The sequence below is a fragment of the Mumia sp. zg.B21 genome (genome assembly GCF_019550855.1).
Classification (GTDB): domain Bacteria; phylum Actinomycetota; class Actinomycetes; order Propionibacteriales; family Nocardioidaceae; genus Mumia.
The window spans coordinates 107,906-162,897 of record NZ_JAHWCJ010000001.1; the positions used below are offsets into that span (position 1 = coordinate 107,906).

The 54,992-nt window shown below is 71.1% G+C and carries 59 protein-coding genes (1 of these 59 cut by a window edge); 26 read left to right on the forward strand and 33 right to left on the reverse strand.

Translation table 11 applies throughout. The annotated features are described in order from the left end of the window. Positions 1 to 191: the 3' portion of an SDR family NAD(P)-dependent oxidoreductase gene (locus KV100_RS00610; RefSeq protein WP_220340982.1), read on the forward strand. It extends 577 nt beyond the left edge of the window; 191 of the gene's 768 nt are visible here — the last part of the coding sequence; the start codon falls outside the window, past its left edge; its stop codon occupies positions 189 to 191. On the opposite strand, the gene KV100_RS00615 is transcribed toward KV100_RS00610, so the two are convergent. From KV100_RS00615 to KV100_RS00625, 3 genes are read right to left on the reverse strand one after another with little or no spacing between them, the layout of a single operon-like run. Then, positions 192 to 761 carry a DivIVA domain-containing protein gene (locus tag KV100_RS00615; RefSeq protein WP_220340983.1) on the reverse strand — a complete coding sequence of 190 codons (570 nt, stop codon included), beginning with the start codon at positions 759 to 761 and terminating at the stop codon, positions 192 to 194. It abuts the gene before it with no gap. Between the two features lie 5 nt (positions 762 to 766). Then, positions 767 to 1,918: a globin domain-containing protein gene (locus tag KV100_RS00620; protein ID WP_220340984.1), complete on the reverse strand. Its 1,152-nt coding sequence runs from the start codon at positions 1,916 to 1,918 to the stop codon at positions 767 to 769. Between the two features lie 5 nt (positions 1,919 to 1,923). Next, positions 1,924 to 2,313, reverse strand: coding sequence for a group 1 truncated hemoglobin (locus KV100_RS00625; RefSeq protein WP_220340985.1), 390 nt, complete (start codon positions 2,311 to 2,313; stop codon positions 1,924 to 1,926). Between the two features lie 299 nt (positions 2,314 to 2,612). Here KV100_RS00625 and KV100_RS00630 point away from each other — a divergent pair, with 299 nt between their 5' ends. The 6 genes from KV100_RS00630 to KV100_RS00655 all read left to right on the forward strand — a co-directional run bounded on the left by KV100_RS00630 (position 2,613) and on the right by KV100_RS00655 (position 5,868). Further along, the gene (locus KV100_RS00630; RefSeq protein WP_220340986.1) at positions 2,613 to 3,314 is read left to right on the forward strand and encodes a GAF and ANTAR domain-containing protein; all 702 of its coding nucleotides are present in this window, start codon (positions 2,613 to 2,615) and stop codon (positions 3,312 to 3,314) included. A 119-nt stretch (positions 3,315 to 3,433) separates the two neighbouring features. Further along, positions 3,434 to 3,910, forward strand: a complete 477-nt coding sequence (locus KV100_RS00635; protein WP_220340987.1) for a hypothetical protein — start codon at positions 3,434 to 3,436, stop codon at positions 3,908 to 3,910. Positions 3,911 to 4,035: 125 nt separating this feature from the next. After that, positions 4,036 to 4,722 (forward strand): GAF and ANTAR domain-containing protein, encoded by a 687-nt coding sequence (locus tag KV100_RS00640; protein ID WP_220340988.1) that lies wholly within the window; start codon positions 4,036 to 4,038, stop codon positions 4,720 to 4,722. Positions 4,723 to 4,815: 93 nt separating this feature from the next. Continuing rightward, entirely contained in the window at positions 4,816 to 5,151 is a 336-nt protein-coding gene (locus tag KV100_RS00645) for a DUF427 domain-containing protein (RefSeq protein WP_308291315.1), read from the forward strand. 4 nt (positions 5,152 to 5,155) lie between these two features. After that, positions 5,156 to 5,632: an SRPBCC family protein gene (locus KV100_RS00650; protein ID WP_220340990.1), complete on the forward strand. Its 477-nt coding sequence runs from the start codon at positions 5,156 to 5,158 to the stop codon at positions 5,630 to 5,632. 53 nt (positions 5,633 to 5,685) lie between these two features. Beyond that, positions 5,686 to 5,868, forward strand: a complete 183-nt coding sequence (locus KV100_RS00655) for a CsbD family protein (protein ID WP_308289369.1) — start codon at positions 5,686 to 5,688, stop codon at positions 5,866 to 5,868. A 116-nt stretch (positions 5,869 to 5,984) separates the two neighbouring features. On the opposite strand, the gene KV100_RS00660 is transcribed toward KV100_RS00655, so the two are convergent. Further along, the gene (locus KV100_RS00660) at positions 5,985 to 6,968 is read right to left on the reverse strand and encodes an RNA polymerase subunit sigma-70 (protein WP_220340991.1); all 984 of its coding nucleotides are present in this window, start codon (positions 6,966 to 6,968) and stop codon (positions 5,985 to 5,987) included. A gap of 30 nt (positions 6,969 to 6,998) precedes the next feature. Between KV100_RS00660 and KV100_RS00665 the strand changes: the two genes are divergently transcribed. Further along, positions 6,999 to 7,853 (forward strand): SgcJ/EcaC family oxidoreductase, encoded by an 855-nt coding sequence (locus KV100_RS00665; RefSeq protein WP_220340992.1) that lies wholly within the window; start codon positions 6,999 to 7,001, stop codon positions 7,851 to 7,853. A gap of 74 nt (positions 7,854 to 7,927) precedes the next feature. On the opposite strand, the gene KV100_RS00670 is transcribed toward KV100_RS00665, so the two are convergent. The 3 genes from KV100_RS00670 to KV100_RS00680 all read right to left on the reverse strand — a co-directional run bounded on the left by KV100_RS00670 (position 7,928) and on the right by KV100_RS00680 (position 12,763). Further along, complete coding sequence (locus KV100_RS00670; RefSeq protein WP_220340993.1) at positions 7,928 to 9,286, reverse strand: lipase family protein; 1,359 nt, start codon at positions 9,284 to 9,286, stop codon at positions 7,928 to 7,930. A 297-nt stretch (positions 9,287 to 9,583) separates the two neighbouring features. Continuing rightward, positions 9,584 to 11,710 carry a DEAD/DEAH box helicase gene (locus tag KV100_RS00675; protein ID WP_220340994.1) on the reverse strand — a complete coding sequence of 709 codons (2,127 nt, stop codon included), beginning with the start codon at positions 11,708 to 11,710 and terminating at the stop codon, positions 9,584 to 9,586. A gap of 255 nt (positions 11,711 to 11,965) precedes the next feature. Next, complete coding sequence (locus KV100_RS00680; RefSeq protein WP_220340995.1) at positions 11,966 to 12,763, reverse strand: SDR family oxidoreductase; 798 nt, start codon at positions 12,761 to 12,763, stop codon at positions 11,966 to 11,968. A 136-nt stretch (positions 12,764 to 12,899) separates the two neighbouring features. On the opposite strand from KV100_RS00680, the gene KV100_RS00685 reads away from it, so the two are divergent. The 8 genes from KV100_RS00685 to KV100_RS00720 all read left to right on the forward strand — a co-directional run bounded on the left by KV100_RS00685 (position 12,900) and on the right by KV100_RS00720 (position 18,833). Then, the gene (locus tag KV100_RS00685) at positions 12,900 to 13,067 is read left to right on the forward strand and encodes a hypothetical protein (protein ID WP_220340996.1); all 168 of its coding nucleotides are present in this window, start codon (positions 12,900 to 12,902) and stop codon (positions 13,065 to 13,067) included. A gap of 153 nt (positions 13,068 to 13,220) precedes the next feature. Then, positions 13,221 to 13,772 (forward strand): isopentenyl-diphosphate Delta-isomerase, encoded by a 552-nt coding sequence (gene idi / locus KV100_RS00690; protein ID WP_220340997.1) that lies wholly within the window; start codon positions 13,221 to 13,223, stop codon positions 13,770 to 13,772. After that, positions 13,769 to 14,827: a polyprenyl synthetase family protein gene (locus tag KV100_RS00695; RefSeq protein ID WP_220340998.1), complete on the forward strand. Its 1,059-nt coding sequence runs from the start codon at positions 13,769 to 13,771 to the stop codon at positions 14,825 to 14,827. Before idi ends, KV100_RS00695 begins: the two co-directional genes overlap by 4 nt. After that, complete coding sequence (locus KV100_RS00700) at positions 14,824 to 15,711, forward strand: squalene/phytoene synthase family protein (protein WP_220340999.1); 888 nt, start codon at positions 14,824 to 14,826, stop codon at positions 15,709 to 15,711. Before KV100_RS00695 ends, KV100_RS00700 begins: the two co-directional genes overlap by 4 nt. Next, positions 15,708 to 17,285 (forward strand): phytoene desaturase family protein, encoded by a 1,578-nt coding sequence (crtI, locus tag KV100_RS00705; protein WP_220341000.1) that lies wholly within the window; start codon positions 15,708 to 15,710, stop codon positions 17,283 to 17,285. The genes KV100_RS00700 and crtI overlap by 4 nt, the downstream gene beginning before the upstream one ends. Beyond that, a complete protein-coding gene (locus tag KV100_RS00710) occupies positions 17,276 to 17,632 on the forward strand; it encodes a lycopene cyclase domain-containing protein (protein ID WP_220341001.1) in 357 nt (118 codons plus the stop codon). The genes crtI and KV100_RS00710 overlap by 10 nt, the downstream gene beginning before the upstream one ends. Further along, positions 17,629 to 17,940, forward strand: coding sequence for a lycopene cyclase domain-containing protein (locus tag KV100_RS00715; protein ID WP_220341002.1), 312 nt, complete (start codon positions 17,629 to 17,631; stop codon positions 17,938 to 17,940). Before KV100_RS00710 ends, KV100_RS00715 begins: the two co-directional genes overlap by 4 nt. Continuing rightward, positions 17,937 to 18,833, forward strand: coding sequence for a prenyltransferase (locus tag KV100_RS00720; RefSeq protein ID WP_220341003.1), 897 nt, complete (start codon positions 17,937 to 17,939; stop codon positions 18,831 to 18,833). The genes KV100_RS00715 and KV100_RS00720 overlap by 4 nt, the downstream gene beginning before the upstream one ends. Here KV100_RS00720 and KV100_RS00725 read toward each other — a convergent pair. Together KV100_RS00725 and KV100_RS00730 are read right to left on the reverse strand one after the other, a co-directional pair. Further along, positions 18,776 to 19,570 (reverse strand): glycosyltransferase family A protein, encoded by a 795-nt coding sequence (locus KV100_RS00725; protein WP_220341004.1) that lies wholly within the window; start codon positions 19,568 to 19,570, stop codon positions 18,776 to 18,778. The genes KV100_RS00720 and KV100_RS00725 overlap by 58 nt on opposite strands. Then, entirely contained in the window at positions 19,567 to 20,151 is a 585-nt protein-coding gene (locus KV100_RS00730) for a hypothetical protein (RefSeq protein WP_220341005.1), read from the reverse strand. The genes KV100_RS00725 and KV100_RS00730 overlap by 4 nt, the downstream gene beginning before the upstream one ends. A gap of 84 nt (positions 20,152 to 20,235) precedes the next feature. On the opposite strand from KV100_RS00730, the gene KV100_RS00735 reads away from it, so the two are divergent. From KV100_RS00735 to KV100_RS00750, 4 genes are all read left to right on the forward strand, one after another. Next, positions 20,236 to 20,790, forward strand: coding sequence for an RNA polymerase sigma factor (locus KV100_RS00735; protein ID WP_220341006.1), 555 nt, complete (start codon positions 20,236 to 20,238; stop codon positions 20,788 to 20,790). Next, positions 20,787 to 21,479, forward strand: a complete 693-nt coding sequence (locus KV100_RS00740; RefSeq protein WP_220341007.1) for an anti-sigma factor domain-containing protein — start codon at positions 20,787 to 20,789, stop codon at positions 21,477 to 21,479. Before KV100_RS00735 ends, KV100_RS00740 begins: the two co-directional genes overlap by 4 nt. A 41-nt stretch (positions 21,480 to 21,520) precedes the next feature. After that, positions 21,521 to 22,084, forward strand: a complete 564-nt coding sequence (locus KV100_RS00745; RefSeq protein ID WP_220341008.1) for a hypothetical protein — start codon at positions 21,521 to 21,523, stop codon at positions 22,082 to 22,084. Positions 22,085 to 22,229: 145 nt separating this feature from the next. Next, positions 22,230 to 23,252, forward strand: coding sequence for a zinc-dependent alcohol dehydrogenase family protein (locus KV100_RS00750; RefSeq protein WP_220341009.1), 1,023 nt, complete (start codon positions 22,230 to 22,232; stop codon positions 23,250 to 23,252). Positions 23,253 to 23,317: 65 nt separating this feature from the next. Here KV100_RS00750 and KV100_RS00755 read toward each other — a convergent pair whose 3' ends face one another. From KV100_RS00755 to KV100_RS00835, 17 genes are all read right to left on the reverse strand, one after another. Then, the gene (locus KV100_RS00755) at positions 23,318 to 24,478 is read right to left on the reverse strand and encodes an acyl-CoA dehydrogenase family protein (RefSeq protein ID WP_220341010.1); all 1,161 of its coding nucleotides are present in this window, start codon (positions 24,476 to 24,478) and stop codon (positions 23,318 to 23,320) included. Next, entirely contained in the window at positions 24,475 to 24,915 is a 441-nt protein-coding gene (locus tag KV100_RS00760; protein WP_220341011.1) for a Zn-ribbon domain-containing OB-fold protein, read from the reverse strand. The genes KV100_RS00755 and KV100_RS00760 overlap by 4 nt, the downstream gene beginning before the upstream one ends. After that, the gene (locus KV100_RS00765; protein ID WP_220341012.1) at positions 24,912 to 26,057 is read right to left on the reverse strand and encodes an acetyl-CoA acetyltransferase; all 1,146 of its coding nucleotides are present in this window, start codon (positions 26,055 to 26,057) and stop codon (positions 24,912 to 24,914) included. Before KV100_RS00765 ends, KV100_RS00760 begins: the two co-directional genes overlap by 4 nt. Then, positions 26,054 to 26,500: a MaoC/PaaZ C-terminal domain-containing protein gene (locus tag KV100_RS00770; protein WP_220341013.1), complete on the reverse strand. Its 447-nt coding sequence runs from the start codon at positions 26,498 to 26,500 to the stop codon at positions 26,054 to 26,056. The genes KV100_RS00765 and KV100_RS00770 overlap by 4 nt, the downstream gene beginning before the upstream one ends. Next, a complete protein-coding gene (locus tag KV100_RS00775) occupies positions 26,497 to 26,994 on the reverse strand; it encodes a MaoC family dehydratase N-terminal domain-containing protein (RefSeq protein ID WP_220341014.1) in 498 nt (165 codons plus the stop codon). Before KV100_RS00775 ends, KV100_RS00770 begins: the two co-directional genes overlap by 4 nt. Before the next feature lies 1 nt (position 26,995). After that, entirely contained in the window at positions 26,996 to 28,207 is a 1,212-nt protein-coding gene (locus tag KV100_RS00780) for a Rid family hydrolase (protein WP_220341015.1), read from the reverse strand. Continuing rightward, positions 28,204 to 29,574 (reverse strand): MmgE/PrpD family protein, encoded by a 1,371-nt coding sequence (locus tag KV100_RS00785; protein WP_220341016.1) that lies wholly within the window; start codon positions 29,572 to 29,574, stop codon positions 28,204 to 28,206. Before KV100_RS00785 ends, KV100_RS00780 begins: the two co-directional genes overlap by 4 nt. Beyond that, positions 29,571 to 30,815 (reverse strand): CaiB/BaiF CoA-transferase family protein, encoded by a 1,245-nt coding sequence (locus KV100_RS00790; protein WP_220341017.1) that lies wholly within the window; start codon positions 30,813 to 30,815, stop codon positions 29,571 to 29,573. The genes KV100_RS00785 and KV100_RS00790 overlap by 4 nt, the downstream gene beginning before the upstream one ends. Continuing rightward, on the reverse strand, positions 30,812 to 31,852 hold the full coding sequence (locus KV100_RS00795) for an LLM class flavin-dependent oxidoreductase (RefSeq protein ID WP_255565882.1): 1,041 nt from the start codon (positions 31,850 to 31,852) through the stop codon (positions 30,812 to 30,814). The genes KV100_RS00790 and KV100_RS00795 overlap by 4 nt, the downstream gene beginning before the upstream one ends. Next, positions 31,849 to 32,382, reverse strand: coding sequence for a MaoC family dehydratase (locus KV100_RS00800; protein WP_220341018.1), 534 nt, complete (start codon positions 32,380 to 32,382; stop codon positions 31,849 to 31,851). Before KV100_RS00800 ends, KV100_RS00795 begins: the two co-directional genes overlap by 4 nt. Before the next feature lie 76 nt (positions 32,383 to 32,458). Continuing rightward, entirely contained in the window at positions 32,459 to 33,241 is a 783-nt protein-coding gene (locus KV100_RS00805) for a FadR/GntR family transcriptional regulator (RefSeq protein WP_220341019.1), read from the reverse strand. Between the two features lie 22 nt (positions 33,242 to 33,263). After that, positions 33,264 to 34,802 carry an AMP-binding protein gene (locus KV100_RS00810; RefSeq protein ID WP_308291316.1) on the reverse strand — a complete coding sequence of 513 codons (1,539 nt, stop codon included), beginning with the start codon at positions 34,800 to 34,802 and terminating at the stop codon, positions 33,264 to 33,266. Between the two features lie 123 nt (positions 34,803 to 34,925). Next, entirely contained in the window at positions 34,926 to 36,407 is a 1,482-nt protein-coding gene (locus KV100_RS00815) for a DUF4153 domain-containing protein (RefSeq protein WP_220341021.1), read from the reverse strand. After that, entirely contained in the window at positions 36,404 to 37,402 is a 999-nt protein-coding gene (locus tag KV100_RS00820) for an ATP-binding protein (protein ID WP_220342575.1), read from the reverse strand. Before KV100_RS00820 ends, KV100_RS00815 begins: the two co-directional genes overlap by 4 nt. Further along, complete coding sequence (locus KV100_RS00825) at positions 37,399 to 38,091, reverse strand: response regulator transcription factor (protein ID WP_220341022.1); 693 nt, start codon at positions 38,089 to 38,091, stop codon at positions 37,399 to 37,401. Before KV100_RS00825 ends, KV100_RS00820 begins: the two co-directional genes overlap by 4 nt. A gap of 107 nt (positions 38,092 to 38,198) precedes the next feature. Continuing rightward, entirely contained in the window at positions 38,199 to 39,068 is an 870-nt protein-coding gene (locus tag KV100_RS00830; protein ID WP_220341023.1) for an ABC transporter permease, read from the reverse strand. Then, a complete protein-coding gene (locus KV100_RS00835; RefSeq protein WP_220341024.1) occupies positions 39,065 to 39,994 on the reverse strand; it encodes an ABC transporter ATP-binding protein in 930 nt (309 codons plus the stop codon). The genes KV100_RS00830 and KV100_RS00835 overlap by 4 nt, the downstream gene beginning before the upstream one ends. Positions 39,995 to 40,126: 132 nt before the next feature. Here KV100_RS00835 and KV100_RS19965 point away from each other — a divergent pair, with 132 nt between their 5' ends. From KV100_RS19965 to erm, 4 genes are all read left to right on the forward strand, one after another. Then, positions 40,127 to 41,242 carry a sensor histidine kinase gene (locus tag KV100_RS19965; protein WP_220341025.1) on the forward strand — a complete coding sequence of 372 codons (1,116 nt, stop codon included), beginning with the start codon at positions 40,127 to 40,129 and terminating at the stop codon, positions 41,240 to 41,242. Next, the gene (locus KV100_RS00845) at positions 41,239 to 41,889 is read left to right on the forward strand and encodes a response regulator transcription factor (protein WP_220341026.1); all 651 of its coding nucleotides are present in this window, start codon (positions 41,239 to 41,241) and stop codon (positions 41,887 to 41,889) included. The genes KV100_RS19965 and KV100_RS00845 overlap by 4 nt, the downstream gene beginning before the upstream one ends. A 34-nt stretch (positions 41,890 to 41,923) precedes the next feature. Continuing rightward, complete coding sequence (locus KV100_RS00850) at positions 41,924 to 42,610, forward strand: vancomycin high temperature exclusion protein (RefSeq protein WP_220341027.1); 687 nt, start codon at positions 41,924 to 41,926, stop codon at positions 42,608 to 42,610. Between the two features lie 198 nt (positions 42,611 to 42,808). After that, a complete protein-coding gene (erm, locus tag KV100_RS00855; RefSeq protein WP_220341028.1) occupies positions 42,809 to 43,603 on the forward strand; it encodes a 23S ribosomal RNA methyltransferase Erm in 795 nt (264 codons plus the stop codon). Positions 43,604 to 43,605: 2 nt separating this feature from the next. On the opposite strand, the gene KV100_RS00860 is transcribed toward erm, so the two are convergent. Further along, positions 43,606 to 46,392, reverse strand: a complete 2,787-nt coding sequence (locus tag KV100_RS00860; RefSeq protein WP_220341029.1) for a DUF2804 family protein — start codon at positions 46,390 to 46,392, stop codon at positions 43,606 to 43,608. Beyond that, positions 46,392 to 47,693, reverse strand: coding sequence for an MFS transporter (locus KV100_RS00865; RefSeq protein WP_220341030.1), 1,302 nt, complete (start codon positions 47,691 to 47,693; stop codon positions 46,392 to 46,394). The genes KV100_RS00860 and KV100_RS00865 overlap by 1 nt, the downstream gene beginning before the upstream one ends. A 132-nt stretch (positions 47,694 to 47,825) precedes the next feature. On the opposite strand from KV100_RS00865, the gene KV100_RS00870 reads away from it, so the two are divergent. Together KV100_RS00870 and KV100_RS00875 are read left to right on the forward strand one after the other, a co-directional pair. Continuing rightward, positions 47,826 to 49,625: a tannase/feruloyl esterase family alpha/beta hydrolase gene (locus KV100_RS00870; RefSeq protein WP_220341031.1), complete on the forward strand. Its 1,800-nt coding sequence runs from the start codon at positions 47,826 to 47,828 to the stop codon at positions 49,623 to 49,625. Positions 49,626 to 49,740: 115 nt separating this feature from the next. Next, positions 49,741 to 50,412: a GntR family transcriptional regulator gene (locus KV100_RS00875; RefSeq protein WP_220341032.1), complete on the forward strand. Its 672-nt coding sequence runs from the start codon at positions 49,741 to 49,743 to the stop codon at positions 50,410 to 50,412. Between the two features lie 31 nt (positions 50,413 to 50,443). On the opposite strand, the gene KV100_RS00880 is transcribed toward KV100_RS00875, so the two are convergent. Genes KV100_RS00880 through KV100_RS00900 form a run of 5 tightly spaced genes read right to left on the reverse strand, consistent with a single transcriptional unit; the run spans position 50,444 to position 54,916 of the window. After that, positions 50,444 to 51,394, reverse strand: a complete 951-nt coding sequence (locus KV100_RS00880) for a VOC family protein (RefSeq protein WP_220341033.1) — start codon at positions 51,392 to 51,394, stop codon at positions 50,444 to 50,446. Positions 51,395 to 51,415: 21 nt separating this feature from the next. After that, positions 51,416 to 52,483: a 4-oxalomesaconate tautomerase gene (locus KV100_RS00885; RefSeq protein WP_308290345.1), complete on the reverse strand. Its 1,068-nt coding sequence runs from the start codon at positions 52,481 to 52,483 to the stop codon at positions 51,416 to 51,418. Then, positions 52,480 to 53,190: a 4-carboxy-4-hydroxy-2-oxoadipate aldolase/oxaloacetate decarboxylase gene (locus KV100_RS00890; protein ID WP_220341034.1), complete on the reverse strand. Its 711-nt coding sequence runs from the start codon at positions 53,188 to 53,190 to the stop codon at positions 52,480 to 52,482. Before KV100_RS00890 ends, KV100_RS00885 begins: the two co-directional genes overlap by 4 nt. Then, positions 53,187 to 53,939: a PIG-L deacetylase family protein gene (locus KV100_RS00895; RefSeq protein ID WP_220341035.1), complete on the reverse strand. Its 753-nt coding sequence runs from the start codon at positions 53,937 to 53,939 to the stop codon at positions 53,187 to 53,189. The genes KV100_RS00890 and KV100_RS00895 overlap by 4 nt, the downstream gene beginning before the upstream one ends. After that, complete coding sequence (locus KV100_RS00900) at positions 53,936 to 54,916, reverse strand: ABC transporter substrate-binding protein (protein WP_220341036.1); 981 nt, start codon at positions 54,914 to 54,916, stop codon at positions 53,936 to 53,938. Before KV100_RS00900 ends, KV100_RS00895 begins: the two co-directional genes overlap by 4 nt. Between the last annotated feature and the right edge of the window lie 76 nt (positions 54,917 to 54,992).

Below are 54,992 nucleotides of genomic sequence, written 5' to 3' on the forward strand. Positions count from 1 at the left end.
CGCTCGACGAGGCCACCGGCTGGTACCCGCTGCAGCGGGTGGGCGTGCCGCAGGACGTCGCGGACGCGGTGGCCTTCCTCCTCTCCGACCGTGCGAGCTGGATCACCGGCACCGACCTGCGGGTCGACGGTGGACTGCTTGCCGGCATGCGCGGGCTCGCCGACGCCCTCGGCTCCGGCGAGCCCGGATAGTCACGGTCCGACCGGTGGCTCGAGACGCTTCTGCGTCGTCTCGAGCTTCGGCATCTCGCCCAGCGCGTCGACCTGCTCGGTCAGCGCGTCGAGCACGGACCGGAGCTGGATCTGCGCGACCTTCGCGAACGTGCGGACGTACTCGATCTCGGGGATCGGGTGGTCGTAACGGGTGCCCTCGGTCGTCTGTGCCAGCGGCTCGACCTTGCGGACGGCCTCGGTCGCGGCGTCGTGCGCGTCTCGGACGATGTCGCGCTGCTGCGCCCGTGCCGACATCATGAGGTCGCGCGCGTGCGTGACCGCCTCGTCGATGAGGCTGTCGGCGACCTTCTGGGCCTCGGCGAACATGATGACGGCCTGGGCGCTGATCGGTTCGCTGTGCTTCTCCTCCTCCTTGGTGCGGAGGTCGGCGCGCAGCCTCGCGTTGTCCTCCTCGAGGCGCTGGACGGCCATGGCGAGCTGGCTCAGGTAGTCACCGACCTCTTGCTCGTCGAGCCCGCGCCGACGGACCGTGAAGGTGGCTTGACGGATCTCTGACGAGATTCTGCTGGTATCCGTGGGGGTCGTCATGGCTGTTACCCGTCCTTTGCCGTGTCGCGCGGTCGGTAGCCGCCTTCGCCGAAGTCCTCGTAACGGATGTCGCTGGGCGGGATCCCCGCGGAGACGAGCTGAGGGACGGTGTTCTCGACCATCCCGCGTGACCCGCAGACGAACGCCCGGTAGCCTCGCCAGCCGCCGCGCGCCGCCGCGACGTGGCCCACGGTGCCACGCTGGCCCCGGTAGGTCGTGTCGTCGGAGACGGCTGCGTCGTAGGAGAACCACGGACGCTTCGTCATCTCGCGCATCGCCTCGTCGTCGTAGAGGTTCCACGGCATGCGCGCACCGTGGAACAGGTGGACCTTCGGGCCACGTCCCGTCTGGCGCCAGTAGGCGTCGACCTCTTCGATGACCGCCTTCATCGGGGCGAGGCCTGTGCCTCCGGCGACCAGGAGGAGGTCTCGCGTCGGATCCTCCAGCGTCAGAGCGACACCGACGGCAGCACTCATCCGGACGGTGTCACCACGCTGCAGGTCCTTGACGATGGCGCTGCTGACCTGCCCGCCGTCGACGATCTGCACGTGCAGATCGATGGAGCTGTCGTCGCGCGGCGCGTTCGCCGGGCTGTAGTAACGCCACAGACGAGGACGCTGGGGAACCTCGACGGCGATCGACTGACCAGGCCGGTACGGGAGACGCTGGTCGAGCCGGAGCCGGACGACCGCGACGTCGAGCGTGCGTCGCTCCACGTCGACGACCTCCGCGTCCCACCACGAAGGCGTGGTCTTGGCCGACTCCTCGGCTCCTTGGACCATCGTCTTGGCGATCACGCCGTACGCCGCGGCCCAGTCCGCCGCCAGCTCGTCCGTCCACTGCTCGCCGAGGAAGTGCTTGAGGGTCGCGAGGAGGGAGCCGCCGACGGCGTTGTACTGGTCAGGGGAGACCCGGAAGCGACGGTGGTCGCTCCCGAGCTGTCCGAGCACGGGCACGACGTTCTCGAGGCTGTCGACGTTGCTGACGACGGTGCCGAGCGCCGTCACGAGCTTGTCCCGCTGCGCGGACATCGAGACGGGGAACATCGACCGGACGTCGGGGTGGGACAGGAAGAGGTGCGAGTAGAAGAAGAGCGGGACGTCGTCGCCGTGCTTGGCGACGTACGCCCAGCTCTCCTTGAGTGCTGCTGGATCCACGCCGGTCAGCTCTCCTGACTGACGATGTCCGGCTCGACCGCGACGAGCGTGCCGCCGAGCGTCGCGATGATGTCGTCGGGGACACCTGCCTCGGTGAGGGCCGCGACCAGATGCTTCGTCACGAGCGCGTACGCCTCGTGGGTGATGTTGAGGCCGACGTGTGCGTCCCGCAGCTCACGGCCGGTGTACTCGACCGGTCCACCGAGAAGGTGGGAGATCAGGTGCACTTGGTGCTGCTTCAGCGTGGGGAGGTCGGTGTTGGCGAAGTAGGGAGCCAGCTGCGGGTCGGCGATGACGAGCTCGTAGAAACGATCGACCACCACGCGGACAGCACTTCCACCGCCAACGCGCGCGTAGGGCGTCTCCTCGTTCAGAGCTGTGTCGACGTCGGTCATGCGAAGCTCCCTTCTGCACGGCCGACTCCGATTGCGGCACGCGCGTTCGGCCGCCTGTATAGCAGTCATTTCATCGCGCGGTAAAGCCGCTGTTCATGGCGAAGTAGGACGCGGGCACCGTCGCAACGCGCTGGCCTGCGGTGATGGCGGCTCCCGCGGGATGAGGCGGCCGGCGGGTATGGGTCCGGTCACACGTGCGTGCGTCCTGGCGTCTCTGCTCCACAACGGTCCGGACACAGATTCCGATGTCGCCAGACCACGGTCTACCGGGGCGATGACAGCACGGAGTAATCTGAGTCGTGCTCTCCAACACCCCCTCGGGCGCTCTCGGCGACCTGGCTATGGCGGCGCGCGACATCGACGCGGCCGAGACCGTCGACTCCGTCGCTCAGCAGTCGGTCGAGTTCGTCGCGACCTACATCGGCGGCTGTGCGGCCGCAAGCATCACCTTCGCCGGCCGAGAGTCCTTCGAGAGTCTCGCCGAGAGCGACTCGTTGGCTCTGCGGGCCGACCAGCTCCAGGCCGAGCTCGGCGAGGGTCCGTCGCTCGATGCCGTGGTCGAGACCCCGACGGTCTACGCGGCCGACCTGGCACACGACCCCCGGTGGCCGCTGTGGGCCGGCAGCGTCGTGCACGACCTCGGTGTCCGCAGCATCGTCAGCTATCGCCTCTTCACCAGCGACGAGACGATCGGAGCGCTCAACCTCTACGGCAAAGAGGTCGACGCCTTCGACGACGAGGCGAGGGAGCTGGGCTATCTCGCCGCCACCCAGATCGCGGTCGTGATCTCGTCGACCCGCAAGGAGCAGAGCTTCCGGTCGGCGCTGGCGACCCGAGTCGCCATCGGGCAGGCGCAGGGAATGCTGATGGAACGCTTCGGCCTCTCGGCCGACCAGGCGTTCAACGTCCTGCGCCGTGCGTCGACGAGCCACGACGTCCCGCTGCGCGAGATCGCTGACGAGCTCATCAGGACGCGCGAGCTTCCCGCCGACGTCGAGTAGTCGCCGTACGGACGTACGGCGGTCGGTGCGTGCCATCCCAGAAACAATTCGTACACATGTGTCCGAGTTGGTGTTACCTTGATCTCGTACATACGCGTACGAGTTGAGGGGGGATCCTCATGACGTCCCAGCATCACGGTGGCGCGTCCGTCACCGCCGAAGCCGAGCGCCCGCTCTCGTGGTGGCGGCGTCCGGCCTGGACGTTCACCCGTCACTACCTGGAGATGATCGTGGCCATGCTTGTCGGCATGGCGGCCCTCTACCCCCTGTGGAGCGTCCTGGCCGGGTCGACCGCCGTCTCCGCGTGGGCCTCGCGCCCCGACGTCGACGCGACGGCGATGGCGACGGCGATGAGCATCACGATGGTGGCGTGGATGCGGTTCCATCGCGCCCGCCTCCAGCTCGTCGTGGAGATGACCCTCGCGATGTACGCCGGGTTCTGGGTGCTGTTCCCGCTGCTGTGGGCCGGTGTGCTCGCCGAGATGGGTCTGATGATGCTGGGGCACGTGCTGATGCCCCTCTTCATGCTGGTCGCGATGCTGCTGCGACGAGGCGAGTACGCCTACGGCCACATGCACGCGGCCGACCCTGCCTGACCCAGCGCCAGCCTCCGGAGCCGCGTGCCGATGACGACGCGCCACGGCGAAGGTGATAGAAAATATGTGCTGCTTAGACTGCCAGGCAGATCCCGGGGACAAGTCTGTTCAGGAGCGGCTGCGGTATGGAAGATGCGCGCCTCGACCATCAAGAGCTGGTCGAGATCGTTGAGGAGCTGCATGCCGCTGATTCCCTCGAGGAGACGGCCGAGCAGGTCATCGCGTACCTCTGCGAGACACTCGAGATGGATGCGGCGGGTGTGACGCTGTTGCGCGGCAACAGCCGCCTCGAGACGGTGGCCGCCACCAGCGACCTGGTCGTGGAGGTCGACGAGATCCAGGAGAAGTGCCAGGAAGGCCCGTGGCTCAGCTCCGACTGGGACCAGACCCTCCGTGTCGGCGACCTGGGTCAAGAGACGCGGTGGCGCGACTGGACCTCCGGCCTGTCCGAGCGCGGTTTCAAGAGTCTGCTCGCCGTCGGGCTCCCGATCCAGGGACGCCGGATCGGTGTGGTCTCGCTCTACTCCTGCGTTCCTCGGTTCTTCGACGAGGACGACAGCGCGCTGGCGCACCTCTTCGCCCGGCACGCAGCGGTAGCCCTCGTCCGGGCCGACCGCGAGGCTCACCTGCAGCTCGCGCTCGACTCCCGCAAGCTGATCGGTCAGGCACAGGGGATCCTGATGGAGCGGTTCGGTCTCGACGAGCCGCGGGCGTTCGAGGTCCTCAAGCGCTACTCGCAGCACCACAACCTCCGGTTGCGCAGGGTCGCGGAGATGCTGGTGCAGACGCGCGCCCTCCCTCCGATGGTCTGACCGGGGCTCGACCGGAATACGCCGGTCGTACTGGCGGTTGGCGCTGAGATGAGCCGCAGACGCCGTCTTCCCGATGCTCTTCATCCGATCTCCGTGGAACCGACACCCTCACGGGTCCGGGTCCTGGTCGGTGACACCGTCGTCGCCGACACGACCGCCGCTCTGACGCTGCGGGAGTCGACCTACCCGCCGGCTGTCTACGTCCCTCGGTCCGACCTCGACGCGTCGGTGGTGTCTCCGACCGACACGTCCACCTACTGCCCGTTCAAGGGAACGGCGAGCTATGTCTCGATCACCACTCCCGAAGGCATCGTGGAGGATGCCGGGTGGACGTACCCCGAGCCGTACGACGCCGTCCCGAGCATCCGCGGGCACGTGGCGTTCTATCCCGACCGGGTCACGGTCGAGGTCGAGCACACGGCCGGCTGAGACCATGGGACGCACCGACTCGGCCTCTCGCAGTGTCGCGGCACCGCCGCAGCGGGTCTACGACGCGTTGACCGATCCGGAGGCGCGCGTCGCGTGGCTCCCGCCCGACGGCATGACCGCCCGAATCGACCGGTACGACCTCCGGCCGGGCGGGTCCTACCGGATGGTGCTGACCTACGACGACGTCACCACCGTCACCGGCAAGGCGACCGCCGACTCTGACGTCGTCGAGGCCCGCTTCGTCGAGCTCGTGCCGGGTGCGCGAGTCGTCGAGGCCGTGGAGTTCCCGTCGGACGATCCCGCGTACGCCGGGACGATGACGATGACCTGGACGGTCGCGCGGGCGGGGAACGGGACGCGCGTCGAGGTTCGTGCCGACGACGTGCCGTCGGGCATCTCCGCCGCCGACCACCGCGCCGGGCTGGCCTCGTCCTTGGCGAACCTGGCCGCGTACGCGGAGGGGACCTCGCGCGATGTGTGAGACCGCCTCCCACGGGGCACCATGGGAGGACCGAGCAGGATCAACCGAAGGGGATGACCTCGATGGGTCTCGACGACAAGCTGAAGAACACCGGTGAGGACGCCAAGGGCAAGGCCAAGGAGGCCGCCGGCAAGGCGCGGGGCGATGAGTCCCAGGAGGCCGAGGGCAAGACCGACCAGAGCAAGAGCGACCTGAAGCAGGCCGGCGAGAACGTCAAGGACGCCTTCAAGAAGTAGCCCGCCGGTCCGCTCCAGCTCCCGTCCCGTCCCCGATTCGTGCAGTTGGTCAAGGTAGTTCCATCCGAAACCTTGATGAGGTGCACAAATCGCGGGCGGGACGGTTGCGTGCGGGCTCACGCGGGGAGCGTCGTCGGCAGGCCGAACGCGGCGAAGTCCGCATCGAGAAAGCTGACGACCTCCCGTACGGAGCCGTCCGCCACGCTGAGGACGTCCAGCCCTGCGGGTCGGAAGTCTCCGTGCTGGGCGTCGAACATGTACGTCGCGAAGGCGAGCTGACCGTTGGCCTCGGTCCTCAGGAACCGCCACCTCGCCTGGAGGGGACCGTCTCGCAGGAAGGCGGCGACCGAGGCTGAGCCGAGGTACCAGCGCGGCTCAGGCGGCATGGCGTAGCGCACGTCCTCGGCGAGCAGGGCGACAATCTGGTCGACGTCGCCGGCCTCCCAGGCGCGGGTGTAGCGCTCAGCCAACGCGTCGAGACCGGCGTCGTCGCTCGTGGAGCTCGGCGCCGGCAACCCGTCGGCGACCGCTGCGCGGGCGCGTTGCAGAAGGCTGGTGACCGCCGGCACGCTGAGGTCGAGGATGCCGGCGACCTCGGCCGCCCTGAAGGCGAGGACGTCACGCAGCAGAAGCACGGCGCGCTGTGCCGCAGGGAGGGTCTGCAGCGCAGCGACGAATGCCAGCCGTACGGTCTCCCGATCGATCGCTTGCTCCTCGGGCGTCGATCCGAGCCAGCCCCCCGGCAGCGGCTCGAGCCAGGACACCTCGGCGTCACCGGTGGCGAGCGTCATCGGAAGCTCACGTCGACCGCGCCGGTCGATCATGGTCAGACACCGGTTGCTCGCGATGCGATAGAGCCAGGCCCGCAGGTGCCGGCCGTCGAACCGGTCGAGACCCTGCCAGGCGCGCAGCAGCGTCTCCTGCCGGGCGTCCGCCGCGTCCGCGGTCGATCCGAGCATCCGGTAGCAGTGGAGAAGCAGCTCGCGGTCGTACGGCGCGACCAGCCTGGCGAACGCGTCGGCGTCGCCGGCACGCGCGCTCGTGAGGTCGGTGTCGGGCTCGGCGCGATGAGTTCCGGTCTGCGCCGGGGTTCCTTCCACGAACCCAGACTTGCAGACCGGAGGCAACCGATGGAACACGAATCCGACATCCGCTCCGTGATCACCCGCTGGATCGACGCGGTCGACCGCGGGACCGATCTCGAGGCGGTGCTGGCCGACCACACCGACGACATCGTCATGTTCGACGTCCCGCCGCCGTACGAGGGCGTCCGGGGCATGAAGGCGTACGAGGCGTCGTGGAGCGACTTCCTCGCCTGGCAGCGAGGCGACGGCCAGTTCGTGCTGGAGTCGCTCGAGGTCACCGCGGGAGACGACGTCGCCTTCGCGCACGGTCTCGTGCTCTGCCGCGCGCGAGGATCCCACGACGAGCACCCAGACCAGCGGCTCCGCCTCACGCTCGGGCTGCGAAGGGTCGACGGACGATGGCTCATCGCCCACGAGCACCACTCGTTCACCGAGGACAGCGGACGTCGCGACGCGGAGGGGGAGGGCGAGGTCGCTGCCGTGCTGAGTCGCTGGCACGAGGACACCGCCGCCAAGGATCTCGACGCCATGATGGCTGGCATCGCCCAGGACGTGACGTCGTACGAGCTCGAGGAGCCTCTCCTGCTGCGCGAGCTGGAGGACGTCCGTGAGAGCTGTCGTCGCGGGTTGGAGGCGACAGCCGGTCGGATCGACTTCGACGTGGTCGATCCCCAGATCGTCGTCCGCGGTGACCTCGCAGCGGTGTGGTCCCTGGACCGGGTCGCGGTCACACAGGATGGTGACGACGATGAGGCCACCACCTGGTCGCGTGCGACCCGTGTCTTCCGCCGGAGGGACGGGCGGTGGCTGCTGGTCCACCAGCACCTCTCGTACCCGCTGGCGGCGGGGACCGATCGGGTCCGGTTGGACCTCCGCCCCGTCCCCGATGTGTGCAGCTGATCAAGGAATCCGGCACCGAGAACCAGGATGAAGTGCACACATCGGGGACGGGGACGGGAGGGGACGGGAGGGGATCAGGGCATGATCGGCAGGAACCGGCAGTTGGACCGCGCCGGCTTGCCCGCGAGGCGGTCGGTCACCCACGAGATGGCCTGGCCCTGATCCTCGAGCATCGGCAAGAAGTGGTTGGGGAGCACCAGCTTGTTGCCGAGGTTCGGGAGGTAGACAGGCTCGTAGGTGACATTGGCGCCCTTGGCGCACCAGTCGACGGCGAGCTGTCGAGCCTGACGGTGAGGCACCGTGTCGTCGGCGACGCCGGTGGCGACGCGGACCGGGGCGGTCGGGCGCAGCCGGCCGATGCGCTGCTTGTCGATGGCCGCCTGGACCGCCGGCTCACGCGCGACGACGTCGCCGAGCGAGATGCCCTGCTTGGTCCAGCTCCTGGTCTTGGTGAAGCCGTGGGCGAAGATCGCGTCCCCGACGCACCGGGTCGACACGTCCTCCAGTGCGGCGCGGCCCTTGTCGTTGATATAGGCGTCGATGATCGGCCGCAGCGCCGGCTCGCTCTGGGCGAGACCGTTGACGGTCCATCCGGCGGCTGCCGCGAGGGCACTCCCGTCGATGCCGGGGAGCACCTTCACCAGGTCGGCCGGCGGCGCGCCGGAGTACACGCCGGAGAGGGTGACGTCCGGGGCGTACGAGGGCTGCAGCTCCGCCGCGGCGGCCGTGGCTCCGCCCCCCTGGCTGTAGCCGTACAGACCCACGGGCGAGGCGTCGGTCACCGACGCCGAGTCGAGTCCACGAGCGGCGCGCACAGCGTCGAGCACGGCGTGCCCCTCGTCGACGCGGTTCACGTAGGTGTGCAGCCGGTCGGTGGCGCCGAGCCCGACGTAGTCGGTGACCGCGACCGCGACGCCCTTGGCGAGCAGGCGGTACGTCGCCAGGTTCTCGTAGCCGACCGACACGGTGCCCTCGGTGAGGTTGAGCGCCACCGGGTTCTCCAGCGCGAGAGAGGCCGCGCACTGGTCGCCCTGCCCGAGCGTGCCGGGCGCCAGGACGACGAGCGGACGAGGCCCGGTGCCCGTCCACCGCGCTGACGGCTCGATGTAGGCGCCGGTGACCGCGACGGGCTGCCCGTTGGAGTCGGTCGACTTGTACATCAGGCGGGTCGCCGTCCCCGGGAGCGGGCCGTTGAGGCCGGGCAGGCTCAGCCCGAGCTTCAGCGGCGCGGTACGGATCAGCGCTCCGTCGGCCGACGGCAGGGAGCTCGGCGGGTTGTAGAAGGCGGGGATGGTGATCCCTCGGGACACCACCTCGTCGTCGGCTGCTGCCGGAGCGGCGGTGCCGAGGCCGCCGAGCAGGGTCAGCGCGGCGACGGCGGCGACGAATCGGCCGCCTCGGCCGGCAGGGAAGAAGGGTCTCGAACGCTTCATGGGACTCGCTCCTGTGTCGGTGGCTTGTGAAGCACGTCCGACTGCGTCGCTCGCCGGGGCGCCGGCGTTCGAGAGGGAGGGCGGTCTGGGACGCAGAGCCCGAGCCGCAGGGGCCCTGCGCGGTGGCGAGGGGCCTGGGTCTTCGGTGGTGCCCGGCCGCGGAGGTCGTCCGTGCCAGAGGCGTCGCCCCGCGCGCGGAGCGAGTCGTTCGTTGCGGTAGACGGAGTCTAGATCGTCGTAGCGCCGGGCGACAAGCAACGTGTCACCCAGCGTTACGACGTCACGCTCGTACGGCCGTCAGTCGCCCCGCTCCTCCAGCGCGTCGGTGAGCAGCCCGACGAGAGCCTCGAGCTGGACGTCGGCCGACGCCTTCTCGTCGAGGGCCTCGCCGTCCAGCGCCGTCGCGGCCAGCGCGGCCTTCGAGTCGATCAGCTCGGCGACCTTCGCGTCGATCGTCTGTGCGCCGATGATCCGCCACGCGGTGACCGGCTCGGCCTGACCGATGCGGTGCACGCGGTCGATCGCCTGCGTCTGCTCGGCGTCGGTCCACGAGAGCTCGGCGAGCACCACGTTGGACGCGACCTGAAGGTTGACGCCGACGCCGGCGGCGGTCAGCGAGCACACGATCACCGCGACGTCGGGGTCGTTCACGAACGCGTCGATGTCGCGCTGGCGCTGCGTCGACGTCTGGTCGCCGCGGATGGTGGCGTAGCGGAGTCCGCGCTTGGCGAGCGTCTCCTCCGCGACGTCCATGACGTCGAGGTGCTTGGCGAAGAACACGACCTTGCCGACGCTGCGAGCGAGCTGGGCGGTGTAGTCGGCGGCGAGACCCGCCTTGGCCAGACCGATCCGGCGCATCATCCCGAACACGTTGCCGGTCTCGTTCGTGTCTTCCTCGCGCTCCCACTTGGCGACGAGACGGACGAGCTCGCGGTCGATCCCGTCGACGACCTTGCCGGCCGCGCGGTGCTCCAGCGCGTTGTCGTACCGGGCGACCATCCGGCGGGCGAGCACGCGCTCGGCCTCACGGATAGAACGTCCCGTCTCGCCGTCGAGCTCGACCGGGATGTCGGCGATGCGACGCGCCGGGATGTCGGCGGCCACGTCGATCTTGCGGCGGCGGACGATACCCAGGTCGACGACGCACCTGCGGGCGGCGGCGTAGAAGCCGGGCTCGCCCGGCTCCAGTCCGGTCTCCTCCAGCGCCGCCATGAGCTCGGCCTCGGGCTTGCGGTCGTCGATCCAGCCCAAGAACTGCCAGATCGCCCGGAAGTCCTCGATGTCGTTGATCAACGGCGTGCCCGTGAGCGCCATGAGCAGCGGCCGGGCGGTCCGGGAGCGGATCCGCTCGGAGAGCTCGAGCGCGTGCTGGGAGCGTTGGGACTTGCGGTTCTTGATGAAATGGGCCTCGTCGACCACCATGCCGCGGAAGCCGTGCTCACCGAGCCAGCCGATGTGGCGGTCGAGGACCTCGTAGTTGACGACGACGATGTCGGCGAACCCGTCGATCGTGGTGCCGTCACCGTGGATGACGGTGGCGGTGCGCCGCGGGGTCCACAGCTGCGCCTCCCGCGCCCAGTTGATCTTGACGACGTTGGGAGCGACCACGAGCAGGGGATAGGCGTCGGCCGACTGGGCCGCGAGCAGCGCCTGCGCCGTCTTGCCGAGCCCGGGTTCGTCGGCGAGCAGGAAGGTGCGGTGGCCGTCGGCGGCCGAGGCGACCAGCTGCGCCTGGTGCGGCATCAGGTCGCGGCCGTCGCGGGTACGCAGGGTGGTGGGCGTCGGCAGCTCCATGCTGGAGGCCGGTCCGCCCTGCTCGAAGGACCGCAGCAGCGGCTCGATGAGCTCCCAGTTCGCGAGGCGTCCCGCGCCGGTGCGACGGGGCTTGGCAGCGGAGAGGTCGGGAGTGAGGAAGGGGTTGGCCAGCTGGCGCGCGACCACCGACTGCGGCACGACCTGGCGGTCGGGCGCCGGTCCTGCCTCCTCAGGAGCCGCGACCGGCTCCTCCTCGACCTCGATGCCGGCGGCCGTGAGCATCTCGCGCCGCAGCGACCTGGCAGCGGGGGAGGGTACGGCGTCGTCGGCGAGCAGGGTGAAGAGGGAAGGGTCTCGAGCCGCGGTCGTGGCCAGGATCGTCGCGATGCCGTCGAGGCGCTTCAGCTGCTCGGCCCGGCGCGCCTCGGGGATGTCCTCCTGCTTGATCCTTGCCCGCTCCTCGCGGACGAGCAGGGCGATCACCTGGAACGCGGTGCGCGTCGAGGACGTCGCCGTCCCGCGCTGGACCGCCCGTTCGACCTCGCGTACCGCCTGGGCGAGCAGAGGGAGGATGCCGACGTTGTCGGCGTCGACCTTGCGGTCACGGGTCGACCGCCGAGCCCCGCCCTTGCGGCGCGGGTCCGGTCGACGCTGGGTCGGTCGAGCCAACGATCCTCCTCTGGAACGGGGCCGCCGTGCGCGACCCCTGGCACCGGCGACCGCGGTCACGCACGAAGCCGCCAGAAGGCGGTCGTGCTGCCGCGGTGCCGTATCCGCCCGTGGGCGGCGGAGACCGTCGAGCGAGTGCGTGCGACGGGTGAGGGACGACGAATGTCGATGTCCTCATGAATCTCCGGACAGCTGCTTCGGTGACGATGATACGCCGTCGGGCGCCCGGTGGGGGGATCTGGTGGCGTGGCCACCTCAGCGATCTCCGCGAGGCTTGGCCAGGGGCGCCTGGAAACGGGCCGAGACCGCCCCCGGCAGGCGTCTGGTGACGATGCTCTGCACCTTGAGGATCTTCGACCCGCTCACGACTCGCCGCTTGCCGGCCATCATCGCGGCGAAGCCTTCCCGTGCCACCGTCGCCGGGTCCGCCTTCGGCCCGCGTGCCAGCCAGGTCTCCTCCATCCTGGCGCGGGCGAAGAAGCGCGTGTCGGTGGGGCCCGGCTCGAGCGACGTGACCGTGACGCCGGCTCCTCGCATCTCGTACCTCAGAGCCTGGGCGAAGGACGTGAGGAAGGCTTTCGACGCGGCGTACGTCGACTGGAAGGGCCCGGGCCCGTCCGCGGCGATCGACGACGTCACCATCAAGCGCCCTTCGCCCCGGGCGACCATGCCCGAGAGCAGGTGGTGCGCGAGCCGGACCGGTGAGACGACGTTGACGCCGACCACGCGCAGGTGGTCGGCAAGGTCGGCGCGGTCGAAGCGGCCGTGGACACCGACCCCCGCGTTCAGCACGGCGGCTGACACCGGTCGGCGGTCGGCGACCATGGCAGCCACCACGTCGTCGTTGCCGGAGGGTGTCGCCAGGTCGGCGGTGAGCGGCCGCACGTGCTCGCCCAGGCCCGACCGGGCGATGTCGTCGGTCATGTCCTCGTCGGAGACCGCGATGAGGTCGAAGCCCGCGCCGACGAACTCGTCGACCAGGGCGCGCCCGATGCCGCTCGATGCGCCGGTCACGACGCCGAGCGGGCGGGAAGGGGCGGTGGGAGTGCTCATGACGGCTGGGTACCCACGACCCAGGCCGGCCACGCACGAGGGCGCGGCACGGTCGGCGCCTCATTGTCGGCGCCTCACGGTTGGCGCAGTACGGGATGGGTAACGGCGTCTCATCGACATCCGCAGAGGGGGTGAGGTGACGATGGAGAACAAGGACACTCTGTCCGTGGACGAGGCCGCCGCGCTGTACGAGGAGCGCAACCGCCGCGCACGCCGGGTGGCGGCGTACGTCGTCACGACGGGGGCGGCTGTGCTCGCGTCCGTGGTGGCCTTCGGCGTCGCGGGTCTCGAGCAGGGAGGCTGAGCGGCAGCGCATCGGCGTCGGTGTCCCGCGAGCCGTCTGGCAGGGGCGTGGCGTGGCGTGGCGTGGTGCGGGCTCCCAGGTTTCGGACGACGATGGAAAAAGGAGGCAAAATTAGTTAGATTATCTATCAAGTAATCGACGAACGGGAGTTTGATGGGCAACTGGGCCGACTTGGTCGTCCTCCTTGACGAGGATCATCAACCAGCGGGTGTTGCCCCGCGTGCGGAGGTGCATGATGCTTCCACGCCGTTGCACCTGGCGTTCTCCTGCTACCTGTTCGACCAGGAGGGGCGCCTCCTCATGACTCGCCGAGCCGTCGGCAAGCGCAGCTGGCCGGGCGTGTGGACGAACTCCTTCTGCGGGCATCCGCGACCGGACGAGGCGATCGAGACGGCGGTCCATCGCTACGCCGACCACGAGCTGGGCGTCCCGATCCGCGAGCTGACACCTCTGCTCCACGACTTCGTCTATCGTGCGGTCGATCCGGCCGGGGTCGTCGAGCACGAGCTCTGCCCGGTCTTCGCCGCCGTCTGCGACGGGGACATCGAGCCGAATCCCGCCGAGGTCGAGGAGTGGAGGTGGGTCCACCTCGACGAGGTTCTCGAGGTCGTCGCGGTGGCACCGTGGACCGTCAGCCCGTGGATGGTCGCGCAGGTCGACCAGCTCCACCGTGCCGACCGGTCGCCGTGGGTGCGTACCCGATGAGCGCCGAAGGCGGAGCCAAAGAGTTCTCGTCCGCACTCGACGCCGAGGTGGCCCGACACCTCGCCGAGCTCTGGTCAGGCGGCTCGGGCGGGGTCGACGGGGACGCGCTCCGCGCAGCCCTGGACGACGCGGTGACCGGCGGCAAGCGCTTCCGCCCACACCTCCTCGCAGGCGTGCACCATTCGCTCGGCGGCGGTGCTCATGCCGCGGTCGCGCAGACCGCCGCGGCGGTCGAGCTGCTCCACACGGCCTTCGTGATCCACGACGACGTCATCGACGGCGACGACGTGCGTCGAGGCCGCCCGAGCATTCCGGGACGGTTCCGCCGCGCGGCTCGCGATGCCGGCTCGCCCCCTGAGCGGGCCGACACGTACGCGCTGGCCGGTGCCGTCCTGACCGGCGACCTGGCACTCAGCGCGGCGTTCCGCGCGATCGCCACCACGCCGGCACCCTCCGACGTCCGACAGCAGGTGCTCGACCTCGTCAGCCAGGCGTCCTCCGCGTCAGCCGCCGGCGAGCTCACCGACGTACGCCTGTCGGTCGGTGGTGAGTGGCCGACGGTCGTCGAGACGCTCGAGCTCGCCGAGCACAAGACGGCGGCCTACTCCTTCGTCCTCCCGATGCAGCTCGGGGCCGTCCTGGCCGGTGCAGCGCCGGACGTGGTGGCGCAGGTGTGCGAGGCGGGTCGGTTGCTCGGCATCGCCTTCCAGCTCTACGACGACCTCGCCGGCACGTACGGCGACCCGGGGGAGACGGGCAAGAGTCGTACGGCCGACCTTCGTGAGGGGAAGTGCACGCTGCTGCTCGTCCACGCCCGCGGCACCTCGTCGTGGTCCCAGGTCGAGCCCTACTGGGGCAACCTGGAGATCACCGAGGACGACGCCGCGCTCGTCCGGTCGGCGTTGGAGGCCTGCGGGTCCCGCGCCTACGTGGAGCAGGTCGCCGCCGACCATCTCCGGGCAGGGCTCGAGCAGGCCGCGGACATCGGGGTCGACGCGCCCGTGCTGACGTGGCTCGCCAGCGTCCCTGCGCGCCCGAAGGTCGGTGCGGCGTGACCGCGCTGGTCTCGGGGTCGCCGTCCGGTGTCTCGGCCTCGGACCTCTACGACTCGGTCGCCGACGAGAGCGCAGCGTTGGTGATCCGCCGCTACTCGACGTCGTTCGCCCTGGCGACCCGCCTTCTGGGCGACCGGGTGCGGACCGACGTCAAGAACGTGTACGCCCTGGTGCGCATCGCCGACGAGGTGGTCGACGCCCCTCGCTCGGGCGCCCGCGCGGAGGACCGCCGAGCCCTGCTCGACGCGCTCGAGGCGGAGACGGAGGTAGCACTCGAGCGCGGCCACAGCGCCAACCTCGTGGTGCACGCCTTCGCGCGCACCGCGCACAGGTGCGGCATCGGGCTCGACGTGGTGACGCCGTTCTTCTCGTCGATGCGCGTCGACCTCGAGCCGGTGACCCACGACCCCGACAGCTTCGCCACCTATGTCTACGGCTCCGCCGAGGTCGTGGGACTGATGTGCCTGCGTGCGTTCCTGCGCGGTGTCCCCGACGGGCAGGCTGCCTACGACGGGCTCTCCCCAGGTGCTCGACGGCTCGGGGCCGCGTTCCAGAAGATCAACTTCCTGCGGGATCTCGCGGCCGACCACCACGACCTCGGGCGCTCCTACTTCCCGGGCCTGGACCCGTCGTCCCTGTCGGACGGCGAGCGTGACGCGATCCTCGACGACATCGACGACGACTTTCGCGTCGCTGCGGCCGCCATCGCCGGCCTCCCGGCGGACTGCCGCCGAGCCGTCGATGTCGCGCGGGCGCTGTTCGGCGAGCTGGCAGTGCGCCTACGAAGCACGCCCGCGGTGCAGATCCGCGAGCAGCGCGTCAGGCTGTCGGCGCCGGTGAAGGCTCGTGTCGTCGCCGGAGCCCTCGCCAGGAGCGGGCGGTGAGCGGCGGTCACGCCGTCGTGATCGGGGGTGGCATCGCCGGTCTCGCGTCGGCGGCCCTCCTGGCTCGCGAGGGATGGAGCGTCGAGCTGGTCGAGCGCAACGACCGTGTCGGTGGTCGCGCAGGGCAGTGGAGCAAGGACGGGTTCACCTTCGACACCGGACCGTCCTGGTTCCTCATGCCCGAGGTCTTCGACCACTTCTTCCGGCTCTTCGGCACCTCGTCGGCCGAGCAGCTCGACCTCGTGCGCCTCGACCCGGCCTACCGTGTGTTCTTCGAGGGTGAGGACGAGTCGCTCGAGATCCGGTCCGATCGAGCGGCGAACCTCGCCACGTTCGGATCGCTGGAGGAAGGCGCCGACCGGGCACTCGACGCGTATCTTGATTCCGCGCGTGAGGCCTACGACCTCGCCGTACGCCGGTTCCTCTACGGGACGTTCGCCTCGAAGGCGTCGCTGCTGGCCCCGGACGTCGTGCGCCGTGGCCCGCGCCTCGCGGGCCTGCTCACCCGTTCGCTGGAGTCGCACGTGGCCGCGCGGTTCTCCGACCGCCGGCTGCGGCAGGTGCTCGGATATCCAGCGGTCTTCTTGGGGACCGCGCCCGACCGTGCACCCAGCCTGTACCACCTGATGAGCTCGATGGACCTCGACGAGGGCGTGCTCTACCCGCAGGGCGGTTTCACCACCTTGATCGACGCGATCGAGGGGATCGCGACCCGCGCGGGTGTCCGGATCTCGACGTCGACCACAGCGACGGCCGTCGAGGTCGACCGGACGGGGCGCCGCCCGTCGGTCAGCGGCGTGACGGTCCGCGGCGATGACGGGAGGAGTCGGACTCTCCCGGCCGATCTCGTCGTCGGGGCGGCCGACCTGCACCACGTAGAGACCCGCCTGGTCCCCCCGGACCTGCAGACCTATCCCGAGGACTGGTGGGCGGAGCGTGATCCAGGCCCCGGCGCGGTGCTGGCGTGCCTCGGCGTGCGCGGCGAGCTGCCGGAGCTGGCCCACCACTCGCTGTTCTTCACCCGCGACTGGTCGCGCAACTTCGGTGACATCTTCGACCAGCCCACCCGTGTCCCGGACCCCGCGTCGGCGTACGTGTGCAAGCCGTCGGCGACCGACCCCTCGGTCGCGCCTGCCGGGCACGAGAACCTCTTCGTGCTCGTCCCCGTGCCGGCCGACCCGACGATCGGGCGGGGAGGGGTCGACGGCTCCGGTGACCCGATGGTCGAGAAGACCGCCGACGCGGCGATCGCCCAGATCGCCGCGTGGGCCGGGGTGCCCGATCTCGCCGAGCGCGTGGTGGTTCGCAGGACGATCGGGCCGGGCGACTTCTCGACCGATCTCAACGCCTGGTCGGGGGGCGCCCTCGGGCCCGCGCACGTGCTGCGGCAGAGTGCGTTCTTCCGCGCCGGCAACTCGTCCAAGAAGGTCTCGGGGCTGCTCTACGCGGGTGCCGGGACCATCCCGGGGGTCGGTCTGCCGATGTGCCTCATCAGCGCCGAGCTGGTGATCAAGCGCGTGCGGGGCGACCGGTCGACAGCCCCCCTCGCAGAGACGGAGGCACCATGGGCCTGAGCTACCTGGTGGCGGTCGTCGTGTCGATGCTCTGCATGGGACTGGTCGACCGGCGTTGGCGGCTGTTCCTCTTCGCAGGCCGGCCCGGACGGGCGCTCGCCCTGGTCGGCGCAGGCGCCGCTCTCTTCCTCGGCTGGGACCTGGCCGCCATCGAGGCCGGGATCTACGAGCGCGGCGGGTCACCGGCGATGACGGGCCTCGAGGTGCTGCCGGAGCTCCCGCTGGAGGAGATCTTCTTCGTCGTCTTCTTCTGCTACCTGACGATGGTGCTCCACCGGTTGCTCCTGCGCGTGCTGGCGCCGGCTCCCCGCGTCGCCGCCCGGGTGCGAGAGGAGAGCGCACGATGACGCACGCCGAGCTTGCCGTGCCCTTCATCGCCCTGTCGCTGGCGGTGCTCGCTGCCGGTGTGCTCCGACGTCGGCCGACGGCTCGTTGGTGGTGGGCGACGGGGCTGACGATGCTCGTCCTGATGGTGCTCACCGTCGTCTTCGACAGCATCATGATCGCCGCCGACCTCTTCCGCTACGGCGACGGCCAGATCTCCGGCGTACGGATCTGGCTCGCGCCGGTCGAGGACCTGACGTGGCCCGTGGTCGCGGCGCTGGCGCTGCCCGGCCTCGCGCTCCTCCTCGGCGACCCGGGGGAGGAGTCGTGACCGCCACCGTCGGCTCCGGACGAGAGCGACAGCGCGTGCTCGGCCAGGTCGTCGCGTCGTCGCGTCCGCTGAGCTGGGTCAACACCGCCTACCCGTTCGGTGCCGCCTACCTGCTCGCCGGCGGCGGGGTCGACCTCACGCTGGTCCTCGGCGTCCTCTACTTCCTGGTGCCGTACAACCTGCTGATGTACGGGGTCAACGACGTCTTCGACTACGAGTCGGACGTGCGCAACCCGCGCAAGGGCGGTGTGGAGGGGGTCGTGCTGGACCGCGCGGTCCACCGCACGACGATCGTGGCGGCAGCGGTGACCAACCTGCCGTTCCTCGTCGCGCTCGTCGTCCTCGGCAGTCCGGCGTCCTCGGCGGTGCTCGCGGTCGTCGTCTTCGCGGTGGTCGCGTACTCCGTGCCCGTGCTGCGCTTCAAGGAACGCCCGTTCCTCGACTCGCTGACGTCGAGCACCCACTTCGCCGGGCCGGCGTGCTTCGGGGTCGCCGTGGCGGGAGCCTCGTTCTCCACCACGGTGGTCGCCGCGCTGCTGGCGTTCTTCCTGTGGGGCATCGGGTCGCACGCCTTCGGGGCGGTTCAGGACATCGTGGCCGACCGCGCCGGCGGGATCGCGTCGACGGCGACCTGGCTCGGTGCTGCGGGGACGGTCCGCGTGGCGCTCGGGGCCTACGTGGTCTCGGGCCTGCTGCTCCTCACGCTCCCGTGGCCCTACACGCTCGCGGCGGTGCTGGTCGTGCCCTACCTCGTCAACGCCGCCCCGTACCACGCTCTGAGCGACGTCGACTGCGAGCGCGCGAACGCGGGGTGGCGCCGGTTCCTCTGGCTGAACTACCTGACCGGCTTCCTCGTCACCCAGCTGCTGATCCTCGCGGCGATCGGCTGGTAGCGGTCGCGCCAGCGCAGCCACGGGGGCTGCACGCTCCAGTTGAGCGCGAGCGTGGTGCGTGCCCGGTCCAGGCGGCGTCGTAGCTGCCTGCCCCCGCGCAGGGAGCGTCCCGACACGCCCACCGAGACCGGCACGAGCCGGATCCTCCGGGCCGGGCCCAGCACGAAGGCGAGGTCCATGTCGTCGTGGACGTCGGCGTCACGGTGGACCACGTCGCGGATCTCCTGCCAGGTCGCGCGCCGGAACGCCATGTTGGACCCCCACAGAGCCGTGTGCCCGAGGGCCAGGTGGGTGAAGAGGTAGTAGGCGCCGAGGTACATGACCGCGCTCATGCGCCCCAGGCCGCGCGGGAGGTCGTAGAACCTGCCCAGACCCGTGACGGCGTGGAGCCGCGGGTCGTCGACGAGGTGGCGGACGAGGCGTTCCACCCACCGAGGACCCGGAACGGAGTCGGCGTCGCACCGGAGCACGATCTCGCCCGTCGCCGCGTCGTACCCGGCCGCCGTCGCCGGTGCGATGCCGACCTTCGGCTCGACCACCACGCGGGCACCATGGGCGCGGGCGACGGCAGCACTGTCGTCGCTCGAGCCGTTGTCGACCACGACCACCTCCGTCGGTGGCAGCGTCTGGTCGGCCAAGCGCCGAAGGCACTCCTCCAACGCCACGGCGTCGTCGCGTACGGGGATGACGACCGACACCGAGATCGGAGCGGACAGCCTGGGGGCCTGTGAGGTCACCGGCGCGCTCCGGCGAGCAGCAGGCCGCGTGCGAGCAGGATCCCGGCGACGACGGAGCCGACCGTGCCGGCGGCGAGGTCGCCGAGCGTGTCGTGGTATCCCACCTGGATGCTCTCGTCGATCTGCGTGTGACCGAACCACTCTCCGAGCTCCCACAGGGTCGCGAGCGCCACGCCGAGCGCCGTGGTGACGAGCGCGCTGCCGAGGCGTGCCCGTCGCAGCCGCGGGTCGTTCACCGGGGCGACGGCGTTGAGCCGCACCAGGGCGAGGTGCACGACCGTTGCGACCAGGCCCGTGACAGCGGTGTGCACGACCAGGTCGAGCCAGCTCACGGCGACGTACCAGTCGAGCTGGGCGGCCCACGCCGCGACGAGGATCGCGAGGCAGTAGGAGAGGTCGAGCGCTGCCGGGGCTCCCAGGGCTCGCGGGATCATCGTGCCCCCCAGCACGAAGAAGAACAGCGCGCCGCCGAGGCCCCCGTAGGCGAAGACACCGGCGACCACGCTCACCGCCGCAGCGAAGCGGACGGCGTCCCCGATCACCGGCGCCGCGGTGCGCCGGATCGGCTGAGCACTGGCCATGCCCCGACCGTAGCCGCCAGCAGGTAGTCGAAGAAATTCAGCCTCGGCGCACATCCACCCGCCGACCCGCTCCGAACCAAGAGCATGGACTTCGCCGCCGATGTCGTCGGTCAGTCGATCGGTCTGCGCCTCGCGCACCGCGACGAGACCGCGCTCCAGGACGCCTACGAACGCTACGCACCCGTGGTGCTGGCCTACGTCACCGGCTTCGTCGGCCGGGACGAGGCCGAGGACGTGCTCCAGCGGACGTTCCTCGACGTCTGGCGCAGCGCTGCGCGCTACGACCCGGCGCAGCGGTTCACGGGGTGGCTGTTCACCATCGCTCACCGTCGGGCGGTCGACACGCTGCGGGCTCGACGCCACGTCGTCGTCGACATGGACCTCGCCCGCGATCTCGTCGGCGACGACGGGAGGGAGACGGTGAACCGGTTCGCGGACGCCGCGGACGTGCGATGGGCCGTCGCCCGGCTGCCCGAGCACGAGCGCACGGTGCTCGAGCTCGCCTACTTCCGCGAGCTGACGCAGCGGGAGATCGCCGTACGGCTCGACGTGCCGTTGGGGACCGTCAAGGCGCGTGCCTCGCGGGGGACCCGACGGCTGGGCCAGATCATGCGCGCCTCCGACGAGGCCGCGCGATGAGCGCCGAGCACCCGGACCACGTCGGGCTCCTGCGCGGTGAGCTGACCAATGCCGAGGTGCTGGAGCTCGGCGGTCACCTGGAGGCGTGCGACGAGTGCCGGGACGAGCTCGTCGCCCTGGTGACCGGGCACGGGCTGCTGGCGGCCACGATGCGTGCGCTGCGTCCCGGGGAGCCGATGGAGACCCCGTGGGTCCCTCCGCTGACGGTGACGCCCGCCCGACCACGGTGGCGTCGACCGGCCGTCCTGGTGGCGGCGGCCGCGCTCGTCGTCGCGGGCGCGGCGGTCATCCCCCTCGTCGAGGGAGGCTCCGAAGGCTCCACGCCGACCGCCCGCCGTACGGCTGCGCTGGCGCCGGTCGACGGCTCGGCACGTGGCCGGGTGGTGATGACCGAGGGCGCCGGCGCGGTCCGGATGACGATCACCACCCGCGACCTCCCGCGACCCGCGCGCGGCGACTACTACTACGCGTGGTTGTTCGAGCCTGCGACCGACAAGATGCTCGCGCTCGGCGTCGTCGACCCCGATGGCGTCACCGCCTTCGAGGTCGCGCGCGACCTCGTCGAGCGCTACCACGCCCTGGACGTCAGCCTCGAGAGCGACGACGGCGACCCGGGCCACTCGATCACCTCGGTGCTGCGCGCGAACTACACGCCCGAGGCATCCAAACCTCCCTCTGCAACGAAGTAGTGGGTAGGCACGATTCTCGCCATCGATCTGGAGGAACTCCCATGAAGAAGCAAAAACTCGCCGGCGCGCTCGCAGCGTTCGCCGCGACGTTCGGGCTCGTCGCCGTCGGCACGGCGACGCCGGCCCAGGCAGCCGAGCAGAAGCCCAAGGTGGGCTACACGCAGGTCACCGTCGCACCCGCCGTCTACAAGCTCGTCGCCGGGGCCGGCATCACGCCTGCTCCTGTCGGTGGGGCCAAGGCCTTCGCCTACAAGAACACGCTGGCGGCGCGCTTCCCGATCACCAACGCCTCGCTCCGCACGCTCAAGATCAAGCACAGCGGCGGGATCAGCCTGACCGCCGGGTCGCGAACGATCGCCCTGCGGCGCTTCACCATCGACCTGAAGCGCCTCCGGGTCAGCGGCAAGGTCTCGGGCTCCATCGGCAACGCCGGGCGTGTCAATCTCTTCAAGATCCGTCGTTCGAGCCGTCCCGGCCTCGGCGTCGTGCGTCTCACCCTGACGAAGACGGCTGCGCAGGCGCTGAACGCGACGTTCCGTGTCCACGCCTTCAGTGCGGGCGACACCTTCGGCTACGCGACCCCGCGTCCGTTCGCACGCTTCTGAGGTTGCTGAGCAAGCACCCTGGGTGCTTGATGGTACGAGCGGTCTGAAGGCAGGACCTGCGCGTATCGACCGATCCGCGTGGCCGCGTCTCCACCACGGAGGCGCGGCCGCGTCGGTGTTGTCGTGGACCTTGGGGGGAGCGGGCATGCGTGGTGTGGTGATGTACGGACCGGGCGACGTGCGGCTCGAGGAGCGTGACGATCCCACGATCGTCGAGCCGTCCGACGCGATCATCCGCGTCTCGGCCACCTGCGTCTGCGGCTCCGACCTGTGGCCCTGGCGCGGGGTCGAGGCTGTCGAGGGACCGGCGCCGATGGGCCACGAGTACGTCGGCGTGGTCGAGGAGGTCGGTCCCGACGTCAGCAACGTGCGGCCCGGCCAGTTCGTCGTGGGCTCGTTCTTCGCCTCCGACAACACCTGCGAGATCTGCGCGGCGGGCTACCAGTCGCGCTGCGTCCACGCCGTGGGGATGGGCGGGATCGGGACTCAGGCGGAACGGGCGAGGATCCCCCTCGCCGACGGGACTCTGGTCGCGACTCCCGACCTGCCCCCGGCCGAGCTCCTGCCCAGCCTGCTGGCCGCCTCCGACGTGCTGGGTACGGGGTGGTTCGCTGCCGTCGCGGCAGAGGTGGCGCCAGGGAAGACGGTGGCCGTCGTCGGTGACGGGGCAGTGGGGTTGCTGGGTGTGCTCGCAGCGCGTCGTCTGGGCGCTGAGCGCATCATCGCGATGAGCCGGCACGCCGACCGCCAGGCCCTCGCCCGCGAGCTTGGGGCGACCGACGTCGTCGAGGAGCGCGGCGACGAGGGGGTCGCCCGGATCAAGGAGCTCACTGGTGGTCTCGGTGCGCACAGCGTGCTGGAGGCGGTGGGTACGCAGGAGTCGATGATGCAGGCGATCCGATCGACGAGGCCCGGGGGACACGTCGGATACGTCGGCGTCTCGCACGGGGTGAGCCTGCCCGGGGGCGAGCTCTTCTTCGCCGACGTGCACCTGCACGGCGGGCCGGCACCGGTACGCCGCTTCCTGCCCGAGCTGGTCGACCTGATCTGGCGACGCGAGATCGACCCAGGTCGTGTGTTCGACCTGAGCCTCCCGCTCGAGGACGCTGCGGCGGCGTACGAGGCGATGGATCAGCGCCGGGCGATCAAGGCCTTCCTCACCGTCTGATCGGGTAGCCGCGGTCGACCGCGGCGAGGGTCGCGGTCAGCTTCTCGACCTGGCCGCAGCTGCGGTCATCCGACGACCGTCTCGCCGGCGATGAGCGACTTCGCGACGACGGTACGGAGGATGTCGTTGGTCCCCTCTCCGATGCTCATGAGGATGGAGTCGCGATAGAGGCGCTCGACCTCGAACTCGGTCGAGTAGCCGTACCCGCCGTGGATCTTCATCGCGTCGATCGCCGCCTGCAGCGCCACCTCGGAGCAGAAGATCTTGGCCATGCCGGTGGCACCGTCGGCCCGTCCGCTGCGGACGGCGTCGGCAGCCCAGTAGGCCATCAGACGGGCGGCCTGGACCTGCGTGCCGAGCTCGCCGAGCTTGAGCTGGATCGCCTGGAAGTCGGCGATGGGCCTGCCGAACGCCTTGCGCTCGCCGGCGTAGGCGAGGGCCTCGTCGTGTGCTCGCTGTGCGATCCCGACCGACCGTGCGGCGATGTTGACGCGGCCCCACTCGAGGGCGGAGAGGACCTGCTGCATGCCCCGGCCCTCGACCCCGCCGACCAGCTGACCGACCGGCACGCGTACGTCGTCGAGGAGGATCTCGCAGGACTCGGTGCCCTTGTAGCCGAGCTTGGGGATGTCCTTGGTGACCTCGAAGCCTGGGGTGTCGGCCTCGATGAGGAGCACGCTCATGCCCTTGTGCGCCGGCGACGCCGACGGGTCGGTCTTGACCAGCACGGGGAGCGGGTCGGCGTAGCGGGCGTTGGTGATCCACATCTTGGACCCGTTCACGACGTAGTGGTCGCCGTCGAGCCGGGCGGTGGTCCGGATGCCCTGGAGGTCGGTCCCGGCGTCCGGCTCGGTGAGGCCGATGCCACTGCGCCGCTTCCCGGTGGCGAGGTCGGGGAGATAGGCGCGCTTCTGGTCCTCGGTGCCGTGCATCGCGATCAGGCGGCAGGCGAGCGAATGGCTGCCGAGGATCCCCGCGACGCCCATCCAGCCCCGGGCGATCTCCTCGAAGACGAGCGCGAAGGACACGGGGTCGAGGTCGAGGCCGCCGTACTCCTCGGGCACCGTGATGCCGAACAGGCCCATGTCCTTCATGCCGTCGACGATCTCGGTGGGGTAGCGGCCGGACTGCTCCCAGTCGCGGGCGACCGGGACGATCTCGCGGTCGACGAACTGGCGCAGCAGCGCCTTGAACTCACGCTGGTCCTCGTCGAGCTCGAACTTCATCGGGACTCCTCGTTGCGGTCGATAGGTCGGAAGCAGGGGAGGGCGCGGCCGTCGGGCAGGTCGGTCCACGCGACGGTGACCGTGTCGCCGATCGTCCACGCCTCCGGGTCGTCGCGGCCGTCGAGACGGGTGAGGAGGATCGGCCCCTCGGGCAGCCGCACGCGGGCGACGACGTACGGCACCGGGACGTCGGGGCGGGGGGCACGGTGGACGACGGTGAACGAGTCGACCGCTGCCGTGCCGTCGGTGTCGACCGGTCGCAGGGACCGGGTCGACGAGCACCCGGTGCAGAGAGCACGCGGCGGATGCTGCCGGTGACCGCACTCGCCGCACTCCTGGACGGTGAGGCGGTGCTCACGGGTGGCGTCCCACCACGGGCCGGTGACCTCGTCGGCGGGCGGGACCTCAGCGGGGACCCAGTGGCTCTGCTCGCTCATCGGTCGACCCCCAGGACGACGGTCGCATGGGTGGAGAGGATGCCACCGGTCCCGTGGGCGACCGCGACCTCCGCGCCCGGCACCTGGCGGTCGCCGCACTCCCCGCGCAGCTGGCGGACCGCCTCGACCAGCAGCAGGATGCCGTACTGGCCGGGATGGCAGTACGAGAGGCCGCCCCCGTTGGTGTTCAGCGGCAGGGCGCCGCCGGGCCGGATCCGGCCGTCGGCGATGTAGTCGAGCACCTCACCGGGTCCGCAGAACCCGAGCGCCTCGACGCTGAGGGCGGCGGTGATCGTGAACGAGTCGTAGACCTCGAGCACGTCGACGTCGGCCGGTGTGATGCCGGCGCGCCCGAACGCGTCGTCACCCGACCCGATCGCGCCGGGGCGGGTGAGGTCGTCCACGGCGGTGAACGACGTGTTGGTGGTCCGCTCGCCGTAGCCGAGCACGTGGACCGGCTTCTGGCGCAGGTCGCGAGCCCGCTCGGCCGAGGTGAGGACGACCGCTCCTCCACCGTCGGTGACCAGGCAGCAGTCGGCCGCGGTCAGCGGCGAGGAGATCATCGTCGACCCGACCACGTCGGCGACGCTCAGCGGTCCCTTGCCGTAGCGGAACGCCTTCGGGTTGAGCAGCGCCCATTCCCTCGCCGCGACCGCGATCTCGGCGAGCTGCTCGCGGGTGCCGCCGTAGCGGTGGAGGTAGGCCCGCGCTGCCATCGCGTAGTACGACAACGGATAGAGGACGTCGTACGGCTCCTCGAACTGAGCCTCGGGGACCCACGCATCGTGCACGCCACCGAGCCGGCGCGAGCGCGCCGAGCGCTGGTTGGACGCGAACGAGATCACCACGACCTCGCACTGCCCGGCCTCGATCGCCTGGGCGGCGCGCGCGACGAACATCTCGAACGCGCTGCCGCCGGCGAACGTGGAGTCGGTCCACGTCGGCACGATGCCGAAGTAGTCGGCGAGCTGGGTGGCGGAGAAGCGCGATACCCCGGTCGTCGCGATCCCGTCGACGTCGGCGAGCGTCAGGCCGGCGTCGTCGAGCGCCCGGGTGACCGCCTGGGTCTGGAGGCCGAGGATCGAGAGCCCGGTGACGCCGAGGTCGGACTCGGCGGCACCGACGATCGCGACGCCGCTCACGGGCGGCCGGTCCCGTCGGCGCGGCCGAGCAGGACCCGAGCCGACGCGGGGCGGACGGCGAAGCGGTCGTCGGCGCCGTCCGAGCCGAGGATCGTCGCGCTCATCGCGACCTCGACGGTGTCCTCGGTGACGGCGACGACCTGGCCCTCGCACCGGACCGTCTCGCCGGCGAACATGAGGTTGCGGAACGTGAAGTCGATCGTCTGCACGAACGAGTCCGGGCCGAGCCAGTCCTGGAGCATCTCGACCAGCAGCGCCCCGAACACCTGGCCGTCGACGACCGGACCCGGGAGCCGCTTCTCGGCGACGTAGGAAGGGTCGTAGTGCAGCTGGTGCCAGTCCCAGGTGGCGCCGGCGTAGGCGACCATGTCGGTCAGCGTGATCGTGCGCTCCAGCGGCGGCACCGGCTGGCCGACCGCCGGGGGAGAGGTCGGCGTGCTCATGCGGCCCCCAGGGCGATGAAGATGATCGTCTCGGTGTTCTCGGCGAGGAAGTCGCCGTCCTGGTTGGTGTAGGTCGCCGTCGAGGAGACGATGAGCATGTCCGCGCCGGCGCGGTTGGTCTTCTCGGTCGCGTCCGTGATCTCCCACGTCGCCGTGACGACGTCGTCGGGTCGGACGCGGCGCCCGAAGGTGTAGCGGTTGCCGCCTCGGACCTGACGGGTGTCGGGGACGCTCAGTCCCCAGGTGTGTCCGGCATAGCCCTCGGCGTCCGCGGGCAGCCCGGCGTACTGGTTCGTCTCGCAGATCAGCGTCGGCGGCAGCGTGACGCCGGGCAGGCCGTGGTCGCGGGCGAACGTCGCGTCGGTGTAGAGCGGGTTGTCGTCGCCGACGGCGAGGGAGAAGTAGCGTCCGGCCGCGGCGCCCATCGGCTCCGGCGCGGTGTAGACGCGGCGGGTGCCGATCAGCGACCGGACCTCGTCGGTGAGCAGACCCACGTCAGCCCTCCTCGGGGTAGAGCGCGGTCGGGAACACCTCGAGGAGGAACTCGGGTCGCAGCAGCCCCGCGCAGATCGCACCGGTCGACGCGGGCCACGGTGGGGAGAGGAGGCGTTCGCGCACGGCGGCCACGGCACGGTAGTCCGGGAGGGCCGACTCGACGCAGTACTCGGTGGTCTCGAGCAGGTGGGTGGCGTCGAGGCCCTCGTGCTTGAGCAGGTGGAGGATCGCGCCGTACGTCGCCTCGGCCTGCGCACCGATGTCGTCGGGGTGCAGGGCCTCCTGCGTCTCCATGTCGAGCGCCGCGAACCCGGACATGTAGAGGGTGCGCCCGGCGCGCACGCCCGGGGCGTACGTCAGCGTGTCGTAGCGCGACCAGCCGGGGTTGACCAGCTCGAGCGGATGACGGGAGGCGGTGACGTCGATCGCGACGAGCTGACCGGGGTGGTGCAGCCGGCTCATGAGGATCCCGCCGGCCCCCGGATAGACGCCGGCGCCGCCGAGCAGCTCCTTGCGGACGCGGTGCGTCTTCCGGTACACCGACCGGGTCTCGGGCGTGGAGTAGTCGTAGGTGGTGACGGCGTCGTCCAGCGACAGCCCGGCCTGCCGCAGCAGCACGTCGGCCTGCTCGAGGCAGTAGCGGTACTGGCCGACGAAGTCGCCGGGTGCGACCACCTCTCCGGAGGCGTCGACCGGGATCATGGTCGGCAGGTACACCGCGCCGTCGTGGCCCTCGCGGACGGGCGAGGCCGCCCACGTCCCGGCATCGCGAGCCTCGCTGGCGGCGCGCAGCTCCTTCCCGCCACCGGCGACCGCGTGCAGCTCGACCTCGAGGAGCGCGGCGCGCCGCACGAGGCGGTCGACGACGACCGTGCGCAGCGTCGGTTGGTGCTCGCCGAAGAGCTCACGCCGTACGGCGGCGGCCGCCTCGTACTCGGGCAGCCCGGCCAGCGTGACGTTCTCGGTGATGCGGGTGACGTCACCGGGGCCGAGGCCTGCGCCCGCGAGGATGGTCAGGACCTTCTCGTACGCGGTCCGCGCCTGCTGCTCCATGCTGCCGCCGACCGTCATCTTGCCGATCGCCGGGTCGTGCGACGCGGCGGTGTGCCCCGACGTCCACGCGGTCTCGCCCTCGGCCAGTCCCAGGCAGAAGGTGAACCCCTCGTACGGGAACCACGGGAACGACGGTGGGCGGATGGCGCTGAGCGTCATGGGTGGCCTCCTGGGACCGATGCGGTGTGGAGCGCTGCGAACAGACCATCGAGGGACGGCTGGTCGGCCAGGTGGGTGACGACGTCGACCACCTCGTCGCCGCCGGGCCCCGCGTTGGCGAGAAACTTGTCACGGATCTGCCCGACCGACATCGGGTTCGCGGTGGTGCCCGAGCTGGCCGTGACGGTCCCCGTGATCTCGCGGCCGTCGACGAGCCGGACGACGACCCGACCCGGAGCGTCCGCCGCGTGGCCGGCACGCGCGCTCGTCTGCCACGAGACCTTCTCCGCGAGGGCGGCGACCTCCGGGCGTGCGAGCGAGTCGCCCTCGTACGTCGCGAGACCGACCGCGCCGTCGACGATCATCGCCGCGGTGGTCCAGGGGAGCGAGAACTTCGCTGCGTACGGCGACCCTGGTCTAGCGAGGTCACGGCGCTCGTCGCAGACGGTCGGAGCAGAGTCCGGATGGACGTCGGCGACGACGGCGGCGACCTGCGTCGCGTCGAACGGCGCCGTCGCGGCGGCGTCGGCGACGGCGTCCAGGGTGGCGTGCATGAGCTGGCATGCTGGGTAGGGCTTGATCCCGATCCTGACCGTCTCCCACCGCTCGCCCAGCGCCGCGACGACCGACCCAGGATCGGCCTCGACGGCGGACAGGGCGTCGTAGACCCCGTGCGGCCCGTCGAGCACGGTGTCCGGCCCGCTCGCGCCGGCGGCCGCGAGGCGCGCCGCGAGGATCCCGGAGTGGGACGCGAGGCCCGGGTGCAGCTGCTTGGTGCTGGCGTCGGTGCCGAGGAACGCGAGGAGCCCGCCGGCCTGGCTGCCGGCGATGCCGAGTGCGTCGGTCGCCGCGTCCTCGTCGAGTCCGAGGAGCCGCGCGGCCACGAGCGCCGAGGAGAAGACGCCGGCGACCATCGTGGCGTGGAGGCCGCGCGCGTGGAACCCGTGCGGCGCGGCGGCGGCCACCCGGCAGACGGTCTCGTAGCCGACGAGGGCGGCGTCCAGGACCTCACGGCCACTCGCGCCGACCTGCTGCCCGACCGCGAAGGCGGCCGGGAGGACGACCGCGGTGGCGTGGACGAGACCGCCGGCGTGGGTGTCGTCGAAGTCGAGACCGTGGACCATCGCCCCGTTGGCCAGCGCCGCTGCCGGAGCACCGACGGGCGCGGCGACTCCGATGACGTTCGCCTCCGGGGGGCCGCCGAGGCCGGCGGCGACCTCGACCGCGGCCTCCACGCTGCCGTACCGGCGGGCGGCGAGGGCGGCGCCGAGGCCGTCGAGGAGGTGGCAGAGGGCCGCCTGCTCGACGTCACCGGGCGCGCCGACAGGTTGCAGTCCCCAGTGTGCGAGCGTGCGAGCGGTGCTCATCGTGCTGCTGCCGCCGTCGCGTCCGGGTCCTGCCCCTCGGGCTCGTCGCCGAAGGCACCACGGCGCCGGAGCGCCGCGACGTCGGCGGCCGACAGCTTGAGGATCTCGGTGGCGATCGCGTCGAGGTCCTCACCGCGCTGCGGTGCCCGGCGGTAGTCGGGTGTCTCCGATCCAACCCGGACGGGCGACGCGAGCTGCTCGAGCGACCCGTAGCGGGGGTGGTCGGTGGTGACCACGAGGTTGCGCGCCCGGGTGTGCTCCTCGGTGAGCGCCGCCTCCACGTCGTTGATCGGCCCGCAGGGGATCGACGCGGCATAGAGCTCGGGCAGCCACTCGTCGACCGTACGGCCGCGGAAGATGTCCTCGAGCGTCTTCACCAGCTCGTCACGGTTCTCCCGGCGCGACGCGAACGTCCCGTACGGCGACCCGTGCTCGGCCCACTCGGGGTGTCCGACGACGGCCGCCAGTCGCGTCCAGAACTTCTCCTTGGCACAGCCGACGACCAGCCAGCCGTCGGAGGCCTCGAACACCTGGAACGGCACGAGCGACGGGTGGGCGGAGTGACGGGTGCGCTCCGGGGTGAAGCCGGCGTTGAGGTGCCAGGTCGCCGGGTAGGTCAGCATCGCGATCGCGGTGTCGTAGAGGCTGACGTCACAGTCCATCCCGACACCGTCGCGACGTGCGGCGTGCACGCCGGCGAGCAGCGACAGGGCGGCGACGAACCCGCCGGAGTAGTCGACCATGGACAGCCCCGACTTCGTCGGAGGACCGTTTGGCTCACCGGTGAGGTCCATCCAGCCGGCCAGGCCCTGGAGGATGTAGTCGTAGCCGGGCTCGGTGCTGCGCGGCCCGGTCATCCCGAAGCCGGTCAGCGACACGCACACGATGGCCGGGTTGAGGTGCTTGAGGTCGTCGTAGGTGATCCGCATCTTGGCCGGCACGTCGCCGCGCAGGTTGGAATAGACGACGTCGGAGACCTTGACGAGGTCCTCGAACACCTCCCGGCCGGCCTCGGTCGTCAGGTCCAGCGAGAGGCTGCGCTTGTTGCGGTTGAACGTCTCGAAGAACAGCGAGTCCTCACCGTCGGCGTACGGCGGCACGTACCGCCCCACGTCGCCCCCGGCGCGTGGGTCCTCGATCTTGATGATCTCGGCACCGAGGTCGGCGAGATGGACGCTGCCGAAGGGCCCGGCGCCGTACTGCTCGACGGCGATGACGCGGATGTCCTCGAGCGGCTTCATCGACGTGCTCCTGTGAACTCGGCGATCATGTCGATGATCGCGGCCTGGGCCGTACGGGTCTCCGCAGCATCGATGCCGTGGGTGGGTGGGCTGAGCTTGACCGAGTCGGCCACGCCGTCGTACTCGGCGACCCGGGCGACGACCTCGTCACGCGTCCCGGCGAGGGTGAGCGCGTCGACCATCTCGTCGCCGACGACGTCGGCGAGGTAGTCGGCGCCGGTCCCGGCGCGGAAGGTCTCAATCACCCGCTGCTGAGCATCGCCGAGGCCGTGGAACTCGAACATCTCCGCGTACGTCTTGACGGTGGCGTAGAACCCGACGCCGCCGGCGGCCCGGCGGCGTGCCCGGCCACCGTCGGTGTCGACGGAGCAGCACGCCGACACGACGACGTCGAGATCGTCACGGGTCTTGCCCTCGGCGCGCGCGATGCCGGTCTCCAGCTCGGGCAGCAGCCGCTCGGCGAGGTACTTCGGCGAGCACAGCTCGTGGCTGATCCACCCGTCGGCGATCTGGCCCGCCAGCCGCATCATGAAGGGACCCATCGCCGCCAGGTAGACGGGGATGTCGGGTCGGGTGACGGCGAACGGACGCTCGTAGCCGCGGATCCGCATGGGCTCCCAGTCGCCCTCGGCCTCCATCGTCTCGCCGCTGGTCGACTTCTCCCAGAACAGCCGGATGTTGCGCACGGTCTCGCGCAGGTGGGGGACCGGCTTGCCGAAGGTGACGTTGTGCCAGTCCTCGTTGAGGCGCTGGACACCGGTGCCGAGCCCGAGGACGAACCGCCCGCCGGAGAGTTCGTCGAGGTCGAGGGCCTCGAGGGCGGTGATCATCGGGCTGCGGGTGAAGGCGAGCGTGATCGCGGTGCCGACGCGTGCCGTACGGGTGCCGGTGGCGAGTGCCGCCGCGGTCACGGTCGCGCTGCGGTGCAGCTCGGAGCTCCACAGCACCTCGGCTCCGGCATCCTCCGCCCGCCGCCCCGCCTCGACCAGCTCGGCGAGGGTCTCGCCCCAGGGCTGGTAGGTGATCCGCAGGCTCATCGAGCGCTCTCGGTGTCGAGCGACAGCGGCGTCTTGCCCGCGGGGAACGTGTCTTCGACCTGCTCGGCGCCGCGGCGGTAGACGTAGAAGGTCCTCTTGAAGGAGCAGACCTCGTCGCCGTCCTGGTTGAGGGTCCGGGTCCGCACGGTGACGATGCCGGCGTGCGGACGGCTGGCCGACTCCCGCTTCTCGAGCACCAGCGACTCGCTGAACAGGGTGTCGCCGGCGAAGACGGGGTGTGTCATCCGGATCTCGTCCCAGCCGAGGTTGGCGAACGCGTTCTGGGTGATGTCGGTGACGCTCTGGCCGACCGCGATGGCGACCGTCAGCGTGGAGACGACCAGCGGCTTCTCGAACTCGGACTTCTTGGCGTACTCGGTGTTGAAGTGCATCTGGTTGGTGTTCATCGTGAGCAGCGAGAACCAGGTGTTGTCGTTCTCGGTCACCGTCCGGCCGAGCGGGTGCTGATAGACGTCACCGATCTCGAAGTCCTCGAAGAATCGTCCGGTCCATCCCTGCTTGTGACTCATCGTCACCCTCTCGGTCGAAGTTGCGTGCTGCCTGGACCCTAAATGTCAGACGATTCAAGGTCAAGGCGTCGGTTGCTCAGCGCTGGTCCGGGCGTGGGTCGCGATAGCTGCCGCGGAGTCGCCCCAGGTGCTCGCTCATCGCCCGGCCGGCAGCGTTGGCGTCGCCCGCCTCGATCGCGGCGAGGATCGTCTCGTGGTCGTGATCGACGTCGGTCCAGAAGTGGGGGTCGACGTCGGGGTCGAGGAACGTCGACTGCAGGACGCCGAAGACCGGCTCCGTCATCACCTCCAGCAGAGCGTTGCCCGAGCACTGGAGCACCAGCGCGTGGAAGTGGCGGTGCTCCTCGAAGCGGCGTCCCCGCCCGCGTCGTTGCCGCTCGCGCTCGACCGCCTCTCTCAACGCGGTCAGGTCGTCCTCCTGCCGGCGTTCGGCGGCCAGCCTGGCCGCCGGGACCTCGAGGATCTCTCGCGCCTCGAGCATCTGCTCGACGTCGATGTCGGCGCTGCCCGACATGAGCCCGAGGCTGGTCTCGAGATAGCTGCTGACCTGGCGGAGCTCGACGCGGCGGACGAACGTGCCGCCGGTCGTGCCGCGTGCGGTCTCCAGGAGATCTCGCGACGCCAGGGCCCGCAGGGCCTCGCGCACGGTGCTGCGGCTGACCCCGAAGATCGACGACAGCTCGGCCTCGTTGGGCAGCCGGTCGCCCGCCTTGAGGGTGCCGTCCAGGATCAGGTCGAGCAGCTGGTCGGCCACCTGCTGGTAGGCGTTGCGGACCCGGCCGGGGGTCACGCCGTCCGGGCCGTGGTCTGCTCGAGAGCGGCGCGCCGCGAGCCCGGCGATGAGCACGTCCTTGGTCATGGGCCCACCCTGCCAGGCAGCGTCACGCTGAGGTCGTGCCCTGCTGGGCGAGGTACTGGTCGCGGATGTCGCGCTTGAGGATCTTGCCGCTGGGGTTGCGGGGGAGCTCGTCGACCAGGTGCCACTCGCGAGGCACCTTGAACTTCGCCACGCCGGCCCGGACGTGCTCCTCGAGCCCGGCCAGGTCGACGGTGGTGCCGCGGCGCGCGACGAGGAAGGCCGCCACCCGCTCGCCGTACACCTCGTCGGGGACGCCGACGACGGCGACGTCGTCGACCTCGGGGTGCCGGGCGACGACCTCTTCGATCTCTCGCGGGAAGATGTTGACGCCGCCGGCGATGATCATGTCCTTCTTGCGGTCGACGATCGAGAGGAAGCCCTCCTCGTCGCGGACCGCGATGTCGCCGACCGTGACGAACCCGTCGTCGGTCGTCGCCTCCCGGGTGGCCTCCTCGTTCTTGAGGTATCCCTTCATCAGCAGAGGCGAGCGTGCGAACAGCTCGCCGGGCTCTCCCGGCCCGACCTCCTGGCCGTCGTCGTCGAGGAGGCGGACCTCGTTCATGAACCACGGGTGCCCGACGCTTCCGGGCTTGCGCAGCGAGTCCTCCGGACGCAGGTCGGTGACGACCGAGCACTCGGTCGACCCGTACAGCTCGTGGACGCCCACGCCGGGGAACGCCTCGTGCACCCAGGCCTTCAGCTCCATCGGCAGGGCGGCGGCGTTGAAGTAGAGCGTCTGCAGGGCGGACAGGTCGTAGGCGCGCGTCGGCTCCTCGACCATCCGCCGGATCTGCTGGGCATGGGTCGGGACCAGGAAGACGGTGCTGACCTTCTGCTCGGCCATCCCGGCGAGGAATCGCTCGGGGTCCCACGACGTCAGGACCGTGGTGGTCCCTCCCAGCTGAGGGCCGGCGTAGGCGAAGGCGAACCCGGCTCCGTGGTAAAGCGGCGCGACCGCCATCGTCGACGTGGAAGGCCCGAGACCCCACTCGATCGCCGAGGCGTAGTTGGTGAGGACGCGTCCGCGGTGGGTGAGGATCACGCCCTTGGGGAGCCCGGTCGTCCCGGAGGTGTAGGTGATGCAGAAGGTGTCGTTCTCGTCGACGGCGATGCGCGGGTCGACCGCACGCGACTCCGCCAGGAACGTCTCGTAGTCGAGGCCGAAGCCACCGTGGAAGGAGATCACCGTGTCGAGCTCCTCGACGAGCGACCCTGCGCCGGCCGCGAGCGCATCGTCCATCAGCAGAGCGCGCGCCTCGCAGTGCCCGAGGATGTAGGCGTTGTCGGAGGCCTGGTTGCGCGGGTTGAGCGGGACCATCGGCAGACCGGCCTTGGCGAGCGCGGCGGCGATCTCGAAGTACTCCATGCGGTTGCCGCTGAGGACGGCGACGGGGTCGCCGGGCCGCAGGCCGTGAGCGAGGAGGCCGGACGCGAGCCGGTTCGACCGCTCGTCGAGCCCGGCGAACGTCAGCGACCGGTCACCGTCGACGACCGCGGTCCGGCGCGGTGTCGCCCGTCCGAACTCGCGGATCCCGGTCGCCATGTTCAGGTGCGTGCTCACGGTGGCTCCTTCGTCGTCCTGACCGGCCGGCATCGGGACCTTCGCCGGCCGAGATCAGCCTGTCTATCATATCTGATCTACAAGCCGCCATGACCGGATTCCGGTGCACCGAGGGGTGACCGGTCAGCTCGGACAGACGACGCCGCTGTCGAGACTGGGAGTCCAGACTTCGCTCGCACGCGCCCGGCCGAGGTTCCAGGCCAGCCAGTCGCCCGCCTGCGGAGGGCGGACCGTGGCGCACCCGCGGACCTCGGCGGGCAACCCCGCGAGCACGGGTGTCGCGTCGTCGGAGAGCTGAGAGAGGTAGTGCCAGTCGACCTTGCCGGTGCTCTCGTAGCGCGCGATGTTGCGCTCGGCGATGTAGGCGTCGGGATTGATCGCCGCCAGGACGACCAGGACCGAGGCTCCGGAGAGGAGCGCCGCGCGCGGCACCCACCACCCCGACAGGCGCACCCCCGCGGCGACGACCAGGGCGAGGACGAGGCCGAGCCAACCCTCGAAGAACGACACCAGCAGCCGCAGGCGTGTGAATCCGTACGCCTCCTCGTAGACGTGCATGCGGGAGAGCGCGGACACGACGACGATCAGCGTCAGCAGGCAGAGCGCGCCGAGGACGACGCGCAGCAGCAGCCGGTCGCGCGCCCGGGCACGTGACGCCTTGCGCGCGGTGAGCGCGACGACCCCGAGCGTGAGCATCGTCGCGACCGTGAGCTGGCCGAAGCCCTGGTGCACGTACTCGGCGTAGGTGAGTCCGGTCGTCCGGCGGAGGTAGCCGTGACCGCCGAACATCACCGTGAGCTGCGCGGTCACGAACAGGCCGAACACCGCGACCACCAGGGACACCGGGACCAGCCACTCGAAGCGCCGAGCGACCGGCGGTCCCGGCGGCGGCGCGAGGCGCTCGACCAGCGGCGGGTTGAGCGCGGCGTACACGCCGGCCAGGGTCAGCGCGGCCAGCGCCAGCCCGGCGAACGCCCGGGCGGGCGTGTCGGCCAGCGTCAGGTCGGGCACGAGAGCGTCCACCCACCGGGCGAACAGCGCGTCCGCCGAGGCGAAGAGTGCGACGAAGACGACGACGGCGACCACGGAGAGCAGGACGGTCCGGACGACCGGCACCCACGTCCGTGCGCCCCGACCCCGTGCGACCGACCTCCCCACCCACGGCAGCCCGCGCACCGAGCCGATCGGAACCAGACCGGTCGACGCGACGATCCCGGTGACCGACCGGGCTCCTCCGAGAGAGGTGGCTCCGACGACGAACGCCGTGAGCAGGCACAGGAGGCTGAGCCACTCCGCGGCCCGCAGGAAGAGCGTGGACAGCAGGAGAAGGATCAGCGCGGCCGAGACGAGATGGTACGGGCGACGGAGGTGCGGGTCGGCGAGGGCGACGACGGCGCACACGCTCACCAGGACCAGGAAGGTGCCGAGCCCTAGCTGCCGGTGGGGCAGCACGAGCGCGGCCAGCACACCCACCGCCGCCACCGCAGCGACGAGCCGGGGACGGGCCGCAAGCGACTTCTCGGGCCAGAGGTCACCGAAGAAGACGTCGAACGCGGGCGTGGGCTTGGCGGGAGGTGCAGGAGCGGGAAAGGCGGGGATGGTCATGGGAGTCGTCCCTCCGGGAGACAGGCGCGGATGCGGCATCCGGTCGTGGTGTCGGCGACCTCGATCGTGCCGCCGTGCAGGTCGGTCACCCAGCGTGCGATCGCCAGGCCGAGGCCGGTGCCGCCGTCGTCCTGACCGGCGCCGGTGCCGGTCGTGAAGCGCTCGAAGACGGCCGTACGTTGCGCGGGTGCGATGCCCGGCCCCTCGTCGGAGACCTCCAGCACCATGCCGCCCTCGCCGGGGTGCGCCCGGATGGTCACGGTGCCCTGGTCCGGGCTGTGACGCGCTGCGTTGTCGAGGAGGTTCGCGGTGAGCTGGTGGAGGCGTGCACGGTCGGCGCGCACGACGAGATCGGACGGCTCGACCTGCACCGTGAACCGCACCGGGCGTCCGGTCAACGTCGCTTCGCGGACGGCGTCCTCGAGGAACGGCCGCACCTCCATCGGCTGGGCGTCGAGGGCACTGATCCCGGCGTCCACGCGGGACAGGTCGAGCAGGTCGGACACGAGGTGGCTGAGCCGCTCGGTCTGGTCGAGCGCCGTACGCAGCTGCTCGGGGTCAGGCTCGACGACACCGTCGGCGAGGTTCTCGAGCAGCGCCCGCAGCGCGGTGACCGGCGTTCGCAGCTCGTGCGAGACGTTCGCGACGAGGTCGCGGCGCTGTCGGTCGACGGCCTCGAGATCGGCGGCCATCGTGTTGAACGCGCGGGAGAGCTCGCCGACCTCGTCACGTGACGACGCAGTGACCCGGCGGGAGTAGTCGCCGGTTGCCATCGTCCTCGCGGCCGCCGTCATCTCCCTCAGCGGCGACGTCATCCCGCGGGCGAGGAGCTGGGTGAGGAGCAGGGCGACGGCGACGGTCGCGGGGACGGTCACGAGCGGGTCGAGGCCGAGGCGCGAGCCCGCGAGCGGGAGCACGGCAGCGACGGCGACCGTCACCGCGACGAGGACGCCGAGCTTGGTCTTGATCGAGCCCAACCGGTCGAGCGGTCTCACGAGGTCACCTCCAGGGCGTAGCCGACCCCGTGGACGGTCCGTACGACGTCGGCGCCGAGCTTGCCGCGAAGGGAGCGCACGTGACTGTCGACCGTCCTGGTGCCGGCTGCGTCGGGCCAGTCCCACACGTCGGCCAGCAGCCGCTCACGGGTCAGGACGGTGCCGGGCGTCGCCGCGAGGCACACCAGGAGGTCGAACTCCGTCGGTGTGAGGTGGACCAGCTCGCCGTCGCGGCGGACCAGACGGCGCGCGTGGTCGATCTCGAGCGGTCCGACCGTGCGCGGACCGGGGGCGCCGGCGGCGAGCGATGCCGCCCGCTCGACGCGCCGGAGGAGCGCCCGGACCCGAGCGACGAGCTCCCGCATGCTGAACGGCTTCGTGAGGTAGTCGTCGGCTCCGACCCCCAGACCCACCAGTACGTCGGTCTCGTCGTCGCGAGCGGTGAGCATGAGGACGGGCAGCGGTCGCTCGGCCTGGATGCGCCGGCACACCTCGTGCCCGTCGTACCCCGGAAGCATCACGTCGAGGACCACCACGTGCGGCAGCCAGTCGGCCGCGGCCGCGACGGCGCTCGGGCCGTCGTACTCCTGACGCACCTCGAAGCCCTCGGCGACCAGTCGGTCGGCGACGGACTGGTTGATGAGGCGTTCGTCCTCGACGACCAGGACGCGTGCTGCCGTCGTGTTCATGCCTCGACCTTAGGTTCGACGCTGCGCAGGGGAGGCCGGGAACTCGTGAAGATCCTGTGCAGGTCGTCCCGGGAGTACGGGACGACCTGCACAGGACGCAGGACCGCTCAGGCGACGTCGCGTCGACGGACCAGGACGATGACCAGGACCACGAGCCCGACGCAGTAGGCCGCCACCGTCGTCAGCGCCTGGCCGCCCGAGAGGACGTCGAGGATGCCCGGGGTCTCGTTCGGGTTGGCGGAGACGTCGATCAGCGCACCGACCAACGACCCGCCGGCCGTCCCGGGCAGGACCTCTGTCACCGCCTCGACGGGGCCGAGCAGCGCGCCGACCCCGCGGAGGAGGTTCTCGACGACCAGGGCCCAAACCAGACCGAGACCGACCGCCAGCGCTGGTCCGCGCGCCACGGTGCCGAGCGCGAAGCCGAGCAGCGCCCACATCTCGAGGACGAGGAAACCACCGCCGAACGACTCGGCGAGCGCACCCGCCGACGGCCAGGTGACGGCCTGCGACTCGGTGCCGGCGACCAGGAGCGAGACTCCGGCGAACAGCACCAGCGTCAGTGCGAGGCTGCCGAGGACGGCGATCGTGAGCGCGACCAGCGAGCCACCGACCGTGGCGGGACGGGACGGACCTTGGGTGAAGATGGTCTTCCACGTGCCCCATCCATAGCCGTTGCCGGCGACGATCGCGCCGAGCACCAGCGCCAGCGCGCCGCCGAACATCGGCAGGCCCTGGACGAGCACGACCGGGAGCGCGGGAGGCAGCATCTCGACGAGCAGCCCCGCACGCGTGTCGCCGTCACCGGCAAAGCTGAGGTCGCCCGTCCGGTACGACAGGTACGGGAACAGGTAGCCGAACACCAGCGCCAGGGTCACCCAGACGGCGACCAGCACCCACACCGCCGGCCACCTGCGCAGCCGGAGAACCTCTGCTCGTGTGCTGCGGACGACCGGGTTGTCGATCAGCGTGGTCATGCCACCGTCTCCTTCGTCTGTGCGGGCGTCGTCTGCGTGGTCGTCGTCATCTCGAAGAAGACCTCCTCGAGGCTGCGCTCGGTGGGGAACACCTCGTGGACGTCGACACCCGCCGCGACCAGGTCGCGGACGAGCGCCGGCGCGCCCGCCGGTTTCAGGTCGAGCTCCAACCCGTGCGGCGTACGGTGCACCGCGTCGTCACCGGCTGCCTTCATCGCGACCGCGAGCGCCGTGTCCTCCGGGGTGGCGCGCACCCGCAGGGTCGCCTCCCCGCGGAGCTCGGCGACGCGCGCCTCACGGAGCAGCCGACCGCCGTTGATGACACCGACGCGGTCGCAGATCTCCTGCACCTCGGTGAGCAGGTGGCTCGACAGCAGCACGGTCTGCCCGCCTCGAGCGAGCGAGACGACGAGTGCCCGCATGTCGGCCATCCCGGCGGGGTCGAGGCCGTTGGTCGGCTCGTCGAGGACGATCAGCTCCGGGTCGCCCATGAGCGCGGACGCGACGCCGAGCCGCTGCTTCATGCCGAGCGAGTACGCCTTGAACCGGTCGCCCCCACGGTCGGTGAGGTCGACGCGCTCCAATGCCGCGTCCACGGCCGCGTCGCCGAGTCCTCGGTAGCGCGCCAAGGTCCGCAGGTTCTCGCGGCCCGACAGGTACGGGTAGAAGCCCGGCCCCTCGACCAGGGCGCCCACCTGCGCGATGACGTCGGGGCGACCTGCCGGCCGCCCCAGGACGCTCGCCGAGCCGGCCGTCGGCCGGATCAGGCCGAGCATCATCCTCAGGGTCGTCGTCTTGCCGGCCCCGTTCGGGCCGAGGAATCCGTAGACCTCGCCCCTCCGCACGGTCATGCTGACCGAGTCGACGGCGAGTCGATCGCCGTACCTCTTGGTCAGCCCGTGTGTCTGCACCACCAGATCGTTCATGGGCACCACGGTCGTCGTTCGCGTGCTGCGTCGCGTCCGCTGCGTCGCGGCTCCGGCGTACGCGGATCCGCGTACGCCGGAGCCGCGCGTGGTCGTACGCCGCAGGGCTCTAGCCGGTCTATCGTCGGGCCCGTGAGCGACCGGCGCAGCGTCCTGGCGAACGCCCATGGCTGGTGGGCGATGGTGGCCGTCGTGCTGCTCGGCACCTTTGCGGCCAACCGCGACGTCGACCCCGGTCACGGGGCGGTCGCGGCCGCGGTGATCGTCGCGGTGCTCGCCGTCCTTCCGGCCGTGCTCCCGTGGCGACCCGAGGTGGCCGTCGCGGCCAGCGGTGTCTGCACGGCCGTCTACTTCGGCGCGGGATTCGCGGACGGCCCGATCTTCCTGGCACTCCCGACGGTGACCTTCGTGGCCGTGCTGCGGGCGACGTCGTACCGGTGGGTGCCGTGGGCCACCGCCGCCGCCGTCCTCGCGGCGACCGCGCTCGTCCTCCGGATGCTCGTCACGGACGGGGAGCGGACGCAGGAGGTGTGGCAGGCCATCGGACTGCTCGCCGTGGTCGCGGCGGCCGGTGCCGTCGCCACCGTCGTGAGCCAGCTCGAGGCCTCGCGCGCCGACCGGACCGCTCGCGCGGCGAGCGAGGAGCAGCTGCGCATGGCCCAGGACCTGCACGACGGCGTCGGGCACGGGCTGGCCGTGATCGCCATGCAGGCGGGAGTCGCCCTGCACCTGCTCGACCGCGACCCGGAGAAGGCCCGCGAGAGTCTGGAGGCGATCCGTGCCACCAGCCGTGAGTCGCTGGACGCGCTGCGGACCGAGCTCGGTCGCATGGCGGGTGCTGAGTCTGAGGCGGCTCGCCGCCCGGCGCGCGGACTGCGCGACCTGGACGCGCTGATCGAGCGGGTGCGCGCGGGTGGCCTCGAGGTCGACCGCGAAGGCGAGCCTGGCGCGGTCGACGACCGGATCGGTGAGGTCGCGTACGCCGTGGTGCAGGAGGGGCTGACCAACACCTTGCGTCACGCGGACGCGAGCCGGGCGGTCGTCGCGATCGTGCGCGAGCCGGGGACGGTCGTCGTGAGCGTGCGCGACGACGGACGCGGTGCACCCGCAGAGGGCCAGGATGAGGGCATGGGGATCTCCGGCATGCGGGCACGCGTCGCCGAGCTCGGCGGCACCCTGGACGTGACGCCGGCCGACGACAGCGGCAGCGGCTTCGTCGTCCGCGCGACCCTCCCGGACCCCGCGTGATCCGCGTGGCGCTGGTCGACGACCAGCCGTTGGTCCGGATGGGACTGGCGACCCTCGTCGACTCCGAGGACGGCCTGGAGCTGGTCGGGCAGGCGGCCGACGGTCGGGACGGGCTCGCGCTGATCCGCCGTACGAGGCCCGACGTGGTGCTGTGCGACGTCCGGATGCCGGTGCTCGACGGACTGGCGCTGCTCGAGGAGGTCACCCGTGACCCGGCACTCGCCGGGGTGCGGGTCGTGATGCTGACGACGTTTGAGCTCGACGAGTACGTCTTCGAAGCCCTGCGGCACGGTGCCAGCGGGTTCCTCCTCAAGGACGTCGAGCCCACCGCCCTGCTCGACGGGATCCGCGTCGTGGCGGAGGGGGGATCGCTGCTCGCCCCGTCGGTGACGCGGACCGTCATCATGCGGTTCGCGGGCACGTCGGCCGCGTCGCGTCCGCATCCCCGCCTCGGCGACCTCACCGAGCGCGAGACCGAGATTCTCGGCTGGGTCGCGACCGGTCGCTCGAACCAGGAGATCGCCGACGAGCTGGTCGTCAGCCCCGACACCGTCCGGACCCACGTGAGCCGGGCGATGGTCAAGCTGCACGCCCGCGACCGTGCGCAGCTGGTCGTGTACGCGATCGAGTCGGGGCTCGGGCGATGACACGGCCGACGGCCCGCCCCCTACGCTGACCGACATGAACCGCACGCGTCGGGCCGTCGTCGTCCTCGGGGTCCTCGGACTGACCGGCATCGTCCTCCTCGGCACCGCCAACGCCGTCGTGCTGGCGCGCACCGACCAGTGGATCGTCGACGATCCCGACGACCTTCCGCACGCCCAGGTGGCGATCGTGCCCGGCTCGCTCGTGCGACCCGACGGTACTCTCGGGGCGGTCGTGCGCCAGCGGGTCGACGCGGCGGTGGCCCTGTACGGGGCGGGCACGGTCGACAAGATCCTGGTCTCGGGAGACAACGGCACGCACGCCTACAACGAGCCGGACACGATGCGTGACGCCGTCCTGGCCGCCGGCGTCCCGCCCGAGGACGTGTTCACCGACTACGCGGGCTTCAACACGTGGCACACGATGCTGCGGGCTCGCGAGGTCTTCGGCGTCTCGACCGCGGTCGTGGTGACGCAGGACTTCCACATCGCGCGGGCCGTCGACCTCGCCCGCAACGCGGGGCTGGAGGCGTACGGCCTCGGCGTCGGCGACGCGAACGCCCTGCGCGCCGACGTGCGTGAGCTGCTCGCCCGGGTCCGCGGGCTCGGTGAGGCGACCGTGCGGCCCGACGTCGTCCTCGGCCCGCCGCTCCCCATCGAGGGTGACGGGCGCGACTCCTGGGCACCCGACCGCCGGCCGCCGGTCGACGCCAAAACCGGGTGACGAGGTGGCACCGACCTCCTAAGGTGGCGCGCATGTGCTTCGCCTTCGCGTGCCCCCTCGTGATCCGTCCCCGCCGCTCCTGACGGCGCGGCGCCTCACCTTCGATCGCGTCGTCCTCCGGATGCCCCGCACCCGGCAGCGCGTCGGCGACCCCACCCGCTCCCGGGTGCTCCACTCCTCTGCGGTTGGAGCGCTCCCTTGCGATCACACACCCCTCACGGCGGCCGGCACGAGCTCGGCCAGAACTTCCTCCACCACCGTCCGACCATCGAACGCATCGTCGCCCTCGTCGGTGCGACGGACGGCCCCATCCTCGAGCTCGGCAGCGGCGACGGCGCCCTCACGCGTCCGCTCGCCGGCCTCGGACGCGACCTGCTCGCGGTCGACCTGGACCGTCGTCGCGTCGAGCGCCTTCGCGCGCGGCTGCCGGGGGTCACCGTCCGTCAGGGCGACGCGCTCGACGTACCGCTCGACCGTCCCGTCGTCGTCGGCAACGTCCCGTTCCACCTGACCACCCCGATCCTGCGGCGCCTGCTGCGGTCGCCGGGATGGCAGCACGCCGTCCTGGTGACGCAGTGGGAGGTGGCGCGCAAGAGGTCCGGTGTCGGAGGGAGCACCATGATGACGGCGCAGAGCGCGCCGTGGTTCGCCTTCGATCTGCATCACCGTGTGCCTGCGAGCCACTTCACCCCGATGCCGAGTGTCGACGGCGGGATCCTCACCGTCGAGCGGCGTGAGCACCCGCTGGTGCCGACGACCGAGCGCGCCCGGTACGAGCGGTTCGTGCGGGCGGTGTTCACCGGCCGGGGGAGGGGACTCGAGCAGATACTCGTACGGGTGACCGGGACGCCGGCGCGAGGCGTCCGGCGTGCGCTGGCCGAGGCGCCCGTCGGCCGAGCGGCGCTGCCGCGCGACCTCGCCCCGGCCCAGTGGGCGGCGTTGTGGTGTCGGCTCGGAGCGGCGGCGGTGAACGAGCGGTCACCTGGGTCCTGACGTCACCAGCGGTTGCGGACGTCCTCGGCCCATCCGACGAGCCCGTCGACCTCGACCCAGGTCCCGGTGTCGTCCTGGACGCGTCCGCTCCAGTGGCCGAAGCACTGGTGCGTCCGGGACGAGAAGACCTTGAGGTCGGTGACGGACCTCTTGAGGTGGAAGGGCGTGAACGTGAGGTCGACGGTGCCACCGGTGATCCGCCAGGGCGCCATCCAGTCCTCGACGTCGTAGCTCCACACCAGCTCCTCGCTGATCTTCGACAGGTGCCCGTCGACGACCAGCGCGTTCTCCACCGACCCGGTGCCGTCGGTCCACTTCCCACCGACCTGGATCCCGATCACCCGGCCGCCGGTGCGACCGGACCCCGCACCCCAGTTCCAGTGCATCGCGTACGGCCAGCGACCGCGGCCGTGGTCCAGCGTCGCCCAGGACTCGCCGTCGGGAAGGTCGGAGGCGACCCCGTCGACGCGGATCCTGCCGGTCGCCGGACGCGCCACGTCCTTGACCGTGTACTGGAACAGACGGTCGCTCCACGGCACGACGACGCCGAGCGACTCGTGTCCCTCGGGTCGATGGGCGACGACGTCGACCTGCACCCGCTCGGTCCGGGCTCGGAGACGCGTCCCGCCGTCGACCTCGTCGAGAGCGATCTGCACCTTGTTGGTCCGGGCACGGGCCGGACCGGCCCCCAGCGTGCCGGGCAGGGTGGCGCTCCCGCCGAGGATGCCGATGGCGTCGTACGCGATGGTCTCGCCGGTGGTCCGGTCCAGCAGCCACAGGCCGTGCACGGCGGCGTAGTCGATGTCGGAGAGCACGAGGGCGACCACGTGCGTGGGGGTCGTCACCGCCCAGTACTCCCAGCGCTTGTTGCGCCCCTTGCCGAGGCGGCCACGGCCGATGCCGTCGGTGGTGATCAGAGGCGTGCGCGTCCACCCGACCGCGTCGGGGTTGAGACGACCGTCGGGCAGCGTCAGGGACACCGGCGCCGTGATCTCCCGCTCGACGACGGTCAGCGGGCGTGCAGATCCACCTGCCGCGTGGTCGTGCCGCTGCCGCAGCCGCTGGTTGGATTCTCGTACTGCTTCGGCGTCCACCTTGAGCACCTTCCGGTCGTACGTCATCAAGCCGTTGGTCTCATCCTCCACGTCGGCGAGCTGGGTGTAGACGAAGGCCGTCAGCCCTTGCTCGACGGCGGGTCCCACCTGGGTGTGCTGGAGGCGCAGGTAGGCACGCTCGAACGACGAGCGGTCGGCGATCTTGCGGTAGCCGAACTCCTTGTCGCCCCAGACGTGTCCCGGCACCCGATGGGAATAGCCGCCGTACTCCGACAGCACGGCCGCGCGCGGGTCGTCGGTGTCTGCACGCGAGAGACGGTAGCGCCGGAAGTAGACGTGCCTGCTCGCCATGTCGCCGCCGCCCTGGTCGTACCAGCCGCTCGCGTGGTCGACGGGGCGGCTCGGGTCGAGCGCGGTGACCCGCTGGGCGACGGCGTCGGCGTCGAACTGGCCCCAGCCCTCGTTGAACGGCACCCACGCCGCGACGCTCGGGACCGAGCGCAGCAGCGCGACCGTCGTGTCGAGCTCCTCCAGGAACTCCTTACGGCCGTCCGCGTCCTCGCGTCCGAACACGCGGTAGCGAGAGTCGTCCAGCCGGACAGGCAGCACGACGGGCGCGGTGACCACCGCGGGGTGATAGCGGCGGCCGCCGTTGACCATGTCCTGCCAGACGAGCATGCCGAGCCGGTCGCAGTGGTGGTACCACCGCATCGGCTCGATCTTGATGTGCTTGCGCAGCATCGTGAAGCCGAGGTCCTTGGCCGTCCGGATGTCGTGGACCATCGCCTCGTCCGACGGCGGGGTGTAGAGGCCGTCCGGCCAGTAGCCCTGGTCGAGCAGACCGGCGTGGAGGTATGGCTCGCCGTTGAGCAGCAGGCGCGTACAGCCGTGCGCGTCGGGGCCTGTCCCGAAGGAGCGCATCCCCACGTAGCTCGTGACACGGTCGTCGCCGAGCCGGACCTCGACGTCGTACAGGAAGGGGTCCTCGGGTGACCAGGGGCGCACGCCCGAGCCCAAGCTCAGCCGAGTCGGCACGCCGACCGCCACGTCGGCGCCGACGACCGTACGGCCCGCCGCGCCGATCGACACCTCGGCCTCGCCCGCCCCGCGCCCGCCCGCGACGACGCAGACCTCGACCTCGCCGCTCTCCAGGTGCGGCGTGAGCACGAGCCGGTCGACCCACCGCGCCGGGACCGACTCGAGCCAGACGGTCTGCCAGATCCCCGACTGCGGCGTGTACCAGATGCCGCCGCGGTCGAGTCGTTGCTTGCCGCGGCTGCGCCACGACGTGTCGGTGACGTCGCGGACGCGGACCACCACCTCGTGCACGTCGCCGGTCAGGGCGTCGGTGACGTCCAGCGTGAAGGGGAGATAGCCGCCGCGGTGCTCACCGACGCGCGTGCCGTCGACCCACACCTCGCAGTCCTGGTCGACCGCGCCGAAGTGCAGCAGCACGCGGTCACGCACGAACCCGTCGGGGAGCTGGACCGTACGGCGGTACCAGAGCGCCTCGTCGGGCTGCAGCGTGCGGCCGACCCCCGACAGCGGCGCCTCGGGAGAGAAGGGCACGACGATCTCGCCGTCCCACGAGGTCGGTACGGCGTCCGCAGACGCAGCGGTGAACGTGTGCTCCCAGCGACCGTTGAGGGTGACGTAGGAGTCGCGGACGAGCTGGGGGCGCGGGTGCTCCGGCAGCACGCGGTCCGGGTCGAGGGCGTCGCCCCAGGTGGTCATCATGCGGACGGCTCCAGGGTCGCCGGGCGCGAGTCCATCGTGCGCAGCATCCGGGCGGGGATCACGATGAGCAGCACGACGACGGCGGCCGTGGGAAAGATCCACGGGCTCGGCACCTGCTTGACGACGCCCAGCTCGGTGAACGTCTCGTCGGCGCCGGCGATCACCGCCGCGCCCAGGAAGGGTCCGACCACCATCGGGACCAGGACCGCGAAGATCATCCGCAGGCCCTGCACCTGGCCGGCGCGATCGGGTGGCGTCAGGTTGCGGACCGTGGCGGAGATGGCGGCGACACCGAGCATGAATCCCGACATCGTCACGATGCCGGCTCCGATCACGGCGAGCATGTCCCGCGCGGGGAACATCAGGAGCAGGCCCACGACGTACGCCCCCGCGACCGGCAGGATCGCCCGCGGCGGACCGACCCGGTCGAGCACACGGCCACCCAGGACGCTGACCAGGGCCGCGCCGAGCAGGACCGACGCCAGCACGATCGCGTAGCCCTCGATGTCGAGGTAGCGCTGGACGTAGATGATCAGGTACGGGAGGAAGACCTGCGTGCTCGTGCCGAGGATCGCCCACGCGCTCAGCGCCAGGTAGAGCCTCGGCTGTGCACGCACGGTGCTCGGACGCAGGCCGTGGACGACCGACGACAGATAGCTGCCGCTCGGTCGAGGCGTGCGGGTCTCGCGGAGCCCGAACCACGCGACGACGCCCACCACCGCCGTGGCGCCCCCGACGACCGAGAAGAACAGCACCCAGTGCCCACCCCGGGTGAGCGGGTCGAGCGCCCCGAAAACCAGCAGCATCGCGAGCAGCGGCATCGTGGCGAGGACGCCGTCGACGCGGCCTCGGTTGCCGGGGTGGGTGGAGTCGGTGACCCAGGCGTTGAACGCGGCGTCGTTGGCGGCCGCGCCGAGGACACTCATCACGCAGTCGAGCAGGATGATGACCGCGATCGCGACCGTCACGGCGTCGACCATCGGGAGCAGCGCCGCGGCGGCATCGACGCTCACCAGCCCGAACGCTGCGGTGCAGGCACCCCACAGGACGTAGCCGCCGGCGATCAGCTCGCGACGCCGCCCGCTGCGGTCCGACGCCGCGCCGGCGAGCAGCGTCGCCACGGTCGCGGCGAGAGCGCTGGCGGCGACCAGCGTCGCCAGCGCCATCGGAGAGTCGGTGATCGTGTCGTAGACGAACACGTTCAGGTACATGTTCTCGACCGTCCAGGCCAGCTGGCCGGTCAGGCCCAGGACGACGACCCACGTCCAGAGGCGACGGTCCGCCGGGTGCTCGTTCATGAGCCGGACTGTAGTGGCGTCGATCACGTCTGCGGCGGATCGGGGTCGCGAGATATTGACAACGTGATTGCATTGAGGATTGTTGACGATCTGTGCGACGCTCGTCACCTCGGTCTCGACGAGGAGGCGCACATGCCCTGGTCCTTCATCCCCCGGCTCCGCCCGCAGCGACCACGCGGTGTGGCCGTCACCGTGGCGGCCCTGCTCACTGCCGCAACGCTTGCCCCTGTCGCCGTCGCCACGGCCGCCCCTGCCGTCGGGGGCGGTGGCAGATCCGCCCACGCCGGGGTCACCCCCGACGGCCTCGCCCGGCTCAAGGCCCTGGCTCCCGTCATGGGCTGCGCGGAAGTGGCCGAGCTCGACCTGACCGGGGTGACCGACGCCCCTGTGGACATCACCTCAGCGACAGTCGTGTCCGCCGGCACCCCGGCGCCGTACTGCGAGGTCCGCGGCACCATCGCCCCGGCCGACACGATCGTCGTCCGGCTCCCGGTCGAGGGCTGGACGCAGCGCTACGTCCAGACCGGCTGCGGCGGTCTCTGCGGCAACGCCACCATCAACTACGGCCAGGCCGCGGGCTGCCCGGTCCTCGCCGACGGGTCGGTCGCGAGCGCGACCACCGACATGGGGCACCAGGGGCAGAACGACGGCTCCTGGGCGGCCGGCAACCCGCAGGCCCAGATCGACTTCGCCTACCGCGGCGTCCACGTGACGGCTCAGACCGCGAAGGCGATCATCCGCGCCTTCTACGGCCGTCGCCCGGCCTACTCCTACTTCACCGGCTGCTCCGACGGCGGCCGTGAGGGGTTGATGGAGGCCCAGCGCTATCCCGACGACTTCGACGGGATCGCCGCCGGTGCGCCGGCCAACAACATGGCCGTCCAGAACACCTTCCACCACGCATGGAACGTCCTCGCCAACAAGGACGAGGACGGACGCTTCATCCTCCTCGCCGACAAGCTGCCGCTGGTCCACTCCGCGGTGATGGCCCGGTGCGACCGCCGCGACGGCGTCGCCGACGGCGTCCTCGACGACCCGCGCGCGTGCGACTTCGACCCGGCCGTCCTTCGGTGCCGACCCGGCCAGGACACGGCGACATGCCTGTCGACGGCGCAGGTGCGGGTCGTTCGCAGGTTGCACGAGGGCGCGACCGACTCCCGTGGTCGTCGTCTCGAACCTGAGATCTCCCACGAGTGGGGCTCGGAGCTCGAGTGGACGCTGTTCGTCCCAGCCAGTCAGGGGCAGACGCCGATGAGCGAGAACTTCGCCCTGTCCTACCTGCGCTACCTCGCCGAGCCGAACGACCCTCGGCCGGACTTCGAGCTCGAGGACATCGAGTTCACCGTGCCGTCGTTCTGGCGAACCGTGCAGTCCTCGAGCTACATGTCAGCGCTCGACCCCGACCTGTCCGCCTTCCGGCGCGGCGGCGGCAAGCTCCTGCTCTGGCACGGCTGGAACGACCAGCACATCTCTCCGCAGTCCACGCTGGCCTACTACGACGCCGTGCAGGACACCCTCGGCGCACGGCGTACGGCGTCGTTCTCGCGGCTGTTCCTCTTCCCCGGGCTCGCGCACTGCAGCGACGGGGCCGGGCCCAACACCTTCGACGTGCTCACCCCGGTGATGGCGTGGGTCGAGAGCGGACGTGCTCCCCGCTCGATCGCCGCCTCGCGGACGGCGGACGGGTCCACCCGGACGCGTCCCGTCTTCCCGTACCCGACGGTGGTGCGGTACGACGGGACGGGCAGCACCGACGAGGCGCGCAACTTCGTGCCGGTCACTCCACGCCGCCAGCCCGGACCGGGCTACCGCTGGGTCGGTGAGCGGCTCTACTCGTCCGACTACCAGACCTGGTGCCGGGCCGTGGACGGGAGGCTCGTCTGCCGTCCGTCCCGCACGTGGCTCACCCGGCGCGGTGACCTGGCCAGGTGACCGACCGGTGGTGCTGCCTCGCTTCCCCTGGGTGAGGCGGCACCACCGATATGATCGACGTCGATGCCGGCGGCAGCTCAGCAGCCGGCGCGAGTGCTTCCCGGGGAGGGCACGCATGGCCGCGACCGAGGGGCGTCCCACGAGCGATCCGCGCGTGGTCACCGACGCCATCCGCGCCGCGATCCTGAGCGCGGAGTTCGCCCCGGGCCAGCGCCTCGTCGAGGCTGACCTGTCCGAGCAGTTCCGCGCGAGCCGGTCGGCCGTGCGTGCCGCGCTGTTCAGCCTGGCGACCGAGGGCCTCGTCGAGCGGATCGCCAACCGGGGCGCACGTGTCCGGGTGGTCTCGCTGGAGGAGGCGACCGAGATCTACGAGGTGCGCATGGTCGTGGAGGCGCTGTGCGCCGCGAAGGCGGCCGAGAGGATCGACGACGCCGACGTCGCGATGCTGCAGCAGATCGGCACCGAGATGCGAGCTGCGGTCACCTCAGGAGACGTGTTCGGCTACTCCGCGCTCAACCAGCGGCTCCACCGCGCCCTGCGCGACCTGAGCGGGCAGAAGACCGCAGCGGACGTCCTCGACCGACTCCGCGGGCAGCTCGTACGCCACCAGTTCCGGCTGGCGACCCAACCCGGGCGCCCGCAGGTCTCGCTCGACGAGCACCTGCAGATCATCGACGCCGTCTGTGCCCGCGACCCCGACGCGGCCGCCATCGCGGTTCGCCGGCACCTCGAGAGCGTCATGGCGGCGATGCGCAAGGCGGCGGAAGCCACGGCCGCCGCCGTCTGACCGCAGGCCCGCGCTGCCCTTTCGCTTCCGGCTAGGCGAGCGGCGGGGTGCCGTGGGTGTGGAAGCTCTCGATGGTCTTGAGTCCCCACGCCTGGCCCTTCGCCCGCTCCGCCTCCGTCCACGTGACCAGCGGCCAGTCGGGGGCGAGGACGAGGCGGGTGAGCGGGTTGCAGAGCTCGATGCGGTTGCCGCCCGGCTCGTAGACGTAGAGGAAGAACGTCTGCTGGATGGCGTGCTTGTGCGGGCCCGTCTCGATGAAGACACCGTTGTCGAGACACAGATCGGCGGCGCGAAGGATGTCCTCGCGGGTGTCGGTCGCGAAGGCGACGTGGTGGAGACGCCCCGACGACCCGGACCAGTCCTCCGTGTAGACGAGGTCGTACGACTTGTTGGTGAAGGTCAACCAGCGTGCTGCGACGGTGCCCGAGTCCAGCACGATCTGCTCGGTCGGACGCCCCCCGAGCGTGTGCTCGACGAACTCGACGTTCGGCAGCACCGAGGCCGCCAGGAAGTTGACGTGGTCGAGACGACGCACGCCGACGCCCTGGCGCGGCTTCGCCTGCGGCTGGTTCTTGAGGCCCGGCCGGAGGTCGTCCGGTGCGTCGTACCACGCGGTCTCGTAGTACAGCGCGATCTCGTGGCCGTCGGGATCGGTCGTCACGTACGTCGGTCCGGTGCCCGCGCGTCCGTCGGTCCAGCGGCCGTCGCGCCCGCTCTCCTCGATCGCGCGGACTCGACGGCGCAGCGCCTCGTCGCTCGACGCCCGCAGTGCGGTACGCCGGATCCCCGCGGTCTCGTGCGCCGTGACGACGACGCTCGTGAGCTCGTAGTCGTCAAAGGTCCGCAGGAGGACGGACCCCTCCTCGCGCCCGGCCTCGGTCATGCCCAGGATCTCGGTGAAGAACCAGACGGTCCCGTCCACGTCCGGGGTGAGCAGCTCAACGTGGCCGAGGTGGGCGATGTCGCCGAGGGGCGGGGGCATGGTGGCTCCTTCGGGCAGGGGTCAGAGACGAGCGGGGCCGGGGAAGACGGTGCCGTCGAGCAGCATGCGGGCCGTCCGCACCACGGACGTCCGGCTGACGCGGGGTGTGTCGCCGGCAGTTTCGTCCACGTCGAGAGCGAGGTCGAGGAAGCCCGTCGGGTGCTCGAGGCGGACACGCCCCCCGGGCCTGGCCGCGAGGTCGTACGCGACCGTGCCGGGTAGTGCGGCGGCCGCGGCGATGGAGGCGCCGCCGAGCACGCCGATCGCCTCGTGGACACGGTGCGGGATGAAGCTCCGGGTGCGCAGCGAACCGCCCTCCTCGGGTGAGGAGACGAGGACGATCTTGGGGACGGTCGACGTCTCGAGATCGGTCGAGAGCCCCATCGCCGCCGACGCGGCGGCCCTGACGAGATGGACGCGCTCCCGCAGCGCGTCGTCGGCCTCGAGCTGGTCGGGCGGCTCGCCCCCGGTGATGCCCAGGTCACCGGCACGGACGACGACCGTGGGCATCCCGTTGTCGATGCACGTGACGTCGAGGCCGGCGAGCCGATCGATGACGGCGCCCGTCGGGAGGAGGGGGGCGGACGGCGGGGCGAGCTCGATGTCGACGGGGGCGGCGGTTCCCGGGACGCCGGCGAGGTCGGTGTCCCCCTCGTACGTCACGGTGCCCCCCGGCGTCCGCACGTGCAGGGTGGCCCGTCCGCCGGTGTTGAGCATCCGGACCCGGACGGGGGTGACGCCACCGTAGGCCCCGACGAGGCCGCGCTCGACCGCGAACGGTCCGACCGCGGCGAGCATGTTTCCGCAGGTCTGGGAGTCGGAGACGACCGGCTTGTCGACGACGACCTGGAGGAAGAGGTAGTCGACGTCGACGTCGGGCTCGGACGAGGTGGAGACGACGGCCACCTTGCTCGTGAGTGGGTGGGCGCCGCCGACGCCGTCGATCTGACGACGGTCGGGGCTGCCCATGACGCGCAGCAACAGGTCGTCACGGTCCGCGCCGCTGGGCGGGAGGTCGTCGGCCAGGAACACCGCCCCCTTGGAGGTGCCGCCCCGCATCAACGCGCACCGGACGCCGTCCGAGGTCACTGCCGGCCCTGGGCGTCGCGGACGGTGTCGTACGGGCGGTACTCGACGCCGAGCCGTGCCAGCACGTCGCGCAGACCGTACCGGTCGAGACCGAGCTGGCCGGCGCGGAACGCCTCGCGGGTCGCCGCCTCCTTCTCGACCCGAGCCTGACACGCCTCGAGGGTCGCCTCGACGTCGCCGAGCGGGACCCGCACGACACCGTCGTCGTCGGCGACCACCACGTCGCCGGGGCAGATCGTCTGGTCGGCGATGGTCACCGGGACGTTCACCGAGCCGGCCGTCGCCTTGACCGTGCCTTCGGCACTGACGTGGCGCGACCAGGCGCCGAAGCCCATGGCGCGCAGCTCGGCGGTGTCGCGCACGCCCGAGTCGATCACCACGGCGACGGTCCCTCGGTGCGCGAGCGCGGTGGCGAACAGCTCGCCGAACATCCCGTGGGTCGACGGCGCAGCCGTGGCGACGACGAGCACATCACCGTCACCGCACTGCTCGACCGCGGCGTGGATCATGAGATTGTCACCCGGCCAGCACACGGCGGTCACCGCGCCGCCGGCGACGGTCAGGCCCTGCTGGATGGGTCGCACGTCGGGACCGAGGCTGCCGGTGCGCCCCATCGCCTCGTGGACCGTCGCCACGCCGTACTCGCGCAGCCGTGCCACGGCCGCGGGGTCCGGGCGTGGTGGTGAGGTGACGACGACCGGCGTCATGCCAGTTCACCGGTCACCTGCGGGTAGGGCCGCATGTAGGCCTCGCCGTACGTGGTGCTCGCCAGACCAAGGTTGGGACCGGCGTTGCGCCGCAGCTGGACCCCTCGCCGGGTGGCGAGATCGGTGTAGTAGTCCCAGAGGTGCTGCTGGGCCGCCAGGCACTCCATCGCGGCACGCTTGGTGTCGAAGACCTCGGTGATGTCGAGGAGGACCTCGGGCCGGAAGCCGGACATCTCTGGCTGGTGCGGCTCGAAGAAGAAGACCGGCGGGGCGCCCAAGGGCTCACCGGCGGCGGGGTAGCCGGCCGCCTGTGCGAGCACGCGGGCGTCCAGCGCCATCCGGGCCGCAGCCGGGTGGTCGACGTTGTAGGGGTCCTCGAGAGGATGGGTGAGAACGACGTCGGGCTGCACCTCCCGGTAGAGGCCCACGAGGTCGTCGACGAGCTCGGGCCGAGCCACGAGGGGATAGTCGCCCGCGTCGAAGAAGCGCACGGTCGCCCCCAGGACGGAAGCCGCCTCCTCCGCCTCGGCACGCCGTACCGCCTTGATCTCCTCCAGCGAACGCCCCTCGCGCCACGCTCGGGCGGACTCTCCCCGCTCGCCGAAGGTGAGGCAGGCGATCGTCACCTGCTGGTCCCGCGAGGCGGCGAGCGCGATCGCACCTCCCGCCCGCCACACGAAGTCGCCCGCGTGCGCGGTGACGACGAGAGTGGATCGAGTGCCCGCCGACTCCTCGACTGCAGAGCTCACGGAAGCATCTCCTCCAGGTCGGGCTGCTTGCTGATGAGCTCGTCCTGCTCGGCCAGGTCCGCGAGCTTCTGGACGGAGTCCTCGTCTATCTCCGCGGACCAGCGGGGGAGCATGACGGCCTTGCCGATCGCCGGGTCGATCTCGGTGTAGGTGCCGAGGACGGTGCGGACCTCGTCCGGGTGAGCCTGGGCGTACTCGAGCGACTTCTCCATCGCGGTACGGAACTTCTTGACGACCTCGGGGTTCTTCTCGGCGTACCCCTTCGACGCGAAGTACATGCCCACCTCGAGGTTGGGGTCGGTGGCGGCGTAGTTCGAGACGACCTGCCGGTCGCCCTGCTGGGTGGTGATGGTGAGGAAGGGTTCGACGACCTGCCCGGCGTCGACCGTCCCCTTGGAGACCGCCGCCGCGATGTCGGGGAACGGCAGCTCGATGTAGTCGATCGACGAGGGGTCGCCGCCGTCCTGCCGAACCGCCTCGTTGATGGTCGTGGTGTTGATGTTCTTCAGGGTGTTGACGGCGACCTTCTTGCCGGCGAGGTCGGCGGCGGTCTGGATGTTGCTGTCCTTGGAGACGATGACGGCGCCGAAGTCCTTGCCCGCCTCGCCGGTCGAGGAGACTCCCGCGCTGACTACCTCGAGCGGGAGGCCCTGGGTGTTCGCGAGCAGGAGGGAGATCGTGTTGCTGAAGCCGAACTGGAACTCGTCGCTCACGACCCCGGGGACGATCGCGGCTCCGCCCTGCGCCGTCTTGAGGGTGAGATCGAGGCCCTCGTCCTCGAAGAAGCCCTGGTCGATACCGAGATAGATGGGTGCGACGTCGACGATCGGGATCACACCCACGGTGACGGCGGTGGTGCCGTCCTCGCCTGCCGACGAGTCGTCACCGCCGCAGGCGGTGAGTGCGAGCATCACCGCCGCCACCACGGCGAGGAGCCGGAGCGGGCGCGGAGCGCGGGGGGTGGGCGACCTGTGCATGGGGTCTCCTCGGGGGTCGGGCGGTCGTGCCGGGCGACGGATGCCTCGGGTGAGGTGCCAGGCACGCTACCGATAT

What these genes read in the sequence shown, in the direction of transcription:
- KV100_RS00615 (WP_220340983.1), bottom strand. Translation starts at nt 761, where the DNA reads ATGACGACCCCCACGGATACCAGCAGAATCTCGTCAGAGATCCGTCAA.
- KV100_RS00625 (WP_220340985.1), bottom strand. Translation starts at nt 2,313, where the DNA reads ATGACCGACGTCGACACAGCTCTGAACGAGGAGACGCCCTACGCGCGC.
- KV100_RS00635 (WP_220340987.1), top strand. Translation starts at nt 3,434, where the DNA reads ATGACGTCCCAGCATCACGGTGGCGCGTCCGTCACCGCCGAAGCCGAG.
- KV100_RS00640 (WP_220340988.1), top strand. Translation starts at nt 4,036, where the DNA reads ATGGAAGATGCGCGCCTCGACCATCAAGAGCTGGTCGAGATCGTTGAG.
- KV100_RS00650 (WP_220340990.1), top strand. Translation starts at nt 5,156, where the DNA reads ATGGGACGCACCGACTCGGCCTCTCGCAGTGTCGCGGCACCGCCGCAG.
- KV100_RS00655 (WP_308289369.1), top strand. Translation starts at nt 5,686, where the DNA reads ATGACCTCGATGGGTCTCGACGACAAGCTGAAGAACACCGGTGAGGAC.
- KV100_RS00665 (WP_220340992.1), top strand. Translation starts at nt 6,999, where the DNA reads ATGGAACACGAATCCGACATCCGCTCCGTGATCACCCGCTGGATCGAC.
- KV100_RS00670 (WP_220340993.1), bottom strand. Translation starts at nt 9,286, where the DNA reads ATGAAGCGTTCGAGACCCTTCTTCCCTGCCGGCCGAGGCGGCCGATTC.
- KV100_RS00680 (WP_220340995.1), bottom strand. Translation starts at nt 12,763, where the DNA reads ATGAGCACTCCCACCGCCCCTTCCCGCCCGCTCGGCGTCGTGACCGGC.
- idi (WP_220340997.1), top strand. Translation starts at nt 13,221, where the DNA reads ATGGGCAACTGGGCCGACTTGGTCGTCCTCCTTGACGAGGATCATCAA.
- KV100_RS00695 (WP_220340998.1), top strand. Translation starts at nt 13,769, where the DNA reads ATGAGCGCCGAAGGCGGAGCCAAAGAGTTCTCGTCCGCACTCGACGCC.
- KV100_RS00710 (WP_220341001.1), top strand. Translation starts at nt 17,276, where the DNA reads ATGGGCCTGAGCTACCTGGTGGCGGTCGTCGTGTCGATGCTCTGCATG.
- KV100_RS00715 (WP_220341002.1), top strand. Translation starts at nt 17,629, where the DNA reads ATGACGCACGCCGAGCTTGCCGTGCCCTTCATCGCCCTGTCGCTGGCG.
- KV100_RS00730 (WP_220341005.1), bottom strand. Translation starts at nt 20,151, where the DNA reads ATGGCCAGTGCTCAGCCGATCCGGCGCACCGCGGCGCCGGTGATCGGG.
- KV100_RS00735 (WP_220341006.1), top strand. Translation starts at nt 20,236, where the DNA reads ATGGACTTCGCCGCCGATGTCGTCGGTCAGTCGATCGGTCTGCGCCTC.
- KV100_RS00740 (WP_220341007.1), top strand. Translation starts at nt 20,787, where the DNA reads ATGAGCGCCGAGCACCCGGACCACGTCGGGCTCCTGCGCGGTGAGCTG.
- KV100_RS00745 (WP_220341008.1), top strand. Translation starts at nt 21,521, where the DNA reads ATGAAGAAGCAAAAACTCGCCGGCGCGCTCGCAGCGTTCGCCGCGACG.
- KV100_RS00750 (WP_220341009.1), top strand. Translation starts at nt 22,230, where the DNA reads ATGCGTGGTGTGGTGATGTACGGACCGGGCGACGTGCGGCTCGAGGAG.
- KV100_RS00755 (WP_220341010.1), bottom strand. Translation starts at nt 24,478, where the DNA reads ATGAAGTTCGAGCTCGACGAGGACCAGCGTGAGTTCAAGGCGCTGCTG.
- KV100_RS00760 (WP_220341011.1), bottom strand. Translation starts at nt 24,915, where the DNA reads ATGAGCGAGCAGAGCCACTGGGTCCCCGCTGAGGTCCCGCCCGCCGAC.
- KV100_RS00770 (WP_220341013.1), bottom strand. Translation starts at nt 26,500, where the DNA reads ATGAGCACGCCGACCTCTCCCCCGGCGGTCGGCCAGCCGGTGCCGCCG.
- KV100_RS00780 (WP_220341015.1), bottom strand. Translation starts at nt 28,207, where the DNA reads ATGACGCTCAGCGCCATCCGCCCACCGTCGTTCCCGTGGTTCCCGTAC.
- KV100_RS00785 (WP_220341016.1), bottom strand. Translation starts at nt 29,574, where the DNA reads ATGAGCACCGCTCGCACGCTCGCACACTGGGGACTGCAACCTGTCGGC.
- KV100_RS00790 (WP_220341017.1), bottom strand. Translation starts at nt 30,815, where the DNA reads ATGAAGCCGCTCGAGGACATCCGCGTCATCGCCGTCGAGCAGTACGGC.
- KV100_RS00795 (WP_255565882.1), bottom strand. Translation starts at nt 31,852, where the DNA reads ATGAGCCTGCGGATCACCTACCAGCCCTGGGGCGAGACCCTCGCCGAG.
- KV100_RS00800 (WP_220341018.1), bottom strand. Translation starts at nt 32,382, where the DNA reads ATGAGTCACAAGCAGGGATGGACCGGACGATTCTTCGAGGACTTCGAG.
- KV100_RS00805 (WP_220341019.1), bottom strand. Translation starts at nt 33,241, where the DNA reads ATGACCAAGGACGTGCTCATCGCCGGGCTCGCGGCGCGCCGCTCTCGA.
- KV100_RS00815 (WP_220341021.1), bottom strand. Translation starts at nt 36,407, where the DNA reads ATGACCATCCCCGCCTTTCCCGCTCCTGCACCTCCCGCCAAGCCCACG.
- KV100_RS00825 (WP_220341022.1), bottom strand. Translation starts at nt 38,091, where the DNA reads ATGAACACGACGGCAGCACGCGTCCTGGTCGTCGAGGACGAACGCCTC.
- KV100_RS00830 (WP_220341023.1), bottom strand. Translation starts at nt 39,068, where the DNA reads ATGACCACGCTGATCGACAACCCGGTCGTCCGCAGCACACGAGCAGAG.
- KV100_RS00835 (WP_220341024.1), bottom strand. Translation starts at nt 39,994, where the DNA reads ATGAACGATCTGGTGGTGCAGACACACGGGCTGACCAAGAGGTACGGC.
- KV100_RS00850 (WP_220341027.1), top strand. Translation starts at nt 41,924, where the DNA reads ATGAACCGCACGCGTCGGGCCGTCGTCGTCCTCGGGGTCCTCGGACTG.
- KV100_RS00860 (WP_220341029.1), bottom strand. Translation starts at nt 46,392, where the DNA reads ATGACCACCTGGGGCGACGCCCTCGACCCGGACCGCGTGCTGCCGGAG.
- KV100_RS00865 (WP_220341030.1), bottom strand. Translation starts at nt 47,693, where the DNA reads ATGAACGAGCACCCGGCGGACCGTCGCCTCTGGACGTGGGTCGTCGTC.
- KV100_RS00870 (WP_220341031.1), top strand. Translation starts at nt 47,826, where the DNA reads ATGCCCTGGTCCTTCATCCCCCGGCTCCGCCCGCAGCGACCACGCGGT.
- KV100_RS00875 (WP_220341032.1), top strand. Translation starts at nt 49,741, where the DNA reads ATGGCCGCGACCGAGGGGCGTCCCACGAGCGATCCGCGCGTGGTCACC.
- KV100_RS00880 (WP_220341033.1), bottom strand. Translation starts at nt 51,394, where the DNA reads ATGCCCCCGCCCCTCGGCGACATCGCCCACCTCGGCCACGTTGAGCTG.
- KV100_RS00890 (WP_220341034.1), bottom strand. Translation starts at nt 53,190, where the DNA reads ATGACGCCGGTCGTCGTCACCTCACCACCACGCCCGGACCCCGCGGCC.
- KV100_RS00900 (WP_220341036.1), bottom strand. Translation starts at nt 54,916, where the DNA reads ATGCACAGGTCGCCCACCCCCCGCGCTCCGCGCCCGCTCCGGCTCCTC.